Origin of the sequence: Congregibacter sp. (genome assembly GCF_965660375.1) — a bacterium.
GTDB lineage: Bacteria > Pseudomonadota > Gammaproteobacteria > Pseudomonadales > Halieaceae > Congregibacter.
Genome location: NZ_CBFHZO010000049.1, coordinates 1 through 51,906 on the forward strand (window position 1 = coordinate 1; position 51,906 = coordinate 51,906).

The 51,906-nt window shown below is 58.3% G+C and carries 40 protein-coding genes; 21 read left to right on the forward strand and 19 right to left on the reverse strand.

Annotation, left to right across the window (positions count from 1 at the left end):
* On the reverse strand, window positions 1–852 hold an 852-nt coding region (locus ACTG3T_RS03905; protein WP_439100953.1), incomplete at its 3' end, for a SulP family inorganic anion transporter.
* 195 nt (window positions 853–1,047) lie between these two features.
* Here ACTG3T_RS03905 and ACTG3T_RS03910 point away from each other — a divergent pair.
* From ACTG3T_RS03910 to ACTG3T_RS03920, 3 genes are all read left to right on the forward strand, one after another.
* Complete coding sequence (locus ACTG3T_RS03910) at window positions 1,048–2,271, forward strand: cation:proton antiporter (protein WP_439100954.1); 1,224 nt, start codon at window positions 1,048–1,050, stop codon at window positions 2,269–2,271.
* An 81-nt stretch (window positions 2,272–2,352) separates the two neighbouring features.
* Window positions 2,353–3,078: an NYN domain-containing protein gene (locus tag ACTG3T_RS03915; protein ID WP_439100955.1), complete on the forward strand. Its 726-nt coding sequence runs from the start codon at window positions 2,353–2,355 to the stop codon at window positions 3,076–3,078.
* A 65-nt stretch (window positions 3,079–3,143) separates the two neighbouring features.
* Window positions 3,144–3,596 (forward strand): YcgN family cysteine cluster protein, encoded by a 453-nt coding sequence (locus tag ACTG3T_RS03920; RefSeq protein WP_439100956.1) that lies wholly within the window; start codon window positions 3,144–3,146, stop codon window positions 3,594–3,596.
* Window positions 3,597–3,627: 31 nt separating this feature from the next.
* Here ACTG3T_RS03920 and ACTG3T_RS03925 read toward each other — a convergent pair whose 3' ends face one another.
* Window positions 3,628–5,697, reverse strand: coding sequence for a prolyl oligopeptidase family serine peptidase (locus ACTG3T_RS03925; RefSeq protein WP_439100957.1), 2,070 nt, complete (start codon window positions 5,695–5,697; stop codon window positions 3,628–3,630).
* A 109-nt stretch (window positions 5,698–5,806) separates the two neighbouring features.
* On the opposite strand from ACTG3T_RS03925, the gene ACTG3T_RS03930 reads away from it, so the two are divergent.
* Together ACTG3T_RS03930 and ACTG3T_RS03935 are read left to right on the forward strand one after the other, a co-directional pair.
* A complete protein-coding gene (locus tag ACTG3T_RS03930) occupies window positions 5,807–6,865 on the forward strand; it encodes a 3-deoxy-7-phosphoheptulonate synthase (protein WP_439100958.1) in 1,059 nt (352 codons plus the stop codon).
* A gap of 82 nt (window positions 6,866–6,947) precedes the next feature.
* A complete protein-coding gene (locus ACTG3T_RS03935; protein ID WP_439100959.1) occupies window positions 6,948–10,472 on the forward strand; it encodes a PAS domain-containing hybrid sensor histidine kinase/response regulator in 3,525 nt (1,174 codons plus the stop codon).
* A gap of 48 nt (window positions 10,473–10,520) precedes the next feature.
* Here the strand turns inward: ACTG3T_RS03935 and ACTG3T_RS03940 are convergent, their stop codons facing one another.
* Window positions 10,521–11,180, reverse strand: coding sequence for a response regulator transcription factor (locus ACTG3T_RS03940; RefSeq protein ID WP_439100960.1), 660 nt, complete (start codon window positions 11,178–11,180; stop codon window positions 10,521–10,523).
* 219 nt (window positions 11,181–11,399) lie between these two features.
* On the opposite strand from ACTG3T_RS03940, the gene ACTG3T_RS03945 reads away from it, so the two are divergent.
* From ACTG3T_RS03945 to ACTG3T_RS03970, 6 genes are all read left to right on the forward strand, one after another.
* The gene (locus ACTG3T_RS03945; RefSeq protein WP_439100961.1) at window positions 11,400–12,734 is read left to right on the forward strand and encodes a DcaP family trimeric outer membrane transporter; all 1,335 of its coding nucleotides are present in this window, start codon (window positions 11,400–11,402) and stop codon (window positions 12,732–12,734) included.
* A 96-nt stretch (window positions 12,735–12,830) separates the two neighbouring features.
* Window positions 12,831–13,100 carry a DUF4212 domain-containing protein gene (locus ACTG3T_RS03950; RefSeq protein WP_439100962.1) on the forward strand — a complete coding sequence of 90 codons (270 nt, stop codon included), beginning with the start codon at window positions 12,831–12,833 and terminating at the stop codon, window positions 13,098–13,100.
* Between the two features lie 11 nt (window positions 13,101–13,111).
* A complete protein-coding gene (locus tag ACTG3T_RS03955; RefSeq protein WP_439100963.1) occupies window positions 13,112–14,842 on the forward strand; it encodes a sodium:solute symporter family protein in 1,731 nt (576 codons plus the stop codon).
* A gap of 145 nt (window positions 14,843–14,987) precedes the next feature.
* Window positions 14,988–15,449: a hypothetical protein gene (locus ACTG3T_RS03960; protein ID WP_439100964.1), complete on the forward strand. Its 462-nt coding sequence runs from the start codon at window positions 14,988–14,990 to the stop codon at window positions 15,447–15,449.
* A gap of 2 nt (window positions 15,450–15,451) precedes the next feature.
* On the forward strand, window positions 15,452–17,317 hold the full coding sequence (locus ACTG3T_RS03965) for a putative nucleotidyltransferase substrate binding domain-containing protein (protein WP_439100965.1): 1,866 nt from the start codon (window positions 15,452–15,454) through the stop codon (window positions 17,315–17,317).
* The gene (locus tag ACTG3T_RS03970) at window positions 17,317–17,982 is read left to right on the forward strand and encodes a 3'-5' exonuclease (protein ID WP_439100966.1); all 666 of its coding nucleotides are present in this window, start codon (window positions 17,317–17,319) and stop codon (window positions 17,980–17,982) included. The genes ACTG3T_RS03965 and ACTG3T_RS03970 overlap by 1 nt, the downstream gene beginning before the upstream one ends.
* Window positions 17,983–18,060: 78 nt before the next feature.
* On the opposite strand, the gene ACTG3T_RS03975 is transcribed toward ACTG3T_RS03970, so the two are convergent.
* From ACTG3T_RS03975 to ACTG3T_RS03985, 3 genes are all read right to left on the reverse strand, one after another.
* Window positions 18,061–20,124: a M13 family metallopeptidase gene (locus tag ACTG3T_RS03975; RefSeq protein ID WP_439100967.1), complete on the reverse strand. Its 2,064-nt coding sequence runs from the start codon at window positions 20,122–20,124 to the stop codon at window positions 18,061–18,063.
* A gap of 143 nt (window positions 20,125–20,267) precedes the next feature.
* The gene (msrA, locus tag ACTG3T_RS03980; RefSeq protein WP_439100968.1) at window positions 20,268–20,942 is read right to left on the reverse strand and encodes a peptide-methionine (S)-S-oxide reductase MsrA; all 675 of its coding nucleotides are present in this window, start codon (window positions 20,940–20,942) and stop codon (window positions 20,268–20,270) included.
* A 98-nt stretch (window positions 20,943–21,040) separates the two neighbouring features.
* Complete coding sequence (locus ACTG3T_RS03985; RefSeq protein WP_439100969.1) at window positions 21,041–22,009, reverse strand: NAD(P)H-dependent flavin oxidoreductase; 969 nt, start codon at window positions 22,007–22,009, stop codon at window positions 21,041–21,043.
* A 138-nt stretch (window positions 22,010–22,147) separates the two neighbouring features.
* Here ACTG3T_RS03985 and ACTG3T_RS03990 point away from each other — a divergent pair, with 138 nt between their 5' ends.
* From ACTG3T_RS03990 to ACTG3T_RS04000, 3 genes are read left to right on the forward strand one after another with little or no spacing between them, the layout of a single operon-like run.
* Window positions 22,148–22,729 carry a PadR family transcriptional regulator gene (locus tag ACTG3T_RS03990; protein ID WP_439100970.1) on the forward strand — a complete coding sequence of 194 codons (582 nt, stop codon included), beginning with the start codon at window positions 22,148–22,150 and terminating at the stop codon, window positions 22,727–22,729.
* A gap of 46 nt (window positions 22,730–22,775) precedes the next feature.
* A complete protein-coding gene (locus tag ACTG3T_RS03995) occupies window positions 22,776–24,437 on the forward strand; it encodes an AAA family ATPase (protein WP_439100971.1) in 1,662 nt (553 codons plus the stop codon).
* Window positions 24,438–24,474: 37 nt separating this feature from the next.
* Window positions 24,475–25,299: a general secretion pathway protein GspB gene (locus ACTG3T_RS04000; RefSeq protein WP_439100972.1), complete on the forward strand. Its 825-nt coding sequence runs from the start codon at window positions 24,475–24,477 to the stop codon at window positions 25,297–25,299.
* A 47-nt stretch (window positions 25,300–25,346) separates the two neighbouring features.
* On the opposite strand, the gene ACTG3T_RS04005 is transcribed toward ACTG3T_RS04000, so the two are convergent.
* The 8 genes from ACTG3T_RS04005 to ACTG3T_RS04040 all read right to left on the reverse strand — a co-directional run bounded on the left by ACTG3T_RS04005 (window position 25,347) and on the right by ACTG3T_RS04040 (window position 33,034).
* Window positions 25,347–26,891 (reverse strand): Ppx/GppA phosphatase family protein, encoded by a 1,545-nt coding sequence (locus tag ACTG3T_RS04005; protein WP_439100973.1) that lies wholly within the window; start codon window positions 26,889–26,891, stop codon window positions 25,347–25,349.
* A 90-nt stretch (window positions 26,892–26,981) separates the two neighbouring features.
* The gene (gene alr, locus ACTG3T_RS04010; RefSeq protein ID WP_439100974.1) at window positions 26,982–28,061 is read right to left on the reverse strand and encodes an alanine racemase; all 1,080 of its coding nucleotides are present in this window, start codon (window positions 28,059–28,061) and stop codon (window positions 26,982–26,984) included.
* 1 nt (window position 28,062) lies between these two features.
* Complete coding sequence (locus ACTG3T_RS04015) at window positions 28,063–28,920, reverse strand: aminotransferase class IV (RefSeq protein ID WP_439100975.1); 858 nt, start codon at window positions 28,918–28,920, stop codon at window positions 28,063–28,065.
* Window positions 28,921–28,991: 71 nt separating this feature from the next.
* On the reverse strand, window positions 28,992–29,861 hold the full coding sequence (locus ACTG3T_RS04020) for a glutamate cyclase domain-containing protein (RefSeq protein WP_439100976.1): 870 nt from the start codon (window positions 29,859–29,861) through the stop codon (window positions 28,992–28,994).
* Complete coding sequence (locus ACTG3T_RS04025; protein ID WP_439100977.1) at window positions 29,858–30,799, reverse strand: biotin-dependent carboxyltransferase family protein; 942 nt, start codon at window positions 30,797–30,799, stop codon at window positions 29,858–29,860. The genes ACTG3T_RS04020 and ACTG3T_RS04025 overlap by 4 nt, the downstream gene beginning before the upstream one ends.
* The gene (pxpB, locus tag ACTG3T_RS04030; protein WP_439100978.1) at window positions 30,796–31,485 is read right to left on the reverse strand and encodes a 5-oxoprolinase subunit PxpB; all 690 of its coding nucleotides are present in this window, start codon (window positions 31,483–31,485) and stop codon (window positions 30,796–30,798) included. The genes ACTG3T_RS04025 and pxpB overlap by 4 nt, the downstream gene beginning before the upstream one ends.
* Complete coding sequence (locus ACTG3T_RS04035) at window positions 31,482–32,216, reverse strand: 5-oxoprolinase subunit PxpA (RefSeq protein WP_439100979.1); 735 nt, start codon at window positions 32,214–32,216, stop codon at window positions 31,482–31,484. The genes pxpB and ACTG3T_RS04035 overlap by 4 nt, the downstream gene beginning before the upstream one ends.
* A gap of 11 nt (window positions 32,217–32,227) precedes the next feature.
* The gene (locus tag ACTG3T_RS04040; RefSeq protein WP_439100980.1) at window positions 32,228–33,034 is read right to left on the reverse strand and encodes a putative hydro-lyase; all 807 of its coding nucleotides are present in this window, start codon (window positions 33,032–33,034) and stop codon (window positions 32,228–32,230) included.
* A gap of 132 nt (window positions 33,035–33,166) precedes the next feature.
* On the opposite strand from ACTG3T_RS04040, the gene ACTG3T_RS04045 reads away from it, so the two are divergent.
* Complete coding sequence (locus ACTG3T_RS04045) at window positions 33,167–34,732, forward strand: acyl-CoA synthetase (protein WP_439100981.1); 1,566 nt, start codon at window positions 33,167–33,169, stop codon at window positions 34,730–34,732.
* 24 nt (window positions 34,733–34,756) lie between these two features.
* Here ACTG3T_RS04045 and ACTG3T_RS04050 read toward each other — a convergent pair whose 3' ends face one another.
* Both ACTG3T_RS04050 and ACTG3T_RS04055 read right to left on the reverse strand, forming a co-directional pair.
* Entirely contained in the window at window positions 34,757–37,816 is a 3,060-nt protein-coding gene (locus tag ACTG3T_RS04050) for an efflux RND transporter permease subunit (RefSeq protein WP_439100982.1), read from the reverse strand.
* Window positions 37,817–37,818: 2 nt separating this feature from the next.
* Window positions 37,819–38,886, reverse strand: a complete 1,068-nt coding sequence (locus ACTG3T_RS04055) for an efflux RND transporter periplasmic adaptor subunit (protein ID WP_439100983.1) — start codon at window positions 38,884–38,886, stop codon at window positions 37,819–37,821.
* A gap of 214 nt (window positions 38,887–39,100) precedes the next feature.
* Between ACTG3T_RS04055 and ACTG3T_RS04060 the strand changes: the two genes are divergently transcribed.
* On the forward strand, window positions 39,101–40,795 hold the full coding sequence (locus ACTG3T_RS04060; protein WP_439100984.1) for a DUF3336 domain-containing protein: 1,695 nt from the start codon (window positions 39,101–39,103) through the stop codon (window positions 40,793–40,795).
* A gap of 38 nt (window positions 40,796–40,833) precedes the next feature.
* Here ACTG3T_RS04060 and ACTG3T_RS04065 read toward each other — a convergent pair whose 3' ends face one another.
* Complete coding sequence (locus tag ACTG3T_RS04065) at window positions 40,834–41,856, reverse strand: phosphotransferase (protein WP_439100985.1); 1,023 nt, start codon at window positions 41,854–41,856, stop codon at window positions 40,834–40,836.
* Window positions 41,857–42,062: 206 nt separating this feature from the next.
* On the opposite strand from ACTG3T_RS04065, the gene ACTG3T_RS04070 reads away from it, so the two are divergent.
* On the forward strand, window positions 42,063–43,763 hold the full coding sequence (locus ACTG3T_RS04070; RefSeq protein WP_439100986.1) for a class I adenylate-forming enzyme family protein: 1,701 nt from the start codon (window positions 42,063–42,065) through the stop codon (window positions 43,761–43,763).
* Between the two features lie 5 nt (window positions 43,764–43,768).
* Here the strand turns inward: ACTG3T_RS04070 and ACTG3T_RS04075 are convergent, their stop codons facing one another.
* Both ACTG3T_RS04075 and ACTG3T_RS04080 read right to left on the reverse strand, forming a co-directional pair.
* Window positions 43,769–46,705 carry a DUF748 domain-containing protein gene (locus ACTG3T_RS04075; RefSeq protein WP_439100987.1) on the reverse strand — a complete coding sequence of 979 codons (2,937 nt, stop codon included), beginning with the start codon at window positions 46,703–46,705 and terminating at the stop codon, window positions 43,769–43,771.
* A gap of 77 nt (window positions 46,706–46,782) precedes the next feature.
* A complete protein-coding gene (locus ACTG3T_RS04080) occupies window positions 46,783–47,787 on the reverse strand; it encodes an AraC family transcriptional regulator (RefSeq protein ID WP_439100988.1) in 1,005 nt (334 codons plus the stop codon).
* A 137-nt stretch (window positions 47,788–47,924) separates the two neighbouring features.
* Here ACTG3T_RS04080 and ACTG3T_RS04085 point away from each other — a divergent pair, with 137 nt between their 5' ends.
* The 4 genes from ACTG3T_RS04085 to ACTG3T_RS04100 form a co-directional block, all read left to right on the forward strand.
* Window positions 47,925–49,100, forward strand: a complete 1,176-nt coding sequence (locus ACTG3T_RS04085; RefSeq protein WP_439100989.1) for an acyl-CoA dehydrogenase family protein — start codon at window positions 47,925–47,927, stop codon at window positions 49,098–49,100.
* Between the two features lie 14 nt (window positions 49,101–49,114).
* Entirely contained in the window at window positions 49,115–50,248 is a 1,134-nt protein-coding gene (locus ACTG3T_RS04090) for a CaiB/BaiF CoA transferase family protein (RefSeq protein ID WP_439100990.1), read from the forward strand.
* A gap of 64 nt (window positions 50,249–50,312) precedes the next feature.
* Window positions 50,313–51,116: an enoyl-CoA hydratase/isomerase family protein gene (locus tag ACTG3T_RS04095; RefSeq protein WP_439100991.1), complete on the forward strand. Its 804-nt coding sequence runs from the start codon at window positions 50,313–50,315 to the stop codon at window positions 51,114–51,116.
* A gap of 28 nt (window positions 51,117–51,144) precedes the next feature.
* Window positions 51,145–51,906: carboxyl transferase domain-containing protein (locus ACTG3T_RS04100; RefSeq protein ID WP_439100992.1), on the forward strand; the 762-nt coding region annotated here is incomplete at its 3' end.

The following is a 51,906-nucleotide window of genomic DNA, read 5'->3' on the forward strand; positions in this document are numbered from 1 at the left end:
CACGTTGATCACCGACTGGCCAATCATGGCGCAGCCGGCCATGCCGCCAATGAATCCGCTGGCGATGTTGGCAATACCCTGACCCACACACTCGCGGTTTTTATTGCTCTTGGTATCCGTCAGGTCGTCGACGATGGTGGCTGTCATCAGCGACTCAAGGAGCCCTACTACCATCAGCGTTAACGCATAGGGAAAGATGATGGTTAGTGTTTCCCAGTTCAGGGGTACCTCCGGCAGGAGGAAAATGGGCAGGCTGTCCGGTAGCTCACCCATATCCCCTACGCGTCGTATATCGAGGTCCAACACGATGGCAACAAGGGTCAGGACGACAATGGTGATCAACGGGGAGGGGATAGCGCGGGTGATGTAAGGGAGGCCATAGATAATACCCAGGCCTGCCGCAGTCATGGCGTAGACATGCCAGGTCACATCGATGAGCTCCGGAAGCTGCGCCATAAAAATAAGAATCGCCAGGGCGTTTACAAAGCCCGTGACCACGGAGCGGGAAACAAAGCGCATGAGGCTCCCAAGGCGCACCCAGCCGGCAATGATCTGCAGCACCCCGGTAAGTACCGTAGCGGCCAGCAGATACTGCAGTCCGTGCTCTTTAACCAGCACCACCATCACCAGCGCCATGGCCCCCGTGGCCGCAGAAATCATCCCTGGGCGCCCTCCGGCAAAGGCGATGACCACTGCTATGCAGAAGGATGCATACAAACCAACCTTTGGATCTACCCCCGCAATAATAGAAAACGCGATAGCTTCCGGGATCAGTGCCAAGGCCACGACCAGACCGGCGAGGAGATCGTTACGCACGTTGCCAAGCCAGTCCTGGCGAATTGTGTCGAACACAGAAAAGACATCCTATTGTTGAGTGGTAAGGAGAGTAAGTGGGCGGCGAAGGATACACAGTTGAGCACAGGACGCCACCCGGCGCCTATTTTCGCGCTCCAGCGCGGCCAGCGTCCAGCGGGTATATTTGCTGTTGTTGCGGTGCGCTGCCATCATCACCTCTTCCTATGCGGTACCCGGGGGTGAGCTCAAACCATGGAAGGCGCTGAAGTTCTTCTCCAGATCGCGATTATCCTGGCTGGCGCCCGTTTGGCGGGCGAAATCGCCATGCACCTCGGTGCGCCCTCGGTCATCGGTGAACTGCTTGTCGGCGTTCTCCTGGGCCCCAGCCAGTTGGGTTGGATTCACCCCTCGGAGCTCCTGCGGCTTTTGGCTGATATCGGCATTATCCTGCTTTTGTTTCAGGTGGGGCTTGAGACCAATATCCGCCGCCTGACGGAAACCGGCACGGAGGCTGGTGTCGTTGCTGTTGGTGGCGTGGTGATTCCTATGCTGGGCAGCTTTCTCCTGTGCCGCTATGCCTTCGATATGTCCCTGTTGATCTCTCTGTTTGTGGGGGGCGCTATGACCGCTACGAGCATTGGTGTCACCGTGCGAATTCTTCGGGATGTGGGCAGGGACGATAGCAGGGAAGGGCAGATCGTATTGGGCGCAGCGGTGCTCGATGATGTTTTGGGCGTGCTGGTTCTCGCCTTTCTTTTTCAGATGTCGGTTGCTCATGACGTGGGCTACGGGGGACTGCTTAATCTGCTCGCCTTCATCGGCCTGTTTTTCATTGTGTCTCCCATCGTGGCGGAGCTGGCTTCGGCGGTAATCAGCCGCTACGGACATGTGACGGAGCTACCGGGATTGGTGGCTACGCTCATCGTGTCCCTGGTGTTGTTTTTCGCCTGGATTGCGCACGCGGTAGGCGCGCCGGAGCTACTGGGCGGGTTTGTTGTGGGGCTCGCGCTGTCCCGGCAGTTTTTTCTCCCCTTCGGCGAAAAAATGGCCCCCGATGCGGCCTTCACCCGTCAGGTGCGCCGTGAAATGCGCCCCATCGTACAGCTGTTTACGCCTATATTTTTTGTCGGGGTGGGTTTGTCCCTGGATCTGCGGATGATCAACTGGGATTCGCCGTTTGTCTGGTTGTTTTCCTTTTCCCTGGCGGTGGTTGCTATCGGTGGCAAGGTGCTGGCGGGGCACCTGTTGCGCGGGGAGCCGCGCCTCGTCCGGCAGGCAGTGGGGATGGCCATGGTGCCCCGGGCGGAGGTAGGACTGATCTTCGCGGAACTGGGTCGCAGTGCGGGCGCGCTGGACGGAGAGGTTTATGCGGCTGTGGTACTGGTAATTGCCTATACCACCGTTTTTGCACCTTTCTGGTTGAAGCTCTTCTATCGACGGTTTGGTGGTCATGCCGCGCTGAGCAGGCCCCCGTAAGGCATCGCGAGTGTTCAAGTCCGGGAGACAACGCTATAGAGTGTCACCCAGAACAGCTGGATACCCACCGAGGCGAATACCTTGTCTGAGACAAAACGCATCGCGCTACTGATTGATTGCGACAATGTCACGCCCAATGCGATTGCAGGGGTACTTGAAGAGCTGGCCAAGCACGGTACGGTCAATGTGCGCCATGCCCACGGCGACTGGAACAATCCATCGCTTTCCGGCTGGGCTGAAAAGCTCCATCCCCACGCCATTCGTCCCATGCAGCAGTTTGCCTACACCAAGGGAAAGAACGCCACGGATTCCGCGATGATTATCGATGCCATGGACCTTCTCTACAGTGGCAATGTCGACGCTTTTGCGCTGATGACCAGCGACAGCGACTTTACGCCGCTGGTGCTGCGCATTCTGGAAAACGGGTTTCCCGTTTACGGATTCGGCGGCAAGAAAACGCCATCGCCGTTTGTAGACTCCTGCTCACCCTTTATTTTTATTGAGAATCTTATCCCCTCGAAAGAGGGTAGTGGGGAGAGTGATTCACTACCGGCACGAGCGCCCAAGGGGCGTCTGCGACAAAACAGCACCCTTGTAAAGTTGCTGCGCACGGCAGTTGATCAAACCGCTGATGACGATGGTTGGGCGGAGATGTCTCGCGTCGGCAGTTACATCTCGAATAACAATGCATCCTTTTCATCGGTAAATTACGGCTATCGCCGTCTCAGTGATCTCATCAAGGCGACGGACCTTTTTCAGGTCGATCGCCAAAACAATCGGATGCTGATTCGTGACCCCAAGAGTTAGCATGCCGAGGTTTTCTTACCTTTCCGCCTCGCAATTCATCGTCCATCTTAAAGGCAGAGTTCCAGATGTCTGAAAAACCCTTTTGGGAAGACCTTGCTCCCCGGGATATGACCCGTGATCAGTGGGAGTCCCTCTGCGACGGTTGTGCCCGTTGTTGTCTCCACAAGCTGGAAGATGCCTACGGCGGTGGGATTTACTACACCCAGGTAGCCTGTCATCTCCTTGATGAGACAAGCTGTCGCTGCAGTCGCTATGAGACCCGTCAGGAGCTTGTGCCGGACTGCGTGGTGCTCACTCCCGAGGATCGAGAGAACCTTGCCTGGCTTCCGGACACCTGCGCCTATCGCCTCATAGACGCGGGTAAACCCTTACCGGAGTGGCACCCTCTGGTTACCGGAGATCCCCAGTCGGTGCATCTCGCCGGAATATCTGTACGCGGTCGGACGATAAGTGAGAACGATGTTGATGACGATGACCTCGAGGAACACATTATTCGCTGGGTGACGAATACCCAATAGCTCCACACAAGCTTCAGGCATCTCAGCCTGGTTACCGGTAACGCTCAAACCAGGCGAGGATATGGCTGATCTTGTCGATGAGCTGGCTCGGTTTTCTCGCGATGAAGTGGGATGCTCCGGGTAACTCTACCAGTAGGGTAGGTACCTTGCGGTACTTAAGCGCATGATAAAGCTGCTTGGCCTGAGACGGCGGCGTCCGTAAGTCATCCAGTCCCACCATAACCAGGGTGGGTGTGTTGACGTTGCCCACCAGGGAGATAGGAGAAAAGCCCAGGTAGTCCTCCGGGTTGGTCCAGGGCGTGCCGGGTATGCGTGTGAAGTAGTAGTTGTACCAGTTATCGGCATTCAGGGTCTTGCTGTACCAGTTCATCACGGGCTTGATTGCGGCGGCGGCACGGAAGCGGTCTGTCTTGCCGATGATCCACGCGGTCATGATGCCGCCGGCGGATCCCCCGGTGACATAGAGCTGCTCGGGATCGATAAAACCCTGTGCGATCATGGCGTCCACGCCACTCATGGTGTCGTCGTAATCCTGTCCCGGGTAATTGTGGTAGAGGAGATTCGCAAATTCCTCGCCATAGCTCGTGCTACCGCGAGCGTTGGGAAAGAAAACGACGTAACCGGCGGCTGCCATGAGCTGCATCTCGGGTGAGAAACGCTCCCCATAGTTGAGAATCGGCCCCCCGTGGTTTTCCACAAGCAGTGGGTATTTCTTGCCGGGATCAAAATCGGGAGGGAGAACCATCCATCCCTGAATGTCTCGCTCATCAAAAGAACTCTTCCACCAGATCTCGCGGGTTTCACCCAGCTTCCGCATGGACAGCAGATCTTTATTGAGCCCTGTGATCAGTTGGGTTTTGTTGCGTTGGTGTATCGCAATGTCTGCGGGATGTTCGGGCCGCGTGTGGGTGTAGGCGATAATGCCATTGTCGGAGACACTAAAAGAGCCTCCCGCATAGGGACGACCAATACTTGTGCCGCCGAGGTTGTCGGCGAGGGTCTTCATGGAACCTTTCAGACTGACATAAGCGACCTTGGTGCGCCCCTTATCGTCGTATTGAAAATAAAGACCATTGCTGTCTGCCGACCAGGTAATGGCTTTGACGCTGCGATCAAGGTCTCCCAGAAGCTCCCGCATATCGCCGCCGTCCAGGTTGGCAACGCGTAGCCGCGTGACCTGAAACGCCTCTTTCTTGTCGACATAACCCAGCCATGCCAGATGCCTGCCGTCGGGCGAGACCATGGGGTGGTGATCGGGACCATCGGCGCTGGTAACAGCGGTGGTGTCGCCGTCACCCAGGGCTACGCGGTAAATCTCGCTGTTGCGGTAATCGTATTGCCAATCATCGGAGCGATTGCCGGAGACCAGGAGTGATTTTCCATCGGCGTTCCAGCTGGGCTGGCGGTGATGAGAGTTCCCCTGAGTGACCTGTCGCGCGGTGCCGCCCTCGGCGGGGACAACGAATACATGACTGAAAGCGGCCTCAAGGTAACCACTACCGTCCCGTTCGTGATACATCCTGTCAGTGAGCCTGGGCTTGGAGGACCACTCGGCCCCCTCGGGTTTTTCTGGTCGGCTGGCGAGGGTGGGCGCCTCGGCTTTTACATCCATGACAAAGGCAAGCTGCTGGCCGTCGGGGCTCCAGCGAATGTCCTTGGGTGTTGCCGGTAATCGGGTTACCCGCGCGCTCTGACCGCCGCCCCGCCAGTGCACATAGATTTCTGAGCCTTCCCCATCCCCTGCCGAACGCACATAGGCGATGCGATCACCTTCGGGTGCCCACACCGCGCTGGACTCATTGCCTTCGAAGCTGCTGAGCTTGTGTTGGCTTTGCGATGCGACGTCTACCAACCAGAGATTTCCGCGACGGCGGTCCGCCATGATGTCAAAGCCCATGCGCCGGTATACAACCTGCTCGCCATCCGGTGAAATCTGTGGGTTCAGCGCCCACTCGATTTCAAAGATATCCAGCGCCTGAAAGGGTTCACGTGTTGGAGGTTCCTGGGCGGAAACTGACGGAGTTAGCAGCAATGCGCCAAAGGCGGCAGCGCTGAGCGTGGCTAAGGCAGTCCTGAGTCTCCGGGGATTGTACAAACGCATGGTAAAGCTCCTTGATGACCAAGCGATGATGCTATCACCGCAGACAGAAATAGCGAGGAGGGGCATGCTAGAATTGCGCGCCATTTTTAACCGACCGCAGTAAACCATCATGCCTTCCGTGACCGACGATCTCCGTATCCAGAAAACCAACGAGCTGGTTTCTCCAGAATCCCTGGTAAACGATATTCCTCTTAGCGATAGCGCAACGAAAACCGTCTCCGGTGCCCGGGGCGCTATCTCATCCATTCTCGGCGGTGCGGATGATCGTTTGCTGGTTGTCGTTGGTCCCTGCTCAATCCACGACCCCAAGGCCGCCCGTGATTATGCCCGGGGACTTCTCGACGCAGCGAAAACCCATAGCGCTGATCTGCAGATTGTTATGCGGGTGTACTTTGAAAAACCGCGCACCACTGTGGGTTGGAAGGGTTTGATCAACGACCCGGACCTTAACAACACATTTCAGATAAACAAGGGGCTTCATCTCGCCCGGGAGCTGCTCAAGGATCTTGCCGAGATGGGCTTACCTGCGGGCACGGAATACCTTGACCTCATCAGCCCTCAATACGTCGCCGATCTGGTTTCCTGGGGTGCTATCGGGGCGCGTACCACCGAGAGTCAGACCCATCGTGAACTGGCCTCGGGTTTGTCCTGTCCTGTGGGCTTCAAAAACGCGACGGATGGTGATGTGCAGGTGGCCATCGACGCGATTAACTCCGCATCCCAGCCCCATCGTTTTCTGTCCGTTACCAAGCAGGGTCATTCCGCGATTTTTCAGACCACGGGTAATGCGGATTGCCATATTATTCTGCGTGGCGGAAAACATCCGAACTACGATATGTTTTCCGTAGATGACGCCAGTGCCATGTTGAGCAAAGGCGGCTTGCCCGCGCGGATTATGATCGACGCCAGTCACGCCAACAGCCGCAAAATTCCCGCAAGGCAGGTCGACGTTGCCATGGATGTCGCCAATCAGGTGGCCCGGGGTAGCCGCAGCATTTTCGGCATCATGATTGAAAGCAACCTGGTAGAGGGTCGCCAAAATGTTGTTCCCGGCCAGCCATTGGTTTACGGCCAAAGCATCACTGATGCCTGCATCGACTGGACCGCCACGGAAGCCGTGCTCGAGGGGCTGGCCGATGCGGTTCGTCAGCGCCGCGCCCTCGGCTGATCATGCGCCACGGCAACGGGTCCCCCGCGCTTGTGTGCTAGTGTCCTAGAACTTCTTTGAGCCGCGCAGGAGCGCCGCCCTTGTGAATTCGCCGTCCTATCTCCTCAGCCTTGCAGTGCTGTACATCTGCGCTTTGTTTGGGCTGGCGTGGATTGTTGACCGGCGCAGTGGGCTGGGCAAAGAACAGGGGCCCCCGAGACGTCAGGCGCTTGTGTACGCACTGTCCTTGTGCGTGTATTGCAGTTCCTGGACGTTCTACGGTGCGGTGGGGAGCGCGACCGCATCCCCCTGGAGTCACGCTCCTATTTATCTCGGCCCTATTCTCGTGTTTACCGTTGGCTGGACTATGCTTAGTCGCATGGTGCGCCTGGGTACGGAACATCGGGTCACCTCCATCGCGGACTACTTTGGTGCGCGTTTCGGGAAGCGGCAGCAGCTGTCCATTCTGGTTACCGTGGTGGCGACTGCAGCAGTGCTGCCCTATATCGCTCTGCAGTTTCGGGCGCTGACCCAGGCCTGGTCCATCATTGCCGGAGATGCCACAGGTCCATCGCTTACCGCGACAGATTCGGGACTTGCTATCGCCATTGTGCTCGGCGCATTTACCGTGCTTTTTGGCGCCCGCCGACTGGATGGCCGGGAGCGACACCAGGGCATGATGAGTGCCATTGCTCTCGAGTCAGTGGTCAAACTTTGCGCATTCCTCTGCGTCGCAGTGTTTGCCCTCATCTATTTGAATCGGCCCGATGTTGCTTCGGTGGTGGACTGGTCTGCCCAGTCGCCCGCCGAGCTTGTTCTATCCGGTGATTTTTTCACCCAGATCCTCATAAGCGCCTTCGCGATTTTCTGCCTGCCACGGCAGTTTCACGTCATGGTCGTGGAGGCGAAGGATCGCGGGAGCACCAAGCTGGCTCGCTGGCTACTGCCGCTGTATCTACTGCTTTTTATGCTGCTGGCCGTGCCCATCAGCCTCGCGGGCAGTCATCTTTTTAGCGCGCCCTCGTCCCCCCCTGTGAGTCCGGACACCTATGTGCAAATGCTTCCCGCAGTGCTGGGGACTCCCTGGATATCGCTCATCGCCTTTGTGGGCGGTTTATCTGCGGCAACGGGCATGGTCATCGTAGCCACAGTGAGCCTGGCAATTATGCTCACCAACGAAGTGGCTGTGCCCTTCATGATTCGGGGTAAATCTGATCAGGGGGCATCTCTGCTGTTTCTGGGGAATCAGCTAAGGGTTGTCCGGCAGGTCACAATTCTGCTCATTCTGGCGGCGGCGTGGTGGGTGTCTACGCAGCTGAGTGGCATTTCCTGGCTGACAGAAATCGGGTTTATGTCATTCCTGGCGGCGGCGCAGCTGGCGCCGGGACTGCTTGCGGGGCTGTACTGGCGCCGCGCCCATGGGGTTGCCATTACCGCAGGACTGGCTGCGGGGCTGCTCCTTTGGTTCTATTGCCTGGTGCTGCCTGAGGTGTTGCCCGCGGGCAGTGCGCTACGCAGCACGGGCTTGTTTGACATCAGCTGGTTGAAGCCCCAGGCGCTTTTTGGTTGGGAAGGGCCGGGTCCGCTGACCTATGCGACGCTCTGGAGTCTTGGTGTCAACGTATTGCTTCTGTTGGCGGTGTCAAAGTTTTCCGAGGCGTCGGCAGCGGATAAAAGACAGGCGGCGGTCTTTATGGACACCGATGAGGTTGGCGCGCAGCAAGGCGACGATTTTAATCTCTCGCCGGTGCGGGCTGGGCAGCTTCGCGCACTGTTACCGCCTTTCCTCGAGGAGGGCCGCCTCCAACTGCTCTGGCGCTCTTTTGAGGAACGGTATCAGCAGCGACTCCTCCCCGCGGATAGATTACCGCTGTTTGCTGTACGCGAGGCGGAGTCTTTACTTGCCGGCGTCATCGGAGCAGCTTCTTCCAGTCGCGTTTTTTCCGAGCTTACGGAAAGTCGGCAGGTGGACTTCGCCGGTCTCGCATCTCTGGTCTCCGAGGCCGGTCGTCAGCAGACGTTCAATCGCGACCTTTTGGAAACCACGGTTGAATCCATGCTCCAGGGCGTGTCAGTGGTCGACGCACAGCTGCGCTTAGTGGCCTGGAATACCCGCTACGAAACCATGTTCGCCTATCCCCAGCGGCTGCTCTACGTGGGTATGCCCATAGAAAAGCTCTACCGCTTTAACGCCGAGAGAGGCGTTCTTGGGGGCGCGGGAGGCTCCATTGATCACGAGGTGGAAAAGCGTCTCGACTGGTTGCGTCGCGGTCACCCCCATCGCCTCGAGCGCCGTTTGCCCGATGGCCGTGTTATTGATATTCACGGCGTGCCCCTTCCCCGGGGCGGTTTTGTCACGACCTATATCGATATCACGGACTACCGGGAGGTGGTCACGCAGCTGGAAGAGGTGCGTCTGGAGCTGGAGGACCGGGTGGCAAGCGGCAGCCAGAGCCTGGCGGATACCAATGCAGAGTTGCGCCGGGAAAACCGGCTCCGTGCGGAAGCGGAGCGAAAATTGCGCGATGCGTCTCTGTCCAAAAACCGGTTTATGTCGGCGAGCAGCCACGATCTCTTGCAACCCATCAGCGCGGCGCGACTGTTCGTGGAGGCTTTGAAGCCGCAGGCGGGGGATTCCGAAAACACCTCGGAGCTGGTAGAGAAAATTGATCAATCCCTGTACCGCGCGGAAGCGCTCATTGCCGAGCTTAGGGAAATGGCCCGTCTGGACTCAGGCAAGCAGCAGGTCAAACTGGAAAGCTTCTCTTTGGATGCGCTGCTTCGGGAGGTCTATGCAGAGTTTGAACCCGCAGCACAAAAGGCTGGTTTGCAGCTTCGCCTGCGCAGCTCCTCTCTGTGGCTACGCAGTGATCGCAACCTCTTGTTCCGGGCGTTGCAGAATCTGGTGGGTAACGCCATAAAGTACAGCGAGAAAGGAAAAGTGCTTTTGGGCGTGCGACGGCGGCCCGAGGCGGTGGAAGTTCAGGTGCTTGACCAGGGGCCGGGCATACCAGCCCAGGCGCAGGCGCGGGTGTTTGCAGAGTTTGAGCGCCTGACGGGCAGTGGGGGCGGTCGGGGTGAGGAAGGGCTCGGTCTCGGCCTGGCTATCGTAAGTCGCTATGCCAACCTGCTCGATTTACCGCTAAGACTGAGCTCCGACCCGGGTCGTGGCAGCCTGTTCTCCCTGACGGTGCCCTGCGGTATCGAGGCTGCCACCGAGGCGGCGGCAGAATCCATGGGTCGCGGACATCGTTTCACCGGCATCCGGGTGCTTTGCATCGACAATGACAGGCAAGTCCGCGAGGCCATGACCGCCATGCTTTCTGCTGAGGGCTGCGCTGTCAGCGCTGTGTCCGACCGGCAGGAGCTGTTCGAGTGCTTACAGGATGTCGGGGCTGATGTGGTGGTCGCGGATTATCATCTTGATGACGGTGACACCGGCATTGCCGCCCTGCAGTGGGCCTTTGACAAGTTGGGCTGGCGTTGTCCCTGCATCATGGTGAGCGCCGATGATGGCGCAAACGTCAAAGAGCGTGCACGGGAAGTGGGGTTCCGCTCATTGCCAAAGCCCGTTAATCCCGAGCGCCTAAAAGCCCTGATACTGGCGCTGGCGACCGAGCTGTCCTAGGGTGTTCCCGGACGCTGTTTGGGTGGGAGTAAGTGCCGCTTTGCGGGATTAAACCGCCTCCTGGGTGGTCTCATCGGGCGCGATGGTGAGGTTTCCAATGGCGAGAACAGCCTGGGTTCTCGATTGCACGCCGAGTTTTCGGAATACCTCGGTCATGTGTGCCTTGATGGTCGCTTCCTTAACGCCCAGCTCGTAGGCGATCTGTTTGTTAAGCAGTCCTTCTACCAGCATGGACGCGACGCGAAACTGCTGAGGTGTCAGGCTGGCGAGGGCGTCGGCAACATCAAGGGCCTTCAGGCTGGCGCCGCTTTCGCTGATATCCAGCCCCGGGTGCAGACCGCGACTCCCGGCAAGCACGCCCTGAATGCACGCATTCATCACCTCCGTGCCGGAGGATTTGGAGAGAAAGGCCGCCGCGCCGTGGTCAATGGCCCGGCGTACCGTATCCGCCTGAATATGTGCTGACACGATGATCACCGGCTTGTCTGGGTAGTTGCCTACGAACCAGCCAAGGGCAGAGAAGCCACTGGCGCCCGGCATGTGCAGATCGAGGAGGAGTAAGTCCGGAGCACCGTCTTTCTCCACCAGATCATGGAGCTCTGCGACGTTTTCGGCGTGGCTGACGTCGGCACAAATATCGCCACCGGACACCAACATGGAGAGGGCGTCACGGAAGAGCGGATGGTCGTCGGCGATGATGCATTTCATGGTGATTCAGCCTGTTACCTATTCTTATCAAGCGTATTGTGATCTATTCACTGTCGAAGTAAAGCGAGCCTCCTTTCGGCTTTAGTTGCCTGAAGTTCCCTTTTTCTTTATCGACTTTAGTCCAAGAAACAGCTTCAATTTGACCAAGGTCGAATACCCCCTGGAGCCGTAGAGGCCTACAACATCCCCTGCTCAATAACACTAATTGGAGGAGCGGGTATGTTTTTAAGGAAACCACTGGGTCTTGCCCTGGCGCTGGTTGGATGCAGCGCTTTGTTTACACCGGCCCAGGCAGCAGAGGTCGATGATCGTATTGCAGAGCTTGAGCGTCAGATCGCCGAACTGAAGTCCCTGGTGGTCAGTAACAAAACGAGTATTGCCAGCAACATTCAAACGCTCGAGGTGCAAGCCGAAGACATCGAAGAAGCGCGCCCCATGAAAAAAGGTACCAAGTTCACCTACGGTGGATACGTGCAGCTTGATGCCATTGCCAGTAACTACAGCGAGGGTAAGCCCGCCTCGGTGATGGACGATCTCTTCGTTCCCTCGCTCATACCCGTAGAGCCCGTCTCCGGCGACGGCGACGCCTACACCAACACGAATATTCACGCTAAGTCCTCACGCTTTTACTTTGGTACGGCGACCCAGACGGATGTGGGGAAAATATCCTCCTTCATCGAGCTTGATTTCATTCTGTCCGGGCAGGGCGATGAACGCGTGTCTAACTCCTTCAGCTCACGCATCCGGCATGCCTACCTGAAATGGGATTACGGTGACCAGAAGAGCCTTCTTGCTGGCCAGGCCTGGTCAACTTTTTTCAACGTCGGTGCGCTGCCTGATCTGCTGGACTTTGTGGGTCCCGTGGGCACAGTGTTTGAGCGCCAGCCCATGATTCGATGGACCAACGGACCTTTGCAGCTTGCGATAGAGAACCAGACAACCCGGGTCAACCTCCAGGGTGGCGGCGCACAGCTGAGTGACGCGCAGCTCATGCCTGACCTGGTGGCGCGCTATAACGGTGAGACCGGAGACCTGAACTGGTCCGTGGCGGCCATTGGACGTCAGCTCAGCTATGAGGAGCGACCTACAGCGAGTACCGAGGGCGCCAGTGATGAGCAGTATGGTTATGGTCTGTCTCTCGCTGGCAAATGGAATCTCGGCCGCAATGATCTGCGTTTTATGGCCAGCTACGGTGACGCTCTGGGACGCTACATGGGTCTCAACTCCTTTAACGACGGCTACATAGATCAGAGCGGCGAGATCAGCACCATCGATCAATGGGGCGGCTTTGTGGCTTATCGCCATTACTGGAACGATCAGTGGCGAAGTAATCTTTCAATCTCGGCGTCCGAAGCCAGTAACCCCGGCGGCGCTGAATTTGATGCCGCCGGCAATCTGGCCAAGTCCTATCGCTCCATGCACATCAATCTGAACTACCTGCCCGCACCCAAATTGCAGCTCGGTGGTGAATTGATGTACGGCGTAAAAGAACTGGAAGACGGCCGGGACGGCGATATGTACCGGCTGCAGTTTGCGGCGAAGTACGCCTTCTAGGCATAGACCAAAGTTCAAGAGGCAAGACATCACTGCTTTGCTAAATTCGCAGTGAAGAAGCATAAGAATCACAGAAGAGCACCGGGGAGGTGTTAGATGGTTAAGAAAATGACCGAGGAGCAGGCCAGGGAGTACTGGAGGCGCAATCTGTCGCTGATGGTAAAGCTGCTGGTGGTTTGGTTCGTCGTAAGCTATGGCTGCGGCATCATGTTTGTGGATGTGTTGAACCAGATACAGATCGGGGGCTATAAGCTCGGATTCTGGTTTGCACAGCAGGGGGCAATCTACGTTTTTGTAGTGCTGATCTTCATTTATCGCTCACGCATGGCCGCGCTTGATCGCGAGTTCGGCGTCGAAGAAGACTAGGGGGCCTTAACATGGAATTGCAAACACTTACCTATATCGTTGTTGGCATTACCTTTGCGATTTACATCGGTATTGCTATCTGGGCCCGTGCCGGGTCCACCAAAGATTTTTATGTTGCCGGGGGTGGCGTTCACCCGATATCCAATGGCATGGCGACGGCGGCGGACTGGATGTCAGCGGCTTCGTTCATCGGCATGGCCGGACTCATCGCCTTCATGGGCTATGGCGGATCGGTGTTCCTCATGGGATGGACCGGTGGCTTCGTGATTCTGGCGATGCTTCTGGCACCTTATCTTCGGAAGTACGGGAAATTCACCGTGCCGGAATTTATCGGAGATCGTTTTTACTCGCGGACCGCGCGAGTGGTGGCCGTGATTTGTCTGATTATCTGCTCCGTAACCTATGTTATCGGTCAGATGAAAGGTATCGGGGTTTCTTTTTCCCGTTTCCTCGAAGTTGACTACAACACGGGCCTGCTGGTCGGGATGTGTATCGTGTTTTTCTACGCTGTGCTTGGTGGTATGAAAGGCATTACCTACACGCAGATTGCGCAGTACTGCGTGTTGATTCTGGCTTATACCATCCCCGCGATATTTATCAGCCTCCAGCTTACCGGCAACCCTATTCCTCAACTGGGTTTAGGCAGCACGCTGGTGGGAACGGATACCTTTCTTTTAGACAAGCTGGACCAGGTGGTGGTAGAGCTGGGGTTTCGCGAGTACACCACGGACGTGCGAATATCGGGCATCAATATGTTCGCTTACACCGCATCCCTGATGTTTGGTACCGCGGGTCTTCCTCACGTGATCATTCGCTTCTTCACGGTGCCTAAGGTGCGCGATGCGCGATCCTCGGCCGGTTGGGCGTTGATCTTCATCACGATCCTCTACACAACCGCACCCGCAGTAGCTGCGATGGCTCGTCTCAATCTCATGCAAACCATTGAGCCGGAGGCCGGCAACTATCTGGCCTACGAGGAGCGTCCCCAGTGGTTCAAGAACTGGGAGAAAACTGGTCTCCTGGCCTTTGAGGACAAGAATGACGATGGGCTGATGCAGTATTCTGCCGATGAGAGCGTAAACGAGCTCGTTAAGGTTGACCGCGACATCATCGTTCTGGCGAACCCGGAAATTGCCCAGCTGCCCAACTGGGTCATCGCTTTGGTTGCTGCAGGGGGGCTGGCGGCAGCGCTATCCACCGCGGCGGGATTGTTATTGGCCATCGCTTCGGCAATTTCCCATGATCTGTTGAAAGGCATGATCGCGCCCAATATCAGTGAGAAACAGGAGCTGCGGGCAAGTCGCGTCGCCATGGCCCTGGCCATTGCCGGCGCCGGCTATCTCGGCTTTAACCCCCCGGACTTCGCGGCGGGGACGGTGGCGCTGGCCTTCGGCTTGGCGGCATCGTCCATTTTCCCTGCGCTGATGATGGGTATCTTCAGCAAGACTGTCACCAAGGAGGGGGCTATCGCCGGCATGCTGGCGGGTATCGGTATCACGCTGTTCTATGTATTCCAGCACAAGGGAATCATGTTTATAGCGTCTACGGCCTTCCTCGGCGATATGGCGCCCAACTGGTTCCTGGGCATTGAGCCCAATGCCTTTGGTGTGGTGGGTTGTGTGATCAACTTCGCTGTAGCCATCGCGGTGTCCAAAGTAACTGCGGCACCTCCCGAGGAGATTCGGGAGATGGTCGAGAGCATTCGTGTTCCGGCGGGCGCGGAAGCGGCCATCGATCACTAAGCGAGCGACTTGTCACTGACAGGTTCACTTCTCTGGGAGGCGTCGGAAACGAGCCTCCCTTTTTTTTATCCACAATGGGTAGACTTACAAAGCGCTGGCTCACAAACATAGGCTCACAAAGGTAGAGCCGATAAAAGGGATTTCAATGTTTACAAACAAGCACGTTGTCGTAGCGCTGTTGGTCGCACCGGTTCTGTCGATCATCGCCTGGTTTGCCATAGGTAACTTTATTGGCGAGGAAGCCAAGCCCGCCGTACCCGGTGAAGCCTACCCGTTGGTGGAGAAAAGTAACTGCCGTTATGCAAGCGGTCTCTGCGATCTGGAGAATCAGGACGTCAAACTGGCGCTAACGCTTGACGAGAGCGTGGGGCTCGCTTTGGAGCTCAATGCTTCGCACCCGGTGGAGGCCGTGCTGATGTCGGTGTCCCACCCAGGCCGGGATCCGGGGCCCCGGCCCATGCAGCGGGCAGACGCCAATGGACTGAAGTGGCGAATGCCGTTGGCAAACATACCCGGCGAAGATCAGCGTATACGCATTGTGATCTCCATCGATGACAGCGCCTATTTCGCCGACGCGTCTACCCGATTTTTGCAGGAGGAGGATTAGCCTTGACCGGCAATCTGGCAACCGGTGATGCCTCTGAATTGGCTTCTGTTCTCGAATTCCTTCGAGGCTCCTTGCCCTTTAATGAACTGAGTGACGGGGAGCTGGAGGCCGCCGTATCCGCCATGCAAGTTTCCTATCACCCGCACGGCGAGCGCTTTTCCGTGGATAGCGAGCACTCGGGGCTGCGTATTCTGCGAAGCGGCGCCGTAGACATTCGCGACGGTGACAACAAGCTTTTGGATCGTCTGGGGGAGGGGGAGAGCTTCAGCATTAGCGGGCTCAATGCCGGCGAGAAAAACGTCTTTGCCCTGGTGATTGAGGATTCACTGATCTACCGGTTGCCCGATGAGGCCTATCAATCCCTGCGCGGCGCAAATCGGTCCTTCGATCGTTATTTCAGTGGGCAACGGAGCCGACGCTTGCGCCGTGCCGCACGCTATCAACCGGAACCCAATGCCATGCTGGCGCCGGTGAGTTCGGTGATGACCCGGGATATTCTGACGGTGCCCTCTACTGCGACGGTGCGCGAGGCCGCGATGGCCATGGCCGAGCGGCGGGTGTCTTCGGTTTTCGTGGTCGCGGGCGATGAGCTGCTGGGTATTCTGACGGATCGCGACCTACGCACCCGGGTTTTGGCGAGGGGTTTGAGCAGTGAGATGCTGGTGAAGGAGGTGATGACGCCGAATCCTGAGGCAATTTCCAGCGACGAGACCTTGTTTTCGACGACGCTGATGATGACCCAGCGGCGTTTCCATCATCTGCCCGTGCTGGAGGAGGGGCGTCTTGCCGGTATCGTGACAACCTCGGACCTCATCGTAGCGAAGAAAAATGACCCGGTGTATCTGGTGCAGCATATCTCACGGCAAGACAGCGTCGAGGGTATTCAGGAGCTGGTGGGGTCCATGGGTAACCTCATGGTGGAGTGGGTCGCCGGTGGCATGCGAGCAACCCAGGTGTCGCAAATCCTGACGGCAATTTCCGACGCTGTGGCGATACGTCTGATACAACTGGCGGAGGCGGAGCTTGGCGAGGCCCCGGGGCCCTGGGCCTGGTTGGGCTTTGGCTCCCAGGCGAGAGCTGAGCAGTTACTGGGTGCCGATCAGGATAATGGCATCGTGATCGCCGACAGCGTCAGCGATGCGCAACTGCCCTGGTATGAGAACCTGGCAATTAAAGTGTGTGACGGCCTGGCGCTCTGCGGTTACAAGTACTGCCCCGGCGATATCATGGCCAGTAACAAAAGCTGGCGCCTGCGCCTGGTTGACTGGCAGGACACGGTACGCAACTGGGCCAGAACACCTACCAACGATGCGGTAATGCGAGTGAGCATCTTCTTTGATATCCGCGCGCTTTATGGTGATCGCGATCTGGCGAAGGCCCTACAGGATGTCATGCTGACCGAGGCCAGCAGCAATTCAATCTTCCTCGCAGCGTTGGCGGCGAATGTTCTGGACAACAAACCGCCCCTGGGGGTCTTCCGGCGTTTTGTGGTGGATCGCAATGGTGAACATCGCGATACCCTGGACATCAAGAAACGGGGCGTGTTACCCGTGACGGAAATAGCCCGCCTCCATGCCCTGGCAAATAAGCTCCCGGAGGTGAACACCTCGGCCCGTTTACAGTCCCTCATCGGAGCAGGGCAGCTGGCGATTGTCGATTCGCGGAACCTGACCGACGCTCTGCACTTCATCCAGGGGCTGCGTATGGATCATCAGTGCGCGCAGATTCAGCGGGGGGAGCCGGTAGACAATCACATCAATCCGCGGACCTTGCCCCGCCTGGCAAAAGAGCAGCTTCGCGATGCCTTTACCATCATTGACGAGGCGCAGGCCTCGGTTCGTCAGAACTATCGCGCTGGCATGGCCTGATGTGGAAGCTCAAGCTGCGGCGCTGGCGGTGGTCTCTTCGCACGGAATTGCCCGGTGCCGTCTCCCGTGCCTGGTCGCTGCCATTGCCCGCAATGGCGACGCCGGTGGAGAAGCTCGATTTTTTGGTTTGTGATGCTGAGATGTCGGGTTTGGATCCGAGAAAGGCCGAGCTCCTTAGTCTCGGGTGGGTTCATGTTAATGGCCTGGAGATTGCCTTGGGGAGCGCGCGTCACCTACTTATTCGCAACAGAGCATCGGTGGGGCAGAGCGCGACGATTCATCAGCTTCGGGACTGTGAGCTCAGCGATGCGGGTGACGTCAAGCAGGGACTGGAGGCGCTGCTGGAGGCCGCTCGGGGTTGTGTGCTCGTCTTTCACAACGCGGCCCTGGATACCGCATTCCTTGATTACGCCGCGAGGGAGGTTTTTGGGACTCCGCTACTGCTGCCGACCATCGACACCCTGCTCCTTGAGCAGCGGCTGCTACAGCGACAGGAATGTCCCATCGGGCAGGGAGACCTGCGCCTGGGTGCCTGTCGGGAGCGCTACGCGTTGACATCGCACAACGCTCACAACGCCTTGGGCGACGCCATGGCCACCGCGGAATTGCTGCTAGGGCATATTGCGAAACGGGGTAGGGGACTGTTGCTTAGAGACCTGAGCTGAAAGTAAGGCGCCCCACAACGCTCTCCGCAACTCCCTCCGCAACTCCCTCCGCAACTCTAAACGCCCACTAGAATGGGTTTACTGCCAGATCGAAACCCGTTTCTCCGGTGCGATATACAGCGCGTCGTCTTTCGTTAGATCGTAAGTTTCGTAAAAATCCGAGAAATTCGACAGCACACCGTTGACCCGCACCTTATCGGGCGCATGGGGGTCGTTTTTCACGAGAAGCTCCAGGAAGGCATCCCGCCACTTCACACGGCTGGATTGGGCAGTCCCCAGGAAGAAACGCTCTTCTGCGGTAAAACCATCGATTACCGGCGCCTCTTTTCCTTCCAGAGACATCCGGTAGGCTTTTAATGCGATGGCCGTGCCTCCCAGGTCGCCAATGTTCTCTCCCAGTGTGAGTTCGCCATTGACCGATAGCCCCGGTTTCACTTCATAACCGTTGAACTGGTCGACGAGGCCCTGGGTTCGTCTTTCGAATTCTGCGCGGTCTTCCTCGGTCCACCAGGAAACCAGGTTGCCATCACCGTCAAACTTGCTTCCCTGATCATCAAAGCCGTGACCGATTTCGTGTCCGATGGTCACACCGATGCTTCCATAGTTCACTGCGTCTTCCGCGGCGGGGTTGAAGTTGGGCGGCTGCAAATACGCCGCGGGGAAGACAATTTCATTGAGGCCCGCGTTGTAATAGGCGTTGACCGATTGGGGAGCCATAAACCATTTCTTTCGGTCGATGGGCTTGCCGAGCTGATCGACGTTCTCGTTGTGGCTAAAGATGCGGGCCCGCTTGATGTTTCCCAGCAGATCATCCGGCGCCACGGTCAACGCGCTGTAGTCCTCCCATTCATCGGGATAGCCGATTTTGGGGGTGAATTTCGAGAGCTTGAGAAGCGCCTTTTCCCGGGTTTCCTCTCCCATCCAGTCGAGATTGCGAATGGAGTCCTCGTAGGCCGCGATAAGATAGCTCACCATCTCATTCATCTTCTCTTTGGCATCCGGCGAGAAGTGCTTTTCGACATAAAGCTGCCCCAGCGTCTCGCCGATGAGTCCGTTGACAGAACTCAGAGCCCGGCGCCATCTCGGCACCTGCTCTTCGCGGCCGTAAACAGCTTTTTGGTAATCGAAACGCGCATCTACAAACTCGGACGACAGATAGCCTGCGTAGGCGGTCAGCAACCGCGTGGCGAGATAGGACTTCCAGCTCTCCACTGAGGCATCCCTAAACAGCTGGTTAACTGCCTCAAAGTAGGAGGGTTGCTGCACGACGTAGTAGGGCTGTTCCTCTACCCCAATGCCCGCAAGAAAACGATCGAAGTCCACTGTGTCCAGCATCTGCGTGATAGTTTCGTGATCGGTGGGGTTATAGGTCAGCTCCCGGTCCCGGTCTTTGACTTTATCCCACTGATGTTCCGCCAACGCCCTTTCCAGAGCATAGACCTGATCCGTCGCCTTTTCCGGTTCTGCGATCCCGGCGAGTCCCAGCAGGGTGCTCACATAGCGTTTGTAGGCGCCGATCAACGCCTGCCCGCGCTCGCTGTCGTCAAAGTAATAGTCGCGATCGGGCATGCCCAGACCAGACTGCGTGAAATACACTACGTAGACTGAGGAGTCCTTGGAGTCCTGACTGACGAAAAAATTGAAGGGTCCATCCAGCCCGGCCGCGTTCATGTCGGCAAGGTAGGCGAGAATGTCGTCGTGGGTCTGCAGTGCGGAAATTTCTGCCAGATCCTCACTCAAGGGGCTTATCCCCAGGGCCTCTACGCGCTCCTCGTCGATCCATGCGCGATAAAAATCCATGAGCATCTGCGCGTGGGGAAGATCGGAGCCCTCCGCCAGAAGTTCCTCCACTATGGCGCGGGACTGCTCGAGGGAGTCCTTACGAAGCGTCATGTAGCTGCCCCAGCCGATCTCTTCGGCGGGGATTTCTGTTTCCGCCAGCCAGCTGCCATTGGCGTAGCGGAAAAAGTCGTCCTGGGGGCGCACCGACCGGTCCATGCCTGCGGTATCGACACCGGAGGCCAGCGTTCTGCCGGCTTCTGTGCCGGTGGCTGCGCCCGCAGGCGCATTGCTTGTTGAGGACTGATTGCAGGCAGAAAGGAGTGCTGCTGCAAGAACAAGAGAGGCGTAATTTTTCATCATGAAGTAAAACCTGAGGCTCAAGGCTTGTTTGTTTTTAAGGATAAAGGGAACTCAACAGTCCACAAGGGTCGCAAACAGCACTTGAGGGCAAGCGCGGGGTTTCAGCGACGAACCGTGGGCGGCCACCGGCGTTGGGGGGTGCGTTAGGGTGTTGAGGCCATGCCATGCAGACCCCAATCCTTGTCACCCCAGAGCTCTTTTACACGCTTGTCCCGGCCACAGCCGAAGCGATAATACTTGTAGCGCAGGGGATTCTTTTCGGCATAATCCTGGTGGTACTCCTCCACCGGCCAGAAGCGCCCTGCGGGAAGAATGACCGTAGCGACATCATCGTTGGGAAATAGTGCATCGACCTCTCCAAGGGTTCGCTCGGCGGCCTCCCGCTCCTGATCATTACCAACGAAAATGGCGGTTTTATAGCTGAAGCCACGATCACAAAACTGGCCGCCGGCATCCAGGGGGTCTACCGTGCGCCAGAAATGTGTCAGGAGTTCTTCGTAGCTGATCTCGTCACTGTCGTAGGTGATTTCAGCAGCTTCGTAGTGCCCTTCATGATTACCCCGGTAGGTGGGGTTCTGGAGGGTCCCGCCGGTAAAGCCGGAGACAACATTCAGTACGCCGTCGAGTTTTTCGAAATCCGCTTCAACGCACCAGAAACAGCCGCCAGCAAAGCTCGCCCTGCGCTCCTCGGCCTGGGCGCCGGTCGCCAGCAGCGCCAGTAAAAGCATCGGCGCGGTGAGCGCCGCTGCGGGGTTTTTGGAGTGCGCGGCTGGAGTTTTGGAAAGCGCGGTCAGCGGTTTGAATAAGAGCTTGAACAAAGGTCTTCCTGTGGTGTGGCGCAGCATCAGATATTCTCCTAATGATTACCCACTTCGGCAGCGGGTAGGGGAATAGGTTCCCCTACCGCGGCCGTTGTTCAGGCTGCGTCCAGCAAGCGCGCCTTCGCGGCGGCGTACTCTACGCGTAAACGTTCCACCAGGGCCGCTGTGGGCCCAACGCTTTTGACTGCACCAATCCCCTGCCCGCAGCCCCAGATATTTTTCCAGGCTTTGGCATCGGTGTTGCCCCCGGATCCGAAGTCCATGGCCGTGGGATCGCTCTCCGGCAGGTTGCTCGGGTCCAGGCCGGCCGCTTCCACTGAAGGTGCGAGGTAGTTGCCGTGAACACCGGTGAACAGGTTGCTGTAGATGATGTCCGAGGAGTTGTAGTCAACGATAGCCTGTTTGTAGGCCTCTTCGGCATTGGCTTCGTCCGTGGCAATAAAGGCGGAGCCAATGTAGCCAAGATCCGCTCCCATGGCCTGGGCCCCCAGCACGGCATCACCACTGGCAATGGAGCCTGAGAGGAGGAGAGGACCGTCAAACCACTCGCGGATTTCCTGCACCAGCGCGAAGGGTGATGTTGTGCCCGCATGGCCGCCGGCGCCCGCTGCTACGGCAATCAGTCCGTCGGCACCTTTTTCGATGGCCTTCTTGGCAAAGCGGTTGTTGATGATGTCGTGGAGAACAATACCGCCGTAGGAGTGAATAGCGTCATTAACGAATTCCTTGGCGCCCAGGGAGGTGATCACGATAGGTGCCTTGTACTTCACGCACATCTCGAGGTCTTCCTGCAGGCGGTTGTTGGAGCCGTGCACGATAAGATTGACCGCATAAGGGGCGGATGGCGCATCAGGGTTGGCTTCGTCGTAGGCGGCGAGCTCTGTGCTAATGCGGTCCAGCCAGCGATCCAACTCCTCCAGGGGGCGCGCATTCAGGGACGGAAAGGAACCCACGATGCCGGCCTTGCACTGCTCTATGACCAGATCAGGGTTGGAGATAATAAACAGCGGGGCGGCGACGGCAGGCAAACGCAGTCGCGAGGAGAGAAAGTCGGGCAGTGCCATGGAGGGCTCCTTAGTGAATTACAGTAGATCCAAAATCGCTGGGCAGATTAAGGTAAGCCAGGCTTTTATGCAACATTTTGCATACCGCGGCTTAGGGGTGCACAATCTCGCTCTACCACCGCCATTTGAGGAGGCGTCATGGCATTGCGCTACGCGATTATGACCGCGCTGATAGAGGATGAACTGTCCGGCTATGACCTCGCGGGTTCCTTCGACAAGTCTCTGGGGTTTTTCTGGCACGCCTCCCACCAGCAGATTTATCGGGAGCTTGGCAAGCTCAGCGATCTTGAGTGGGTGACCCGCCGTACTGAGGCGCAGAAGGGTCGTCCCGACAAAATTCTCTACGCCTTGACGGACCTGGGTCGGGAGGCCCTCGATGAATGGGTGCTCACCAAAGACCGCATGCGTGTTCAAGAGACCAAAGATGAGCTGTACATCAAGCTCTATAACCTGTCCGAGTCCAATATTGATTACCTGCGCAGCCGTCTGCGGGAGCGCCGGGAGGCCATGATGCAGCGCCTGTATCTCTACGAGCGGATCCGACGGCGACATTACGGAGATCCCGAAACACTCCCCCTTCGCCGCAAGGGCGTGTACCTCGCCCTTCTTGGTGGCATCACCGGTGGCAAGCAGTATCTGGCCTGGTGCGATGACGCCCTGGAGTTGTTGGCCAGTGCCGCGGACGACAGCCCTACGGCTGCGAAAGCGGATACGGCATAATGGGAACCCGGTTCCCGGGCACGGTCCTATCCATAAAGAGCCTGGCATGTATTACCAGTATTTCGGTTTAAGCGAAGCGCCATTTTCCATCGCGGTGAATCCGCGTTACCTCTACATGAGCCCCCGGCATCGTGATGCTCTGGCGCACCTGCTCTACGGCGTGGGCGCCGGTGGGGGATTTATACTGCTCACCGGTGAGGTAGGTACCGGCAAGACCACCATCAATCGCTGTCTCATCGAGCAGTTACCCGACAACGCGGATATCGCCATCGTGCTGAACCCCGCGCTGGACGCCCGGGACATGCTGGCGACGGTGTGTGAGGAGCTGGGGATTGTTTTTGAGGAGCATCGTCCCGGTCTCAAGGAACTCACCGACGCTCTCCATCGTTTTTTACTGGCCAATCATGGCAAGAGCCGTAAAACGGTGCTGATGATCGATGAGGCGCAGCATCTGAGCTTTGATGTGCTCGAGCAGATTCGTCTGTTGACCAACCTCGAAACCAGCGACGAAAAGTTGCTGCATATTATTCTCATTGGTCAGCCCGAATTGGCGGTAAAACTCGCCAGGCCTGAGCTGCGGCAGTTAAATCAGAGGATAACAGCACGCTTCGACCTCCAGCCTCTGACCCCCGAGGAGACCGCCGCCTATATCCGGCATCGTTTGCACGTCGCCGGCATGCCCGCAGGGCGGGAGTTGTTTTCGCCGGCGCTGGTGCGGGCCATCCACAAAAAGAGTAGGGGGGTTCCCAGGGTCATCAATTTGCTTTGCGACCGTATGTTGCTGGGTGCCTACGGTCGCGATAGTGATCGTCTTGATCGCGGACTGTTGAATCAGGCCGTCGATGAAGTTATGGGCACCGCCCATGGAGAATCCGGCGCCGTGCAGGGAGCATGGCGTTTACCGCTGTTGGCGAGCATCGCAGTGCTGACCACTGCTCTCGTCCTGTGGCTCGCGCTGCGCTCAGGATCGGAATCAGCGGTGGAGAAAACCACCAGTGCCATGGCGTTGCCCCAGATGGAGGTGTCCGGTGATGGCAGTGGCAATGCGTCGACGCCCGCTCCCGTGGAGGAGGTATCAAGCGCCGAGCACGACGAATGGCGTCTGTCTCCCCAGGCCGGGGCAACAGCGCTGGGTGCCCTCTATGGCGCAGAACAGGCGATGCCCGCTAACCCCTGCGCTACGGCCCTGGAGGGACTGCGCTGTGAAAAACGCGCTCTGGAAAGTTGGAATCAATTGCTCATGGAGGGGCGACCCGCGCTGCTGGGGCTTCTCGATGAGCGACGTTTCGAGCAGCGGGCCCTGCTCCTCGCTATTGAGAATAACCGGGCGGTGTTGAGTTCTCCGAAGGGGGCCCTGAGCATGCCTCTGGAGCGTATTGCACCCCTGTGGACCGGTGCGGTCTGGCAGCTTTGGCGTCCGTCGCCGGGTGTTGCGCGCACGCTGGAGCGCGGTGACCGCGGTGATGACGTGTCGCGGGTAGCCGCCTTGTTTGCCCGTCTGGATGGCCAGATGCAGCCTCTCACTGATTCGCTCTTTGACAGCCGTCTTGAAGCACGGGTGAAACTTTTTCAGCAGCAGCAGGGTCTTCGTGCCGATGGGGTGCTCGGGGAAAACACCCTCCGTGCCCTGTCGCTCGCAGTGGGTGATGATTTGGGCTTTGCTGAGGCGCAGGCCTGGGCTGACGCGCAATCTGGCGGTAAATCGTGAGGCTAAACAAGCCGGCCTGTATGGGGAGCGCTCGTCTGTGTCGCTGATTCTGGATGCCTTGAGTCGTGCCGAGCGTGAGAAGCGCGAAGAGGCCAGTCCCGCACCGGGCATACTGGCGCAGGAGACCCCCCCAGGGCGATCCGTTGGCAGAACCGGAATAAAGTCCTTAGTGGTGGCAGCCGTTGTTTGTCTCGTGTTCCTTGCGCTTGCGACCCTGCTCATAACACTTCGAAGTACGACGACCGCCCCCGATCTTATTAAACCGGTTGCGGTTTCACTGTCAGCAAACCAGACCACAAGGCAGGTGGACACCGCCGTGAGGGCGCAGCAATCATCACCGACTGATGAAGAGGCCCTCGCAAAAAATATAGCTAGTGAGAAGCGCCAGGCTTCGTCGCTGGAGCAAGACGCCGCGGTCGCGGCACTGTATGCGCGGCCCGCCGAGTCTGCCATCGATGAGACAGACCCGAGGTCCCCTGCGTCCCAGCCCGACGCGGCTACCGGCGTCGAAGCGCCCCCGGTGCAAACTGCACAAAGTCTCAGTGAAAGGGAGATTGATGTGGAGCAGGTGTTACGCGAGGTGCGCGCCCAGGCGGCGAATAGTGGTTTGCAGCCGCACCCCGCATCGCTTCTGGAGGATCTGACAAAGCGGTTTAAAGATAGCGTGCCGACGCTTATGTACTCCCGCCACGACTACAGTAGCTCCGGGCGTTCGACGGTCACGATCAACGGCACAAGCCTGACGCCCGGGCAGCGGACCCGGGGAGTGGAGGTTTTGGACATACTGAGCGACTCGGTGATTCTGCGCTTTCAGGGGAGCGAGTTTCGCCTGCGCGCACTGAACAGCTGGGTCAATTTATGAGTCCCTGATCGTCGGGTCCGGCGTAGGGGACGCGTACGATCCCGGTATCAGTTGAACTCCAGACACAGTGCAATGCGTTTGAACATCCCCCGCTGCTGCGTCAGTTCCTGGGCGGTGAGCGGATGCTGCTCCAGCCAGTCATCGGGAAAATCGAGCTTCAGACCTTTGGACGATGCGTTGATGGCAAAATCCGGTAGCTGCTCGAGAGGTTCAACGTATTTGAAGAGTGTCGCCAGGCGCAATAGTGCTACCAGTCTTTGCAGCCTGAGCAATGTCGCGCCCTCGCTGTCACCAAAAAGCTCCTGACGGATTTTTCCGTGCTGACCCTCTACAAGGACCGCCATATCTTCCTGCTCATGCTGAGGAAAGCCGGGAAGGTCGGAGTTTCGCAGAAGGTAGGCACCGTGGCGATGGTAGTGCTTGTGGGCAATAGCCTTGCCGATCTCCTGGGATAGCGCAGCCCAGAGCAGTAGTTCGCGGTCGCTGTCGGTGAGCTCCCAGGACCTATAGGTCGCATCAAATAGCATACGTGCACGGCGCGCCACTATATGAGCGGATTCCTCGTCGACGTGATAGCGCTGCATCAAAGCGATAATGCTTCGCTCCCGCACGTCTTCATGGCTCAGACGTCCCACCAGATCGTAGACAACGCCCTCGCGCAGTGCCCCACGGGAACTTCGCATCTGGTCTATATCCAATACATCAAAAATTGCTTCCGTGATGGCAACCCCTGATGCGATGACCGACCGTCTCGCGTCGCTGAGACCCTCAAGATTGATGTCATCCAGGTGCTTGAAATCAAGAAGTGCCTTTCGCATGCGTGTCAAACCCTTGCGGGTGATCATGTCGTCGGCCCATTCCTGGGCGATGAGGATCCCCTCGATGGCCTGCAGGGTCCCCGAGGAACCCACGGCTTCTACCCAGTGCTTGCTGCGAAATTGCTTGCGGATGTGGGAAACCTCCACACAGGCGCGATCATAGGCGCATTTATAATTGCTTTTGGAAAGGAGGCCATCCTTGAAGCAATCTTTGCTGTAGGTCACGCAACCCAACTGCAGGCTTTCCAGTTTGCGCGGTTCGAAGCGTTCGCCGATGGCGAACTCGGTGCTGCCGCCGCCGATATCCACCACCAGACGGGACTGGCTGTCATCGGCAAGCGTGTGTGCCACGCCCAGATACACCAGCCGGGCTTCCTCGCGTCCATAGATCACGTCGATGGGTGCGCCCAGGATTCTCCGCGCAGGCTCGGTGAAGGTTTTTCGGTTCCGTGCCCGGCGGAGGGCGTTGGTGCCGACGACGCGTATGCGCTGGGGCTCTACGCTCTGCAGGAGCTGTGCAAAGCGACTGAGACACTCAAGGCCACGATCGATAGCGTCCTGGGACAAGGTGTCCGCCTCCAGCCCGGCAGCCAGCTGCACTTTTTCCGATAGGGCCTGGGCAGGTCGGATCTCTCCCTGCTCAATCCTGGCGATGAGAAGGTGGAAGGAGTTGCTGCCCAAATCTACCGCGGCGAGAAGGCTTCCATCTTTAAGCGCGGCGGGATTTTCCTCGGGTGTCGATGCGTTCTTTTTCTGTGCTTTTGGTGCTTCCAAGATGTTTCTGCAGTCCGTCCCGGGATTGACGGATTAGTTTATCGGAGAGCTTCTCCCGCCGCACCCGGTATTCGAAGGTCGGCGATGGCTTTAGCCCGTGACCAGGCGAGGCACGCGCCTGGGCATGCCCGCCAGGATCTCGTAGCCAATGGTGTCTGCCGCCGTTGCTATTTCATCGACTGTGGGTTCCGCTCCCCAAAGCACTGCTCTGGCACCCACGCAAATTTCCGGGTGCTCCGTCACGTCCAGGGTGATCATATCCATGGACACCCGCCCAGCCAGGAGGGCGCGCTTGCCATCAATGAAGACCGGTGTGCCGTCGGGCGCATGGCGAGGGTAGCCATCACCATAACCGGCGGCTACCGTGGCGATGCGCGAGGGTCTCTTCGCTTCCCAGCGGCCGCGATAGCCGACACGATCACCCGTGGGCACGTCTCGAACGCTGATGACCTCGGCACTGAACTCCATAGCAGGTTTGAGATTCATCTCCGCCGCGGCAGCATCCGCAAGGGGGGATCCACCATAGAGCATGTAGCCGGGGCGAACCCAGTCCCGATGGCTCCCAGGTATTTTTAAAATCGCCGCTGAGTTGGCGGTACTTTGGGCGTAGGGGGCACCGCCCGCCGCTTCATCAAAACACTGCAGTTGCTGTTCTACGCCGTTATCCGTTGGCAGGTCTGCGCTGGAAAAATGCGTACAGAGTACAAGTTCCGACCCCCTCGCCTGGCGCTCAAGCCTTTGCAGTGCTTCGGCTGTGCCTTGTGGACTGAATCCCAGGCGATGCATCCCGGTATCGATTTTCAGCCAGCAGGGGAGGGGAGCGCTGAGCCGAGCCTTTTCAAGCCATTCGAGCTGGTGCCACTCGTTGATACACAGGGTGAGATTTTTCTGCGCCGCTTCCGGAATCTCATCAGCACTCTGGGGGCCTTCGAGCATCAAGACCGGCTTACTGACCCCAGCGTCGCGTAAAGCCAGCGCTTCTGACATACAGGCAACCGCAAAGCCGTCTACGATGTCGTGCAGTGTCTCGCTTACGGTAGTAATACCGTGGCCGTAGCCATCCGCTTTAACGCAGGCCATGACGCGCGAGTTTGGCGCTCGCTCGCGGACCCGCTGGGCATTGTGACGGATGTTTCCCGTCAGGATCCTGGCCTGCGTGGGGCGCGCCACTTCAGTACTCGAAGCGATGCTGGCTGAACAGTGTTTCGGCCTCGAGCCACACGTCGCCCACTTCGCCATTGCCCACGGGTTTGCCTTCGATGGCAACGACCGGGGCTACCTCTTTGCTGGAACTGGTGAGCCAGACCTCATCGGCGTTGTCCACTTCATCGCGGGTGATCACGCGCTCCTGAACTGTGCGTCGAGAATGCTTTTTCAGCATATCAAGGAGCATGAGTCGCGTGATTCCCGGCAGCTTCTGATGATCCAGCAGGGGCGTGGCAATCACGCCATCCTTGACGATAAAAACGTTGCAGGCCGCAGCTTCGGTAAGCTCGTCCTGGCTGTTGAACAGCAGCGTCTCATGGTGTCCTTTTGCATGGCCATGCTGGTAATGCATGACGTTACCCAGCAATGACGTGGACTTGATGTTGCAACGCTGCCAGCGAAGATCCCGGGTCGCCGACACTTCAAAGCGCGTCGCCCGTGCCTTGTCAGCTTTCGGCGGCGGTGCTATCTCAAAGGCAAAGGCAAAACGTGTTGCCTCTATTCCCACAGGCATGGCGTGGTTGCGTTTGCTGTCTGCGCCCCGGCTGACCTGGATATAGATGCCCAGGTTTTCGCCGTCATTGGCGCTGGCGAGCTCATCTACAATAGTACGCCATTCGCTGTGCTCGATATGCAGACTGAGCTCAATGGCATCGAGACCTTCCTGCATGCGCGCCAGGTGTGGGCCCAGTCCGACGCTTTTCCCGCTGTAGACGGGGATGACCTCATAGATGCCGTCGCCGAAGAGAAACCCGCGGTCCATGGGCGAAATCTTTGCCTCGCTCATGGGCATGAACTGCCCATTGAGATAAACCTGATTCATAGTGCTCTACTCTTGCTTGTGCTTGTGCTTGTGCTTGTGCTTGTGCTGTTGGTCGTACTTTCCGTTGAACGCTATGTCGGGCCTTCAGCGGCACCATCCATTGACCGGTTATGGGTATTGACCAAGCGCTGGAGCTCCGTAAGCAGCTCTGCGCCGGCCGCAGCCGGTAAGCCATCTTCCGTCAGGGTGTTTTCCCTCGTCACGCCATCAATGCTTCCATGCTCCGACAAATACCGAAGGGTCTCATCATGAGTGATCAACTCCAGCAGCGGTGTCTGTGTCAGAGCCTCCAAAACAGCGATCAGTCCATAGCCGCCCCAGTTGGATACATCAGCAACGAGCAACTCATCACAGCTTGTTGCCGCGCCGTGGATGTCCAGAGCACTGACTTCCGCCTGAAGTTTGCCCATCCCGATTTCATTGCCCCCGTCCCCTATGGCGATACTGGGGGCCTGTGACTGGGTCAGATAGTAATCAAATATTGCGCAGCGTGGGGAGATGTCCTCGCCCCGCATATTGTAGTACCGCTGGTCCGCAGCGAGCCCCGGCCGTTCTATGGAAAGCACCACATCGGGTTTGAGGGACGCAAGGGCGTCCCGAGCTTCTGCGAGGCCCTTTTCAAGATCAAAAGCCTCCAGTTTCAGCACCTTAAAGTCTGTGCCCAGGGCGCTCGCCAGCGGGTCTGCGCAAGCGAGGTGACAGTCCTTGCCCAGATGTTCCAGGGCCCGGTACAGGGCGATGGCCCCCAGAGGGCCATCAGTTTCGAAGGTGTGCAGCACCGGAAACCCCGTACCGATGAGAACCCTTTGGGACTGCTCCAGCAGGCGGGCAGCCCGCAGGCAGTAACCGGGTGTCAGCGCGGGGCGGAGCTCAGCCATGCGCCGGAGGTTTTTCTCCACCAGCAAAGCCTCGATGGAATCACTCAAGACGGTGAGGTTCATTTTGGTGCGGGCTCTGGAATGCGCGAGCGTTCAAAGACGCTGGCGAGGTGCAGGGCATTGTGCGCCCGGTGCTCGGAAATGGGGGTAAACGTGACGGTGTCTCCCGGTCGCAGTTGAGCTAGAGCTGCCGCATCCAGGGACAGCGCGCAGCCAAGCTTCGGGTAGCCCCCTATGGTTTGACGGTCGTTGAGCAGCACGATGGGTTGCCCGTCTGGGGGCACCTGTATGGCGCCGGGTGCTATGCCTTCGGAGAGGATGCCCTGGATGTCGCAATGGATAGCGGGGCCTTCAAGGCGATAACCCATGCGGTCGCTGCGGTCGGTTACCGTATAGTCGCTACCGAAAAACCGGCGTTGCTCCAGACGGGAAAAGTGGGCCTGTTGATATCCGGGCACGACGCGTACGGTCGCGCGGTGATGATACCTGGGTCTCAGGCGAGGCGGATACCACTGCAACGGGACCTTGTCACCGGGGTTCACGGGAAGGCGATCTCCGGTCTCCAGTTTTCCGCCGTTGAGTCCCCCCATCTCTTCCCGGATCACAGTAGAGCTGCTGCCAAAGCTTTCCTTAATCGCAAAGCCGCCTCTTACCGCAAGGTAGCTGCGGCACCCCGTGGTACTGAAACCCAGACTGATTTCGTCGCCGGCATCGAGATCGATGACCGACCATAGGGAGCGCTCGTCACCGTTCACCGTCAGGGGAAGGGTAGCGCCAGTAACAGCCACTTGAATGCTGTCGTTAGCGCGCAGGGAAAGTCCCCCGAAACTCACTTCGACAAGGGTCGCATTGACATCGTTCTGTAGCAGACGATTAGCCAGCGATGCCGAGGTGTAGTCCATGGGGCCGCCGGTGGTGAGTCCGACGGCGGCCTGGGCAAACCGTCCTTTATCCTGCAGCAGACTGAGTAATCCCGGTTGGAGAACGTCGAGGGCGTTCACAGGCTGCCTCCCGCCAGTAGAAACGCCGATCGGTCCATGGGCGTAAAACGCACACGATCGCCGACCTGCACAGGCATGGGCTCTTTGGCGTGGGGATCAAACATCTTCTGGGGGGAGCGCCCGATAAGATTCCACCCGCCGGGGGATGGGGCGGGATACACCGCCGTTTGTCGGTCGGCAATTGCAACGGCCCCCCGGGGTACTTTCTGGCGTGGTGTGTTAAGCCGGGGGGCCGCAATACGCGGATCGACATCGCCGAGATAGGCAAAACCCGGTGCAAAGCCAATGGCGTAAACGCGGTACTCCTGGCTGCTGTGTATGCTGATGACCTCGTCGACGGACAGACTCTTACTCTTCGCCAGCGCCGCAAGATCTTCGCCGCTCTCCTGGCTGTAATACACGGGAATCTCCACAAGCCGACCGCTGCCGGTGGTGGCATTGGCCAGCGCAGGCAGGCAGGCTCTGATGCATTGACTGACGTGATAGCGATCGCTTTCGAGGGGATCGTACAACACCAGCAGTGACGCGTAAGAGGGAATGAGATCCAGAAGCACGGGGCCCAGTTTTGGCCGCAGTGCATCGCCCAGCGCCTGCACCCTGGCTGCTACCGCAGGTGAACTCTCATCGCCCAGGTACACGATGAGTGCAGCCTCGCCGGCGCATTCGATCCTCAGGGTGTCGGTCATAGGTGGTCCGTCAGGAGCTTTCGGATGTCGCGGATGGCCTGAACACCCTCGGCGTTGTCGCCGTGTACGCAAAGGCTGTCGACTCTGAGCCTTAGCGTGTCGCCGGAGACGGTGGTGACCGTGGACTTTTTGGCCAATTGTTCGACCTGAGCCAGCATACGTTCCTTACTGTGCACCGCGCCGGGTTTCCGCCGGGACAGCAAGCGTCCGTCAACGTCGTAGCAGCGATCGGCGAATGCCTCAAACAGCAGGCCCAGATCAAGAGCTGCGGCCTCATCCTGATGCTGCTCAGCCGCGGTGGTGGCCTGCAGCATCAGTGTCATGGGCTTCCCGTAAGCGGCCACGGTGCGCATTACGGTGTCACGTATCTCGCCGTTGGCCATCATGTCGTTATACAAGGCACCGTGGGGCTTTACATATTCAACGCTCACTCCCAGCGTGCCTGCCATGCCGTCTATGGCCGCAATCTGATAGAGCAGAGCGCTGCGAAGCTCCTCAGCGGACATCGCCATGCTGCGCCGGCCAAACCCCACCAGATCGGGGTAAGCCGGATGGGCGCCAATGGTCACACCGTGTTCAGCTGCCAGTTTGAGTGTTTTCTCCATGGTGAAAGGGTCGCCGGCGTGGAATCCGCAGGCAACATTGGCCTGATCCAGAAAAGGCATTACCTCTTCATCGAGGCCCATGCGCCAGTTTCCGTAGCTCTCACCTAAATCACAGTTCAACAGCACCTGGTACGCTCCTATAAAACAGCCAGCTCAGCATTGCGCAGATTCGTTACCAACATGCAGCCTGGGCTATGGGTAATAGCCAGCGGTGGCGCAGCATTCTCCAGGGCTACCTGGGGGGTAACACCACAGGCCCAGAACAGCGGGACCTCGCCCTCGCGGATGCTTACCGGGTCGCCATAGTCCGGTATAGCAAGGTTTTCAATGCCGATGGTGGCGGGGTCGCCAAAATGTACGGGGGCGCCATGGACCGCGGGAAATCGGCTGCAAACTTGAATCGCGCGAATAGCATGGGCGGGAAGAAAGGGCCGCATACTCACTACCATATCCCCCGAGAAAGGGCCCGCTGATTCACAGGGGATATTGCTCCGGTACATGGGCACGTTGACCTTTTCGCTGACATTTCGCACATCCAGGCCAGCCTCGAGGAGGGCCTCCTCGAAGGAGAAGGAGCAGCCGAGGGCGAAGGTCATCAGATCCTCCGTCCAAAGATCATTGATGTTGTCACACTCTTTTTCCAATGCACCGTTGCGAAAAACCCGGTAGGACGGGATGTCACTGCGGATATCAATGTCACCGAGTTTTGGCAGTCCGGTGTCGCCCGGTGATGCACTGCAGGCGATAAGGGGGCAGGGTCTGGGGTTTGCCTGACAGAAGCGCAGAAAATCTGCGGCCCACCGGGACGGCAGAATGACGATATTGCATTGCACAAAGCCCGGAGCAAAGCCCGAGGTGTTTTCCGTGAAATCTCCACTGCGTATCTTCAGTCGGAGCGCATCGGGAGATATGTCCGCAAGAGCTGTCACTAGGTCGACCTTCAATTGAATTTTGCTTCGAGTATTGACTGTGTTCGCTGGAAGCACAGGAAACAGCGACGACGGCAGAGTACCTGAGAGGCGATATTTTCTATAGTATCTCGCTTAATTGGAATCATAAAAAATCAGGAGTCCCGGATGCCCCATCCCAGCGAAACGGCCAAGACCTATCCCCATAAACCCGCAATTATTGTTGCGGATGCACTGGGCGGCAGCGACACCATGGTGACCTATCGCGAGCTTGATGAGCGATCCAATCAGGCGGCGCAATTGTTTCGCTCCCTGGGATTGAGCGCCGGCGATCACATCGCGCTGATGATGGAAAATCGCCGGGAATACCTGGAGATTTGCTGGGCCGCCCAACGGGCGGGTCTGATCTACACCGCGATCAGCAGTCATCTGAAAGCGGAAGAAACCGCCTACATATTGAACAACTGCGAGGCAAAGCTGTTTATCGCTTCGCCCAAAGTGGCCGAAGTGGCTCAAGCGGCGGCCAGCCAGGCTACCGGTGTAAGCCATTATTTTATGGCGGGGGGCGTGCGGGAAAACTTTACATCCTGGGAAGAGGCCACCGATGCCCAACCCACAACGGCCATCGATGATCAGGCTAACGGTGTTCCCATGCTGTATTCGTCGGGAACCACGGGGCAGCCTAAAGGGGTTTTTGTCGCCCCGGAATCGGACGATGTTCACGCGCCCCATTTTCTGGCCCCGACCCTGGGAGCCGCCTTCGGATTTGGTGAGGAGACAGTGTATCTGTCGCCGGCGCCGCTGTATCACGCTGCTCCGCTGCACTACAACATGCTCACGCTCTACATGGGCGGTACGACGGTCATTATGGAGCAGTTCGATCCCGAGCGCGCTTTAGCGCTTATCGAAGAGCATCGTGTGACCCACAGTCAGTGGGTGCCCATCATGTTTGTGCGCATGTTGAAGCTGCCGGAGGAGGTGCGGAACAAATACGACTTAAGCTCCATGCAATTTGCCATTCACGCTGCCGCCCCCTGTCCCATAGAAACCAAGGAAAAAATGATCGAATGGTGGGGTCCTGTCATTGTGGAGTATTACGCCGCGAGCGAGTCCATTGGTGCGACCCTCATCGACTCCCCCCAGTGGCTCACCCACAAGGGCTCTGTAGGCAAGGCGATGCTGGGTGAGTTACATGTTGTAGACGAGGAGGGGCATGAACTGCCTCCGGGGGAAATCGGTGCCATTTACTTCAGCGGCTCCCAGGCCTCCTTCGAGTACTACAAGGAGCCGGAAAAAACCGCTGAGTCCTACAACGAACGGGGCTGGGCCAATACCGGCGATGTGGGTTACCTCGATGAGGATGGCTACCTTTATCTGACCGACCGCAAACACTTCATGATTATTAGTGGCGGGGTCAACATCTATCCTCAGGAAGTGGAAAACCTGCTTATTACCCACGACAAAGTCGCGGATGTAGCTGTGTTCGGTATTCCCCATCAGGAATTTGGCGAAGAGGTAAAGGCGGTGGTGCAGCCTCAGAACTGGGTGGACGCCACCGACGAAGTGGCCATTGAGCTGATGGAGTGGCTGCGGGAGCGTCTCTCACACATCAAGATTCCACGTTCCATCGACTTCGACGAGAACCTGCCGCGACTGGATAACGGAAAACTCTACAAGCGCCACCTGGTGGAGGAATACCGTGCGGCGGCCCGCGATGATTCCATGAAGGAGTAGGGGAGCCTCTGGCCGCCTGCTTGCTCAGGTTGACGCTGTCGGACTCGCCAGCGCCTCTTCCCCGGTCTGTGCCGGGGCTTTCTCCCGTCGGAACGGCAGATACATCACCGGTAGCACAAACAGCGTGAACAGGGTGCCAATGAGCATGCCTGCGGTAATGGTCAGGCCGATGCCGAAGCGCGCATTGGCGCCCGGGCCCGCCGCCAACACGAGGGGCAGAACGCCCAGTACCGTGGCAAAGGTGGTCATCAGGATAGGGCGGAGTCTCAGGGTGGCTGACTGGAGTACCGCGCTGCGTCGATCGGCACCTCCCTGCACCAACTGATTGGCAAACTCCACAATGAGAATGCCGTGCTTTGCGATCAGGCCAATGAGGGTGAGCAATCCCACCTGGGTATAGATGTTGAGCGTCATGACACCCATGGCTATGGGCAGCATGGCGCCAAAGACTGACAGCGGCACTGCTACCAGCACCACCAGTGGATCGCGGAAGCTGTTGAACTGCGCGGCGAGCACCAGGAAGATCAGCACCAGGGACATGGCAAACAATATCGGAAAGGTTGCGCTCTCCTGCACGTAGCGTCGCGATGCGCCTGTGTATCCCACACGAAACCCTCGGGGGGCGATTTCCTGCAATGTCGTTTCAAGAAACGCCAGACCGTCCCCCAGGGTGTTGGGCGGCATCATCATACCCTGGAGGGTTGTGCTGTTGAGCTGCTGGTATTGCGACAGTGTGTTGGGCTCCACCCGGGTTTCCAGGCTGATGACGCTGGACAAGGGTACGAGGTCACCGCCGGTGGTGCGCAAATAGTATTTCTCCAGTTCTGATTGGGTGAGTCGAAAGTTTCGCCCGGCCTGGGGAATCACCTTGTAGCTGCGACCCTCCCGGGTGAAGCGGTTGACTTCCGCCTCCCCCAGCATCACCGCTAGCGTGTTGGCGATATCCTGCATGGAGATACCGAGTCTGGCTGCCAGCTCCCGGTTGATGTTTACGCTGATTTCCGGGCGGTTAAAATCCAGGCTCTGATTGACAAAGATAAACAGACCGGATTCCCGGGCAGCACTGAGAAGCTCATCCCCCACGCGTTCCACCTCGGCGTAGTCTGCGGTGGAGGCGACCACAAAGCTCAGGGGCAGTCCCGAATCGGATCCCGGGAGCGCCGGATTGCCAAAGCTGAACATCTCCATGCCCGACACGCCCCCGAGCTTGGCCTGCAGTTCTCTTTGCACCTCCTGCTGGGTTCGGCTTCTTTCCCGCCAGGGCGTCATATTCAGTCCCCCAAAGTTACTGTCGGGCTGCGCCACCTGCCAGGAAGATTGAATCTCGGGGATGTCTTTCCAGATGTCCACTACCTGATCAAGGAAAACGCTGACGTAATCCAGGTTCGCATAACTGGGCGCGGATCCCACGACGTAAAGCGAGCCCGTATCTTCTTCCGGGGCGAGTTCCCGCTGGCTGATGAGAAACAGCGCAGGGAGACTCAGGAGAATACCCCCGGCGAACATCAGCACGGCTCCGCGATTTGCCAGGCAGTGCTCCAGCAATCGTTGATATCCGCGGTTCATGCCATGAAAAAAATTATCCAAGGCGTCGGCAAAACGTCCCTGGTCGCCCTGTGCCTGTAAAAATCGCGAGGCCATCATGGGGCTCAAGGTGAGCGCCACCACGCCCGATACCAGCACGGCGCCCGCAAGGGTCAGAGCGAACTCACTGAACAGGGCGCCGGTGAGGCCGCCGATAAATGCGATAGGCGCGTAGACCGCTGCGAGGGTCACCGTCATGGCAATGACCGGCAGTGCTACCTCTCTGGCGCCATCGATCGCGGCCTGCATGGGTGTAGCGCCATCCTCGATATGCCGGTGGACGTTCTCCACCACCACGATGGCGTCATCAACCACCAGGCCGATGGCGATCACCATGGCCAGCAGTGTCAGCAGGTTCAGGGAAAAGCCCATGCTCAGCATGATGAACACCACGCCAATGAGGGACAGCGGTATGGCGACCAGGGGGATTAGGACCACACGGAGAGATCCCAGGAACAGGAAAATCACCAGAATCACGATCACCCCTGCTTCAAGAAGTGTATTGATCACTTCCTGCAACGCGTCATCAATCGCCACGGAGCTATCCCAGTCGAGGATGAGTTCCAGATCCGCCGGAAGGTTGGCTTCGATCGCCGGGAGGAGGGCGTGCACCGCAGCGGACACCGAAAGAGGGTTGGCATCGGGGGCTGTGGTAATCGACATAAACACGGTGTCGCGACCACTGGTGGACTGCCGCGACTGATTGTTCTCCGCCGCGAGTTCCACATCAGCGATATCACCCAGACGAACCTGGCGATCCTTGTCCTGGCGAACCACGAGGGCCTGAAACTCTTCGGCGGTGCGCATGCCGGTTACCGCGTCCACGGTTACCCGCACCCATTCCCCTTCGGTGGCACCTGCGGTGCTGATGACATTATCCCGGCGAATAGCCGCATTAACGTCATTGGCGGTGACGTTGAGCGCAGCCATGCGTACCGGGTCCAGCCAGATGCGCATGGCCAGGTAGCGACCAAAAATACCGGCTTTTCCCACACCTTCAATAGTGGCTAGCTCTGGCTGCACACTGCGCAGGAGATAGTCAGTCACCTGAAAGGGCGTCATCTGATCGCTGACAAAGGCCATATACATCATGGCATCGCCACTGCTGGCGGTGGAGATCACCGGGTCCAGCACGTCATCAGGGAGTTCATCCCGGGCCTCGTTCACCTTGGCAATCACTTCCGTTAACACATCAGAAGTGTTCTCACCCAGGCGAACGTGCACCTCAATGGCAGAAACCCCGGGGTTGCTGGAGGAGCTGATGTACTCCACACCTCGCGCCCCCGCGATGTTCACCTGCAGCGGCGTCGTGACAAAACCCTGAATCGTGCGGGAGTTTGCGCCGGGGTAAACCGTCGTTACGGAAATAACGCTCCGTTCCAGTTCCGGGAATTCTCTCAGGGTGATTTTGTCCAGGGATGCCAGGCCTGCGATAACAATGAGTGCGCTCAGCACAACGGCCAGAACGGGCCGTTGGATAAACAGGTCGGTAAAGCGCATTGTCAGATACCCGCATCGGGGTCAATTTGCACCCGGGCGTTGCGATAAAGTTTGTTCTGTCCGGCGATCACAACACGGTCGCCATCCTTGATGCCGCTCACGACCGCCACCTCGCCGTTGTTGGCGGGAAGTATTTTTACTACGCGGGGGCTGACAAACAGCCCGTCGTCATCCTCTTCGATAACGTAGACAAGATTCCCCTGGAGCGAGTAACTCACCGCGGTTTCTGCAACGAATACACGCCGGGTTTCCCGATCCAGGTCGATGATCAGGCTGGCAAACATTCCCGGGAGCAAGCCTTCGCCCTCGTCCAGACTCGCGCGTATTTGCAGGTTTCGCGTGTTTTCATCGATCTGGGAATCCACAGCCCTGAGGGTGGCAGAAAAACGACGATCGGGGAATGCTGCGGTGCGCAGCACAATTTGCAGGCCCGGTTGCATCAGGGGGGCATAGCGATCCGGGACCGAGAAATCCACTTCCAAACGTGACACGTCCTGGAGAGTGACCAGGGGAGTGCCAGCTTCGACGTAGTCCCCAAGGCGCACTTGAAAAATACCCAGGCGACCGGCGAAGGGAGCGCTGATGCGTTTGTTTTTGAGCACCGCGTCAATCTCTGCAAGCTCTCCCTGGGCGGACTGCAGATCCGCGCGAGACTGATCCAACTGACTCTGGGGGATGGAGTTTTCTTTAATCAGCCGGGCATCCCGCTCATACAATTGCTCTGCCAATAGCAGGCGCGCTTCGAGTCGTTTGCGGGTGGCGACTTCGAATTCCTCATCGATACTGATCAAGAGCTCTCCGACGTCGACATTGTCACCGGATGCTACGTGCATCGCTGTGATGTCGCCGCTGGTTTCGGCGGTGAGGAGGATTCCCCGGGCGGCGCGAATGGTGCCCACCGCATCGATGGTCTCCCGCCAGGGACGGGCTTCAGCGGTACCCGCGGCAATGGTGGCCGGCGGCGGCGCGAAGTTGCCCGAGGCCATAGCGGCAAAGCGCTGCTGTATGTAAAAAGCGGTGCTGCCAAGAATCAGCACCAGTAACACGGCAGCGACAAGGTAAGCGCGCAAAGAAAATGTCCTTCTGTCGGTAATGGGGAGCGACCAAGGTCTGCAACAATCGCCCGGAACTGGGGGAAGTGTAGGGTTTGGCGTCAAGGAATGCATCTCAATGGCGCCAATTCCTGCGCCAGAGCCTGCAGCAGATTGTTACCTTTGGTAATGTTTTTGGATGCCTGAGGTGCGCTATGCTGTGCCTATACGGACTCGTGCAGTAGGAGACTGAATGTCGTCGCGGAAGCTGAAGAAGATTGAAAAGACCATGGACGGGGCTCTGACCTATGAGGAATGGGCCGAGGCTGCGCAGCAGCATGATGAAGTCAGCGGCGCCAAGCGCTGGCGCAACGTCGATCAGAGCCGTCAGTATGATTACGCGCAAATTAGGCTTCGCCTGGATCGCCTGCGGAGTTTGCGGGTACGCAACGATTACCAGGGCCTATTATTCACATTGAATGAGGGTATTCACGGCAATATGGGCGGCATGGGGCGCAGCTCCCTTTATCGCCGCGCCAAATACGGCACCAAGCAGCTGATAGAGCAGTACATTGACGAGATAGATGATGCACTGCGCTATCTGGCCGATCTCGACGTCAAAGAGATTGATATTCAGCAGAAAATGGATTTCTTCTACCGAGCTAATATCTGCTACGGCCGTTCCGCGCTTATGCTCAGCGGTGGCGGTGTTTTAGGTTTCTACCACCTTGGCGTAGTACGCACACTCCTCGAGCAAAATCTGCTGCCGCGGGTGATCTCCGGCGCCAGTGCAGGCTCGCTGGTTGCCGGCGTCGTGGGTACCCACACCGACAAGGAACTCACGCGCTTCTATGATCCGGCCAATGTGCATTTTGAAGCGGAAAAAGAGGCGAGCGCATTCTCTCGAATGTTTTTCGGGAAAAATCCCCAGATAGATGTAAGCGATCTGGAACAGATCGTGGCGCGTTTGATTCCCGATCTGACCTTCCAGGAAGCTTACGAGAAGACCGGCCGACAGATCAGCATCACCGTCGCGCCAGCGGAGCCCCATCAGCGCTCCCGGCTCCTCAATGCGATCACATCGCCTAATGTGTTCGTGCGTTCCGCGGTGATGGCGTCCTGCGCCGTGCCGGGGGTTTTCCCGCCGGTAACCCTCATGGCGAGGAATGTCCACGGCGAAGCGCAGCCCTATCTCCCCACCCGGCGCTGGGTGGACGGCAGCATTGCGGATGATTTGCCCGCCAAGCGTCTATCCCGCCTGTACAGCACCAATCACTACATCGTCAGTATGGTCAACCCCATCGCTACACCATTTCTCAATGGTGGCAAGGAGCGCAGTCAGTTGACCCGAGCGCTGGGATCCCTGGGTGTGGGCATGGGACGCGAAATGCTGAATTTCTATCGCGGTGTGGCCCAGCGCCAGGGTGACAACTGGCCGCGATTCAATCTGCTTCTCAATGGTGTCCATGCCCTGATGGATCAGGAGTACAGCGGTGATATCAACATCGTACCGAGCTTCCGCTTTTTTAATCCGGGAAAGATTCTCGCGCATCTTTCCGAGAAAGAACTCATGGAGCTTATGGAAGCCGGCGAGCGATCAGCGTTTCCCGCGCTGGAATCCATACGGACCTGTACCAAAATATCGCGAACCATGGAGGAGATCCTGCACCGCTTTGAATACGGTGACCTGCGTCCCCAGGGAGATCAGTATCAGCGACCGAGAGCTTCGCGGCGACGTCCGGCTCCCACGCGTTCTGATCGCGAAGCTATGCGCGAGACCGGATCCCAGCGTCTGGAAAAAAACCCAATTACACCGGCCGCAAAGCCAGTTAGGAAAAAAACGGTGAAGCGGGTGGCTAAAAAGACCCCGAAGAGCACGGGCCGCTCTGCCCGCCCATCGGGAAGCAAGGGCAAAGATACTGAGCGTGTTAGCGACGCGGCGGCCTGAGCGTAAACAGAGGCCGCCTCCGAAGGACAAACGTTTTATCAGGCGTCGATGTAGCGCACACCCATGTCTGCCAGGGGCTCCACAAGGGCGCCTTTCGCATCCGCTTCTGCGCTGGATGCGGTACCAATGAGGGAACGTTTTTTTACGCCTTGGAGAATCGCGGCCAGGCGGAAAAAGCAGAACACCAGGTAAAAATTCCAGTTCGCAATATCCCCGCGTCCCGTGCGCTCACAATAGCTTGCGATGTACTCCTCATCCGAGGGGATACCCAATGCAGCGCGGTCACAGCCGTTGAGGCCTCTCAAGCCGTCTCCGGCCGGCATTTGCCAGGCCATGACCTGGTAGGACAGGTCGGCGAGAGGGTGCCCCAGTGTGGATAGCTCCCAGTCGAGAACGCCAATCACTCGGGGCTCTGTGGGATGGAACATGAGATTGTCGAGGCGATAGTCTCCGTGCACGAGGCTTACAAGGCCATCGTCTTTGGGCATATTCGCCGGGAGCCACTCTATGAGACGCTCCATGGCCGGGCTGTGCTCAGTCTCCGATGCGCGATATTGCTTGGTCCAGCGTCCCACCTGACGTTCGAAATAATTGCCTGGTCTGCCAAAGTCTTCAAGACCTACGCTGGTAGGATCCACGCTGTGAAGGGCGGCAAGAACACGATTCATATCAGCGTAAATCGCAGCGCGTTCCTCGTTAGAGTTTACCTCCGGTAGTTCCGGATCCCAGAAAACGCGGCCCTCAAGGTATTCCATAATGTAGAACATGGAGCCGATAACGCTTTCGTCCTCGCACAGCAGGTAGGTTTTAGCGACGGGAACATCCGTGTTCCAGAGAGCGCTAAGGACGCGGTACTCGCGATCCACGGCGTGGGCGGAGGCGAGGAGTTCCCCCGGCGGTTTTCTCCGCAAGACCCATTTCTGGGAATCGTCGCTCAGGAGAAACGTGGGGTTGGACTGGCCGCCGGCAAATTTTTCCGCCCGCAGCTGCCCGGAGAACCCCGGCAGTTTGTCCTGTAAATAGTTCTGTAGTGCTTCAAGGTTGAGAGTTTGCGTGCTCATGATCCGCTCTGGCTATTCTGCGAGCCAGCGAGTTTGCAGGAGCTTGCCGTTCCTTGCAATTCATCTTCCTGAGCGCTGGGCGGTGGGCCCTCACCGCAGGAAGTGAAAAGTTGTCTATGGGCGGCGGGGCGGCTATTCTCTCGGGCCGCGAGCGGTCTCATCCCTGGGTCCGCCACTGGTTAAGTCACAATAAACAGGAAGGGCACATGTACGCAGAGCTGAAGAAAGCCTGGAGCGAATTCACCTCCCCGGGCCAAATGTTTGAGGTGCAACGAACCAACGTTCATGGTGTCGACATTCTGAGTTACGTGCACGCGCCCAATTCTCTTCGCGATCTGTGGCTGGGGTCAGCGGGGCACGGAGATAATGATTACCTGGTTTATCAGGATGAGCGAATCAGCTATAGCGAGGCGCATCGCCGCGTGGCGGCTCTGGCGCAGGCTCTGGCAGAAATGGGTGTGTCGCCGGGGGATCGCGTTGCTATCGCCATGCGCAACTATCCCGAGTGGCTGCTGGCCTACTGGGCGATTACCAGCATGGGAGCGGTTGCCGTAGGCATGAATGCCTGGTGGGTTCCCCATGAAATGGAGTACGCACTTCAGGATTCGGATCCCAAGGTGCTCATTGCTGACGAGGAGCGGCTCCAGCGTTTCCATGAGATCCGGGACAAATTTCCGTCGATGCAAGCCATCGCAGTGCGGCCCCAGAGTGATTTCTCGGCCTGGGCCCGAAACTGGGATGAAATTGTGGCAGGGCAGGGCACACTGCCTGAAGTCACTATCGATCCCGATTCAGACGCCTGTATTTTTTATACCTCGGGAACAACGGGTCGTCCCAAGGGCGCCCAGCTCACCCACCGAAGCTGTGCCAACAATGTGATGAATGTTGCGTTTATCAACTCGGTGCAGCCTAGGGCCCTCGCCTATGCCGCAGGGGTCGAGCCCGCCGCGGCCGGTAGTGAGGCGCCCATCAGAGCCCTCGTGGCGACGCCGCTGTTTCATGTTACGGCGAATAATTGTGTGGCGCAGGTCGCTACTCTCGTGGGCGGTTGTCTTGTGCATATGTACAAATGGGATGCCGGTGAGGCACTGCGTTTGATCGAACGTGAGAAGGTGTCTGCTTTCAGTGCGGTACCCATGATGACCCGGGAACTCATTATTCATCCGGACTTCGCCAAACGCGATGTGTCTTCCTTGAAAACCATCGGAGGTGGCGGTGCTGCGATGCAGCCGGATCTGGTGGGTAAGGTTCCCAATGCCATGCCCGGCACCCGTCCCAATACCGGATACGGTCTCACCGAGACCTCCGGCATCATCGCCGCTCTGGCGCTGGAGTTTTTCCTGGATCGCCCGACAAGTGTGGGGCCGGCCATGCCGACCTTCGAAGCAAAGTGTATCGATGGCGACGGCGCGGATTTACCAGCCAATGAAATAGGTGAATTGGTAGTGCGCGGTGCTCCGGTCATCAAGGGTTACCTCAACAGGCCTGAGGCGACGGCGGAAAGCATCGTTGATGGCTGGTTCCGCACTGGTGATATTGCTTATATCGATGAGGACGGTTTTATCTATCTGGTGGACCGCGCCAAGGATATGGTGTTGCGCGGTGGCGAGAATGTGTACTGCGCCGAGGTGGAGAACGCGCTGTTCAGCCACGATGCCGTTGCCGAGTGCGTGGTCTTTTCAGTGCCCGACGAGCGTCTGGGTGAAGAGGTGGGCGCCGCGATTTACACCAAGTCCGGCGAGACCCTCGATGCCGCGGCCCTGCGGGAGCACTGCAAAGCTATCGTTGCGCCGTTCAAGGTGCCCCGGTACATCTGGCTTCTTGATGAGCCGCTGCCACGGAATGCCAACGGCAAGTTCGTCAAACGCGCGCTCCAGGACTCCCTGTCTCTTGAGGACGCGGTCTGACAGCTCTAGCTGTCCACAATCATCTGCACGCCGTTCTTGTTGAGTTCGGCGTCATAGCTGATTGCAATCCGCGCGGGATCGACGCCGCCCACGGTCACCAGCTCCCGCTTGGCCGCCGCCGCTCTCGCGGTGGCGAGATCCTGTAAAGCGCCGGCGGGTAACAGGGTTTGATCAACCACGGCCTGCCACATGGTTTCAGGCGCAACGACGCTATCCTCAGAGCCTTCCTCCCCGTCTGTTTCCGAGACTAGGGACAGTGCCCGGTAGCGCACGGTCAGTGCCTCCAAAAACGCATCGCTTCGCGCATCGATCATGGCCGCATCGATCCCCTCGCGTCCCAGGGCCTCCCGCAAGCGGGCTTCCCGCAGGGCCGCTGTGTCGCTCTGGAGACTGGTGCCACCGGCTATGCGGAGCTGGAGCTGCGGCCTCTCGGTCAAGGCTGTACCCAGCGCGTCCAGCGCCCGTTGCCCTTCGCCATCCAGGGCGCTGCTGCCCACCGCAAAGGGGATATTTTCAAGATCGTCATCGCTGCCCACCAGACCGGCAAGAAGACTGAAGGGCGCGGTAACCGCTTTGACGATAATGTTCTTGATGGCTCTGCCGATAATGGGCCCGAGAGAGAAGTCCGGCGAGTCGATGTTGCCACTGATGGGCACCGAGAGGTCGATGATGCCCTCACTGTCCGTGAGCAATGCGATGCCAAGCTTGAGGGGCGCGTCGATGGCCAGCTCGCTTTCCACGGGCTCCCCAAGCTCCATCTGCGAAATGACGATGCGGTTGTCCCCGTTTAAAGTCTGGCCATCGAGGGCATAGCGCAGATCGAGACTCAGGGTGCCGCTGTCCAGCGTGTAGCCCGCGTAAGTGCCGGAATAGGGCGACATGGTAGCGATGTCCATGCCCCGGAAGGTAAACCGTAGTTCACCGTCCCGCTGGTCCGCCAAGGGCTTGCCGCTGCCTAGTATGACTACCGGAGCGTAGCCATCAACACTGCCTTTGAACTCCATCCGCAGGGGCTTTTCCGAGGCCGTGTCGATGTCAGCGATGTCGGCTTCGATGCCGTCGATAAGGGTTTTAAAATGCAGGGGCAGGGAAGCATCCGCAAAGTCCAGGCGGCCCTCGCGCAAATGGAAATTGGCGAGCTGCACCCGCCAGGGCGCGTCTTCCTCACTGCTCTGTTTGGCTGGGGTTTCCCCGGCGCTGTCTCCGTTGCCGTCGCCGCTATCTTCTTCGCCTGCGGTTCCTCCGCGAACGATCCCGTTGACGTTTATGACGCCGTCCTCTTGTATGTGCAGAGAGCCCGAGGGTGCCTGTAGCTCGAAATTCTCGATCGCCAGGGACTGTCCGGGCACATCTACGGCGATACCATCTACCGTCATTGCCTCAAAGCTAAAGGCTTCCTCCCCGGTTTCGTCGAGTACCGTGCCAAAATCCTGAATCTTCAGGGCAGCGCCCACGCTCAACGGTGCAAAGTCCGCTAATGCGATCGTAGATTCCATGGAAAACTCACCCCGATCGATGTGCGCCCGCGCCTGTTCCTCGACGATGGGGTTCAGCCACGGAAGGGGCCAGCGGGAGAGCGCCACGCTGGCGTCGCCATCGCCGTTGCCGATGTTCACCTGACCGCTTAGATCCAGTGTCGACAGCGCATTGACGGTCAGGGCCAGGCGATAGGGTGAGCCTGTATTGGCCGGCCAGTTGATATCGCTGACCTCAAGGCTGATGGGGGAGAGCGTTAGCACCTCCGGCGAGAGATAATCGGTGTGCCAGGCAATAGCGCTGTTTTGCAGCGTCAAGCGCTTCAGGCCAACCCGCCAGGGGGAATCGTCGTCCGAGGAGTCGCTGTCGCTGGCTGCGTCGCCTGTTTGTGTCGCCGATGCTGCCTGCGCGCCAATTTCCTGCTGCCCATCCCCATCCCCATCCTCAATAGAGTCCTGACCCATGTCGAACATGGCCAGGAGACTGGGGGAGCCACCTTCATCGAAACCGCTGAGGTGCAATCCATCAACGGTGAAGACGGTCATGTCGACAGACTGTTCGGCAAGGTTGGCAGCGATTCCGGTGACCCTCAGTTCCTCTAACTGCACCGCGGTGTTGGGAAAGGCTTCGCCGTCTGCAGGACTGATATCCATCTTTGTGAGGCGTAACTCGCTGTCACTGAGCGTCGCCTGAAGATCATCGTTCCAATCCACGGTGTAGTTCAGCACCGCATTGAACCTGGCGCTGTGAAGCACAAAGGGAAGGCTTTCCGCCTCGTAGCGCCAGGCCGGCGTCAGGTCGATGTTTTCAACGCTTATCCGTCCACGACTGCTGCCTGCGGCGATTTCCAGATCGCCACTCCAGCGCAATAGCCCGCCGCCATCGCCGGTTACCACGAGGTCACCGTTGCTCTCGCGGTCGGGAACTGTGGTGAGGTTTGCCGTGCGCACACGAAAGTCGCTTTGCGCGGTCGTATAGGGACCGGACCTGGTTTCGTCGGTGTAGCGGATGGTATGCGCCTCGATAAGGAGGTCGTGGATGGTGATTCCCGGTACCGCCCCGGGACTTTCCTGTGCTGCTTGTTCTTCTTCGCTGACAAGATCCGCAAAGTGAAATTGGCCTGTCGTATCGCGAAGTACGTGTATGTCCAGCTGTCGGATGATGAATGCATCCAGAACGACACCGGCGTCCCAAAGGCTTTCCAGGGACAGGTTGATTTTCAGTGACTCGAAGCCCAAAGGCACGTGGCCCTCAGCTTCTCTGATGGTGACTCCCCGGGCTTCGAGGGTGAGGGTAAAGGGGTTGAACAGAATGAGTTCGCTGGAAAGCGCCCTATCGAGATTATCTTTCACCAAACGCGGGGTCATGATGTTCAGCGCGGGCATAAGAATGAGCAGGCACAGCAACAGATAGACGATGTATCCGCGAAGACACCAGCGAAGCAATACTCGAAACAGAGAGGGCATGGTCAGGTCAGAACCTCGTCAGGATCTTGTTTTGATAAGAAAGCCGAGAACAGAGAATAGAGTGTAATCCCCTATAGTTATAACCCCTTTCGGTAGGCGTAGGGGGTGAGTCCTGTCCAACCCTTAAAGGCACGGATAAAGGCGCTGGCCTCTGAAAAGCCGGCCCGATGAGCCACTTCTTCCACGCTGAGGGCGCGTTTGCCCAGAAAATGCAGTGCCGTATCCCGGCGAATATCGCTTTTGATCTGCTTGAAGGTGTTGCCCTCTGCAGCGAGGCGCCGCCGCAGGGTCTGGGGGTGAAGTTCCAGCGCGGCGGCAACATCAGTCAGTTCGGGCATGAACAGCAGATTCTGTCGCAGTTGGGCCCGAACCTTCGCGGTCCAGCTGAAGTCGTAGCTGGTGGTAAGCATCGTCAGTACCGGATGGCGGAGGTAACGACGGAGGGACTCGGGAGTCTGCATCACGGGTTTATCCAACAGGGATGCGCCAAAAATAATGCTCACATCGTCTTCTTCAAAGCTCACAGGATTGCCCATGAACATCAGGCGGTAGTCGGCTGCGCGGGTGCTGGGCGGGTGTTGGAAGTGCACTTCCCGCAGGGGGAGCTCCTCCTGCACGAGCCAACAGGCAAAGCGGTGCGTGTTGAGGAGACACAGCTCAGAGAAATAGGCGCCGTGAGCACTGGCATAGGGTGCGAGCTTTATCTGCGCCCCGTCGCCCTCCAGGGCCAGTTCCAGTTGCATGCCGCCGCCCATGAGCTCAAAAAACCGGCAATAGCGATGCAGCGCCTGTCCCAGGGTCTGAGCCGTAATGACCGCGTGGCACATCATGTCCCAGGTGCCCAGGGGCACCACCCGGTCGGCATAGCCAAGGCTTTCATCACCCAGGGCCTGCATGGCGCTGGTCTGGAGATCGGCAAGCTGCTGGACACTGATGCGCGCCTGCGGCTCGAGCAGAAGCCTTGGGGGAATGCGTTGAGCGCGAAGAAGCGCCTGGGTGTCAATCCCGGCTTCCCGACAGTGTTTGAGTATTGCCCGGGCAAAGTGGACGGACACGGAGACCTTGTTGGTGGCCGTGCTCACAGTGTCCCGGTCCTGGCATGTCCCGTTAATGGCTCTGTCATCTGGGGTCAATTTCTCTGTTAATGACCGTCATTGCTGCCCTTCGACGCGAAAATCATACTGCGGCGCTGTATTTATCGGTTGGACAGGAGATACCCATGTTGCCACGCGCATTTACTGAAGAGCAGGTCATGTTTCGCGATGCTTATCGCAAGTTTTTGAGCAGCGAGATTGTGCCACATATGGAGGCCTGGCGAGAGGCGGGCATCGTCGACCGGGAGGCTTTTCGCAAGGCCGGTGAGCGGGGGTTCCTGATGGTTTGGCCGGAAGAAAAGTATGGTGGTATGGGGGATCCCGATTTTCGCTTTGAGCAGGTGATCATTGAAGAAACCGCCTACGCGCGGGCGGGGGACTGGTACAGCACCCTTCACAGTCGTCTGGTGGGTCCTTATTTCACGCGTTTTGGCAGCGAAGAGCAGTGTCAGCGTTTTATGCCAAAGTGCGCCAGTGGCGAACTTATTCTTGCCATCGCTATGACGGAACCCGATGCGGGTAGCGATCTTGCCGGTATGCGCAGCACCGCTGTGGAGCATGATGATCACTGGGTACTCAACGGGTCGAAAACCTATATATCCAACGGCATCAACGCCGACGTTGTGATTGTTGCCGCCAAAACAGATCCCGAGAACAACCCCCACGCCATGACCTTGTTTATTGTGGAGCGGGGCATGGAGGGCTTCGAGCGTGGCCGGAACCTGGAAAAAATGGGCATGAAAGCCCAGGACACGGCAGAGCTGTTTTTTAACGATGTCCGCGTGCCCAAGGCCAATGTGCTCGGTGAGCCCCACAAGGGATTTATCTATCTCATGGAAGGTCTCGCCGAAGAGCGCCTTATCGGGGCCTGTGGTTACCTCGCCGCGGCGCAGCTGTCCTGGGATCTGACCAGCGAATACGTGAAGGAGCGGAAAGCCTTTGGGAAGCCCCTGGCTGCCTTTCAGAACACCCAGTTCAAACTCGCGGAATTGCGCACGGATCTGGATATCGCCCAGACCTATGTGGATCAATGTGTCGCTGCTTTTAACGCCGGTGAACTCACTGCCGTCGATGCGGCCAAGGCGAAGCTGGTGACCAGCGAGCTTCAGGTCAAGGTCGCGGATATTGGTGTGCAGCTCCACGGGGGCGCCGGCTACATGGACGAATACCCCATCAGCCGGCAGTTTACCGATGCAAAGATCGCTACGATCTACGCAGGCAGCTCCGAGGTCATGAAGATTATCGTGAGTCGGGATTGCCTGGGGGATAAGTACCAGCCTTTCAATACCCGCAACTTTTAAGCTGGAGAACATCTATGGGACCGCTTAACGGATACACCGTTATTGAACTGGCCGGGATCGGGCCCGCACCCATGGGGGGCATGATGCTCGCCGACCAGGGGGCAGAAGTCATCCGTGTCGATAGAGCCGCGGCGGATGCGCCCTCACCGCTGGAAAGCGTCAGTGGCCGCGGCAAAAAGTCCGTGGTGCTAAATCTCAAATCCCCGGAGGGTATTGAAGCGCTTCTTCGCATGGTGGAAAACGCCGATGTGCTCATTGATCCCTTCCGTCCCGGTGTCTGCGAGAAACTTGGCATCGGGCCCGAGGTTTGCCTGGCGAGAAACCCCAAGCTGGTGTTTTCGCGGATGACCGGCTGGGGTCAGGACGGTCCCCTGGCGAAAGCAGCGGGACACGATATCAATTACATCGCCCTCACTGGCGCCCTGTATGCCAATGGAGAGGGTGCTGGTCGGCCTATGCCGCCGCTCAATCTGGTGGGCGATATGGGGGGCGGGGGCATGCTCCTCGTCAATGGCGTGTTGGCCGCCTTGTTGGAGACCGCAAGCTCTGGTCAGGGGCAGGTCATTGATGTCGCCATGGTCGATGGTGCTGCGCAGCTCATGTGGATGTTTCACACCTTCCACGCGGCAGGCTTGTGGAATGCCGATCAGCGCGAGGCGAACATGCTCGACGGTGGCACGCATTTCTACAACACCTACGAATGCGCGGATGGTGAGTATGTTTCCATTGGCTCCATCGAGCCGCAGTTCTACGCACTGCTGATGGAAAAGGCAGGGCTGTCGGAAGAAGACTTCGGTGAACAGAACAATCCGGAGCGCTGGTCGGATCAAAAACAGGCGCTGGGAGCGGTGATCCGTCAGAAGACCCGGGATGAATGGTGTGAGCTGATGGAAGGCACTGACGTGTGCTTCGCGCCCGTGCTGCGCTTTACCGAGGCGGCGACGCATAGTGCGGCAGTGGCGAGGGACAGTTACATTGAGTTGGACGGCGTTGTGCAGCCGGCACCAGCTCCCCGGTTCTCCCGCACTGCAGCGACGGTTGCTCACGGTGCCCGGGCAAACGGCGCAGACACCCAGTCTGTGCTGGGTGCCATGGGCTTTGGGGAGCAGGAAATAGCCAGCTTACGCGCGGCCGGGGCCATCAACTGAGGTCGTGATACGGCTCCGCTCGCCCGTTGTCATTGCTAAAAAAACTAACTGCAAGGATGTAACTATGAGTGAAGAGACCTTTGAGACCCTGCTGATTGAGCGTCACGGTCCCGTTGCCAGGCTGGTGATGAACCGTCCTGAAAAGCTGAATACCTTTTCTACAACGCTGCGTCGAGAAATGGTGGCGGCGGTGAACGCGCTGAACGGCGATCCCGAGTTGCGCGTCATCGTGCTGGCCGGGGCAGGGCGAGCCTTCAGTGCGGGAGCGGATCTCCAGGATAGCGCCGGTGGTGATCCTGATCATCGGGGTCAGGAAACCGAGCATATGCTCAAGAGCGAATACAAACCCAGCATCCTGGGCATCACTGAATCCACCAAACTCTGGATTGCCGAAGTCAGTGGTCCCGCCGCAGGCATTGGCAGTGCCTACATGATGGCCTGCGATCTGGTGGTGATGGCGAAGGGTAGTTACCTCTACCAGGCCTTTGCAGCCATTGGGCTGATTCCCGATGGTGGCGCGACCTGGCAGCTACTCCGTGCCCTGGGCCGCAAACGGGCCCTCGAGGTTATTGTAGGTGGTGAGCGTATCTACGCGGAGCAGTGCCTGGAGTGGGGCCTGTGTAATCGCGTGGTGGAAGAGGGTGAAGAAACCCAGGCGGCGCTTGATTGGGCTGCCACGCTGGCCCAAAAAGCGCCTCTGGCGGTACAGTTCAGCAAGAAGGCCATCGCCATGGCTGCGGATGTTAACTTTGGCGAGATGATCTCGCAGGAGGCCGCGATGCAGAATATTTGTATTGCCAGTGATGATTCAGCGGAAGGCGTGACCGCCTTTTTCGAAAAACGCGCGCCGGTTTTCAAGGGGCGCTGAGCGTGACCACCGGGCAGGGTTTTCCCTTATGAGTAACGAGGAGCGCCCGGAGCTGGGAGAGCTTCGTGAACGGCTTGGCCGTGGCAGCGATGAGCAGCGTCCGGACGCGGTGGCACGCCGTCGTAAAAAAGGCTTTCGCACCGCGCGGGAGAATCTTGCAGATCTGCTGGGGACCGGCGCCTTTGTGGAATACGGTGCCCTTGCCGTTGCTGCGCAGCGGCAGCGGCGCGACTATCTAGAGCTGCAGCGGGAGACGCCCGCGGATGGCGTCATCACCGGCATCGGGGAAGTCAACGGTGAGTATTTTGACAGCGATGCCCGCCGTGCCGCCCTTATTGTTTACGACTACAGCGTGCTCGCCGGCACCCAGGGCTTTTTTCACCACGCGAAAATTGATCGTCTCCTGCATGTCGCTAAAAAGCAGCGGCTAGCGGTGATTATGTATACCGAGGGCGGCGGCGGCCGCCCTGGCGACACGGACGTAAGTACCCAGATTGCCGGTCTCAACGTAGACACCTTTGCCAGCTGGGCGTCGTTCAATACCGGTATGCCCCGCATTGTGCTTAATAACGGTTACTGCTTTGCGGGTAACGCTGCGCTCTTTGGAGCGGGCGATATTCGCATCGCCACGCGGGCATCCAATATCGGTATGGCCGGTCCCGCCATGATAGAGGGGGGTGGCCTGGGCAGTTTTCGCCCCGATGAGATTGGTCCTTCCGAAACGCAGTGGCGCAACGGCGTTATCGATATTCTCGTGGATGACGAGGCGGATGCCACGGCCATGGCGCGG

Excerpts from the sequence above, each read along its gene's own strand:
- ACTG3T_RS03910 (WP_439100954.1), top strand. The coding sequence starts at position 1,048 with ATGGAAGGCGCTGAAGTTCTTCTCCAGATCGCGATTATCCTGGCTGGC.
- ACTG3T_RS03920 (WP_439100956.1), top strand. The coding sequence starts at position 3,144 with ATGTCTGAAAAACCCTTTTGGGAAGACCTTGCTCCCCGGGATATGACC.
- ACTG3T_RS03925 (WP_439100957.1), bottom strand. The coding sequence starts at position 5,697 with ATGCGTTTGTACAATCCCCGGAGACTCAGGACTGCCTTAGCCACGCTC.
- ACTG3T_RS03930 (WP_439100958.1), top strand. The coding sequence starts at position 5,807 with ATGCCTTCCGTGACCGACGATCTCCGTATCCAGAAAACCAACGAGCTG.
- ACTG3T_RS03940 (WP_439100960.1), bottom strand. The coding sequence starts at position 11,180 with ATGAAATGCATCATCGCCGACGACCATCCGCTCTTCCGTGACGCCCTC.
- ACTG3T_RS03945 (WP_439100961.1), top strand. The coding sequence starts at position 11,400 with ATGTTTTTAAGGAAACCACTGGGTCTTGCCCTGGCGCTGGTTGGATGC.
- ACTG3T_RS03950 (WP_439100962.1), top strand. The coding sequence starts at position 12,831 with ATGGTTAAGAAAATGACCGAGGAGCAGGCCAGGGAGTACTGGAGGCGC.
- ACTG3T_RS03955 (WP_439100963.1), top strand. The coding sequence starts at position 13,112 with ATGGAATTGCAAACACTTACCTATATCGTTGTTGGCATTACCTTTGCG.
- ACTG3T_RS03960 (WP_439100964.1), top strand. The coding sequence starts at position 14,988 with ATGTTTACAAACAAGCACGTTGTCGTAGCGCTGTTGGTCGCACCGGTT.
- ACTG3T_RS03970 (WP_439100966.1), top strand. The coding sequence starts at position 17,317 with ATGTGGAAGCTCAAGCTGCGGCGCTGGCGGTGGTCTCTTCGCACGGAA.
- ACTG3T_RS03975 (WP_439100967.1), bottom strand. The coding sequence starts at position 20,124 with ATGATGAAAAATTACGCCTCTCTTGTTCTTGCAGCAGCACTCCTTTCT.
- ACTG3T_RS03985 (WP_439100969.1), bottom strand. The coding sequence starts at position 22,009 with ATGGCACTGCCCGACTTTCTCTCCTCGCGACTGCGTTTGCCTGCCGTC.
- ACTG3T_RS03990 (WP_439100970.1), top strand. The coding sequence starts at position 22,148 with ATGGCATTGCGCTACGCGATTATGACCGCGCTGATAGAGGATGAACTG.
- ACTG3T_RS03995 (WP_439100971.1), top strand. The coding sequence starts at position 22,776 with ATGTATTACCAGTATTTCGGTTTAAGCGAAGCGCCATTTTCCATCGCG.
- ACTG3T_RS04015 (WP_439100975.1), bottom strand. The coding sequence starts at position 28,920 with ATGAATCAGGTTTATCTCAATGGGCAGTTCATGCCCATGAGCGAGGCA.
- ACTG3T_RS04020 (WP_439100976.1), bottom strand. The coding sequence starts at position 29,861 with ATGAACCTCACCGTCTTGAGTGATTCCATCGAGGCTTTGCTGGTGGAG.
- pxpB (WP_439100978.1), bottom strand. The coding sequence starts at position 31,485 with ATGACCGACACCCTGAGGATCGAATGCGCCGGCGAGGCTGCACTCATC.
- ACTG3T_RS04045 (WP_439100981.1), top strand. The coding sequence starts at position 33,167 with ATGCCCCATCCCAGCGAAACGGCCAAGACCTATCCCCATAAACCCGCA.
- ACTG3T_RS04050 (WP_439100982.1), bottom strand. The coding sequence starts at position 37,816 with ATGCGCTTTACCGACCTGTTTATCCAACGGCCCGTTCTGGCCGTTGTG.
- ACTG3T_RS04060 (WP_439100984.1), top strand. The coding sequence starts at position 39,101 with ATGTCGTCGCGGAAGCTGAAGAAGATTGAAAAGACCATGGACGGGGCT.
- ACTG3T_RS04065 (WP_439100985.1), bottom strand. The coding sequence starts at position 41,856 with ATGAGCACGCAAACTCTCAACCTTGAAGCACTACAGAACTATTTACAG.
- ACTG3T_RS04070 (WP_439100986.1), top strand. The coding sequence starts at position 42,063 with ATGTACGCAGAGCTGAAGAAAGCCTGGAGCGAATTCACCTCCCCGGGC.
- ACTG3T_RS04075 (WP_439100987.1), bottom strand. The coding sequence starts at position 46,705 with ATGCCCTCTCTGTTTCGAGTATTGCTTCGCTGGTGTCTTCGCGGATAC.
- ACTG3T_RS04085 (WP_439100989.1), top strand. The coding sequence starts at position 47,925 with ATGTTGCCACGCGCATTTACTGAAGAGCAGGTCATGTTTCGCGATGCT.
- ACTG3T_RS04090 (WP_439100990.1), top strand. The coding sequence starts at position 49,115 with ATGGGACCGCTTAACGGATACACCGTTATTGAACTGGCCGGGATCGGG.
- ACTG3T_RS04095 (WP_439100991.1), top strand. The coding sequence starts at position 50,313 with ATGAGTGAAGAGACCTTTGAGACCCTGCTGATTGAGCGTCACGGTCCC.